Consider the following 53,226-nt stretch of genomic DNA (forward strand, 5'->3'; position numbering starts at 1 on the left):
ATTAGGCGTGGATGGCCGCGCAAACGGCCTTTTGCTGGATGAAATGACCCGCAGGCTCGCCTAAATACAGGCCGTGCTCCGTAACGAACCCAAAATCACCCCGCAACTCGTCGCCGAACACGGGCTCAAGCCCGACGAGTCCCAGCGCATCCTCGATCTGATCGGTCGCGAGCCGACGCTCACCGAGCTCGGCATCTTCTCGGCGATGTGGAACGAGCATTGCTCCTACAAGTCCTCGAAGGTGCATCTGCGCGGGCTTCCGACGCAAGCGCCCTGGGTGATCCAGGGGCCGGGCGAGAATGCCGGCGTCATCGACATCGGCGACGGGCTGGCGGCCGTGTTCAAGATGGAGAGCCACAACCACCCGTCCTATATCGAGCCCTATCAGGGCGCGGCGACGGGCGTCGGCGGCATTCTGCGCGACGTCTTCACCATGGGCGCGCGGCCGATCGCGGCGCTGAACGCCCTGCGTTTCGGCGATCCCGAGCACCCGAAGACCCGCCACCTCGTCTCGGGCGTCGTCGCCGGCGTCGGCGGCTACGGCAATTCCTTCGGCGTGCCCACTGTCGGCGGCCTCGTTGGCTTCCACACCCGCTATGACGGCAACTGCCTCGTCAATGCCATGGCGGTCGGCCTCGCGCGCACCGATGGCATCTTCTACGCCAAGGCGACTGGCGTCGGCATGCCCATCGTCTATCTCGGCTCCAAGACCGGCCGCGACGGCATTCACGGCGCGACCATGGCCTCGGCCGAGTTCGGCGAGGGCGCGGAAGAAAAGCGCCCGACGGTGCAGGTCGGCGACCCCTTCGCCGAGAAGCTGCTGCTCGAAGCCTGTCTCGAAATCATGGCCAAGGATTGCGTCATCGCCATCCAGGACATGGGCGCGGCGGGCCTCACCTGCTCGGCGGTCGAGATGGGCGCCAAGGGCGACCTCGGCGTCGAGCTGCACCTCGAAGATGTGCCGACCCGCGAGGCCGGCATGACCGCCTACGAGATGATGCTGTCGGAGAGCCAGGAGCGCATGCTCATGGTGCTGAAGCCCGAGAAGGAAGAGGAGGCCAAGGCCATCTTCCGCAAGTGGGGGCTCGACTTCGCGGTGATCGGCCACACCACCGATACGCTGCGTTTCGTCATCAAGCACAATGGCGAGGTCAAGGCCGACCTGCCGATCAAGGAGCTCGGCGACGAAGCTCCGCTCTACGACCGCCCGCACGTGGCGAGCCCGGCCTTGCCGGTGATCGAGGCGGATGCGGTGAAGGCGCCGGTCTCGAACCGCGACGCCCTCCTGAAGCTGATGGCGACGCCCGATATCGCCTCCAAGCGCTGGGTTTACGAGCAGTACGACTCGATCATCCTCGGCAATACCGTGCAGCGCCCCGGCGGCGACGCCGCGGTCATCCGCGTCGAGCACGGGCCGAAGGGCCTCGCGATGACCTGCGACGTGACGCCCCGCTATTGCGAGGCCGATCCGGTCGAGGGCGGCAAGCAGGCCGTGGCGGAGGTCTATCGCAACATCTCGGCGGTGGGCGCGACGCCGCTCGCCATCACCGACAACCTCAATTTCGGCAATCCCGAGCGGCCGGAGATTATGGGCCAGCTCGTCGGCTGCATCCGCGGCATCGGCGAGGCTTGCCGCGCGCTCGACTTCCCGGTCGTCTCCGGCAATGTCTCGCTCTACAACGAGACCAACGGCCGGGCGATCCTGCCGACCCCGACCATCGGCGGCGTCGGCGTTCTCGACGATTTCTCGACCAGCGTCGCCATCGCGCCCAGGGCCGACGGCGAGGACATCTTCGTTATCGGCGAGACGAAGGGCTGGCTCGGCCAGTCGCTCTGGCTGCGCGACGTCTGCGACAGGGAGCAGGGCGCCCCGCCGCCGGTCGACCTGACGCAGGAGCGCCGGCACGGCGAGTTCGTCCGCGCCATGATCGCGGAGGGGCTCATCTCGGCCTGCCACGACGTCTCCGACGGCGGCCTGCTGGTCACGCTTGCCGAAATGGCGATCGCCGCGAAGCGCGGCCTGACGGTCGAGCCGCTCGACCACGACGTGCCTGCCCATGCCTTCTGGTTCGGCGAGGATCAGGCGCGCTACGTCGTCACGATCAGGTCCGCCGACCGCGACCGGCTGGTGACGCATGCCGCGGGGGCCGGCGTCACGCTGACGCGGCTCGGTGCCACAGGCGGGGATTCGTTGACCGTGCCGGGCGAGGAACCCATACTCGTGCAGGACTTGAGCGAGACGTTCGAGTCGTGGCTGCCGGCCTATATGGCGCGCGCGGCCTGAATTTCGGAGACGACCAATGCCGATGGCGGCCGCCGATATCGAGCGGATGATCAAGGAAGCGCTGCCCGACGCGCGCGTCGAGATCAAGGATTTGGCCGGTGATGGCGACCACTACGCCGCCACCGTGATTTCCGAGGCTTTCCGCGGCAAGTCGCGCGTGCAACAACATCAACTCGTCTATGCCGCCCTCAAGGGCAAGATGGGCGGCGTGCTGCATGCCCTTGCGCTGACCACCGGCGCACCCACCTGAAGCACTGGGCGGGTCGTCATTCCAGCCAGGTCTGGACCCGTCGAACGAGAGAAACCCGATGAGCACCGCAGTTCACGACAAGATCGACGCCGAGGTGAAGAGCCAGGACGTCGTGCTCTTCATGAAGGGCACCCCGCAGTTCCCGATGTGCGGCTTTTCCGGCCAGGTCGTGCAGATTCTCGACTATCTCGGCGTGCCGTTCAAAGGCGTCAATGTCCTCGACGCCGACGACATCCGCCAGGGCATCAAGGACTATTCCAACTGGCCGACCATTCCGCAGCTCTATGTGAAGGGCGAATTCGTCGGCGGCTGCGACATCACCCGCGAGATGTTCCAGTCCGGCGAGCTGGTCGAGATGATGAAGACCAACGGCATTCCCGTGCGTGAGGTCGCGGCCGGCTGATCATGGCCCTTGCGAGCGTGGCAGATTTGCCGCGCTCTTGCCTTTTCTGCCCGGAAGTTGCCACAGTCCGCTGCGAGAGGATTTCCCCAAGCGGGGGCGATGCTCCCATTCCGTCGCGTGGCCAGAAGGCTGCGCAGCCAAGGTCAGAATTGGCCAGCCCATGATCGCGTGTCTCGCGGTCGCAAGCCCGGATCGCGTCGCTCCGCATGCCCAGACCCGCCTCACGATCGCGAGCCCTCATCGCCACCCTCGGTGTCATCCTTGGGAGCGGGGCGGTCATCGCGGTGCATCCCGCCCTGGCCTTCCAGGCTGGTTCCGGGCGGGGAGGCGGCTCCGCCGCCGGCGGCCCTCTCAATCTCCTGTCGCCGACCTTCATCGCGCCGGCTCCGCGCGCGGCCGTGCCGCGCGGCGGCGTTGAAACCGCGCCGAACGTGCAGGTGGCGCCCACGGCTCCCGCGATGATGGCCGTCCCCGTGCCGGCTCCGCGCCCAGCCAGCGCGCCGCGCGCCGTCATCACCGCCGAGAGCGCGCCGGCCCCCGTCGCCGCCGGCGTGGTCCAGCAGGCGCAGGTGCCATCGGCTCCGGTCCAGCCCGCGATGGCGGAGGCTCCGCAGCCGCCGCTGCTGCGCCCGAGCATGGACGAGTGGCCGCGCGACGATGATCCGAGCCGGGTGATCATCGCCGGCGCCTATATCCGCCAGCAGCCCGCGCCCGCCACCGCCGTCGAGGCGATCGCGGCGGTCGCCCCGCAGCAGCAGGCGGCTCCCGACATGCCGACGCGCGCCGTGGCTTTCGCCGCGCCCCTGCCGGCCGCCCGCCCCGGCGGCGGCATGACCGTGGTCGCGGCCGTCTCTGGCACGCCGGCAGTCGCCGCGCCGGTGCTTGCCTCTGCCTCCTCGGTGCCGGTGACGCTCACGACCCAGGGTTCGGCCACGACGACGACTATGGCGACGCCGCCGGCCGGCAGCTTCCCGGGCGTGCAGCAAGCCGTGATCACCACGCCGACCCCGGCGAGGGGACCGGTTCTCGCTGCCCTGCCGCCGGATGGCGGCGCGCGCGACTGGCCCCGTTATGTGCCCGGCGCGCGCGGCGAGGACCGCAATCTCGGCATTGCCGGCGAACGGGTGATGCCGGATCCCGGCGTGCCGCTCGCGTGCCTGCCCGCGCCCGTACGGCGGGCGCTGAACGATGTCGCGCTACGCTTCGGGCCGGTCCTGGTGCGCTCGACCCATCGCGGCAACGGCTCCTTCGTGCGCACCGACGCCTGGCGGGGCTCCTATCACCGCGACTGCCGCGCGGCCGATTTCCGCGTTTCCGGCAATCCGGCGGCGATTCTGGCCTTCCTGCGCGCGCGTCACGAGCTCGGCGGCGTCAAGCGCTACCGCAACGGACTGTTCCATATCGACAACGGTCCGCGCCGCAGCTGGTAGCGCGGCACCCTGATCGATCGATCAACGCGCCTGATCGAGACATCACTTCCCTGAATTTGTCCCAACTGCTGTTCTCGGCCAACTTGCCGCGCCAGACTTGCTGGCCGCGCCAAGGCAGGAGAACGCGATGCTACTCGTCGGCATGCTCGACAGTCCCTATGTGCGCCGCGCCGCGATCGCGGGCACGGTGCTGGGGGTCGATTTCGAACATCAGTCGGTGTCGGTGTTCCGGCACATGGACCGTTTCCGGGCCATCAATCCGTTGATCAAGGCGCCCTCGCTCGTTGCCGACGACGGCACGGTGCTGATGGAATCGCAGCTGATCCTCCAGCATATCGAGGATGTGGCGGGCCGCAGCCTCAGGCCGGCCGACCCTGCCGAGCGGCTGCACGACCTGCGGGCCACGGGCCTTGCCATCGTGACCTGCGAGAAGGCCATCGCCATCGAATACGAGCGCAAGCGGCCGGACGCCATCCGCTACCAGCCCTGGCTCGACCGGGTCGCGGAGCAGCTGCAGGAGGCGCTGGCGGCGTTGGACATGGTCGCCTGCGATCGCTGGAAGAAGCTGCCGGAACGCTGGACCCACGGCGCCATCGGCGCGGCAGTCGCCTGGGGTTTCATCCGCTTCACCATTCCGGATGCGGTGGCGGCCGACGCCTTCCCCGCGCTCGCCGCCCACGCCGCGCGCTGCGAGGCGACGGATGTCTTCAAGCACTGGCCGATCGATCGCGAGAGCCCGTGAGATCGGGCCGGTGCCGCAACGAAAAAGGCCGCCCGGTGGGCGGCCTTTCTCAATTCTGCGGTGCGGCTGAGATCAGCGCGAATAGAACTCGACGACCAGCGAGGGTTCCATCTGGGTCGCGTAGGGAACCTCGGACAGCGTCGGAACGCGAGCAAGGGTGGCGGAGCCCTTGTGATGGTCGGCGCTGATGTAGTCCGGCACGTCGCGCTCACCCGACTGGATGGCCTCCATGTACAGGATCATCTGGCGTGAGGATTCCTTCACCTCGACCACGTCGCCCACCTTCACGCAGTAGGAGGGGATGTTGACGCGGCGACCGTTGACCTTGACGTGGCCATGGTTGACGAACTGGCGGGCAGCGAAGACGGTCGGCACGAACTTGGCGCGATAGACCACCGCGTCGAGGCGGCGCTCGAGCAGGCCGATCAGGTTCTCGCCGGTATCGCCCTTCACGCGGACGGCCTCGGTATAGGTCGCGCGGAACTGCTTCTCGGAAATGTTGCCGTAGTAGCCCTTCAGCTTCTGCTTGGCCTTCAGCTGGGTGCCGAAGTCCGAGAGCTTCTGCTTGCGGCGCTGGCCATGCTGGCCGGGGCCGTATTCGCGGCGGTTCACCGGGCTCTTCGGACGACCCCAGATGTTCTCGCCCATACGGCGATCGATCTTGTACTTGGCATTATGACGCTTCGACATCGCGTGTCCCTTGTCGTTATCTTCGATAGGAGACGCGCCCTCCTCTTATCCCTCTCGGGATACGACAGACCGGCCATGAAGGCTGATCGCGGGTGCGTGGAACCTGCCGCATCGCGGGAAAGCGATCCGTCAGGAAGCGGCGTCCTTAGCCGCGACGCCTTCCGATGTCAATGAAGCGGCAGTGGCTCGATGCGCGTTTCGGCGAGCCCGAAGCTGGAAAACACGCCGGAAAGGCTGGCAAGGGTCGCGCCGCCGGTCATCAAGGCTGTCGCGGAGGGCGCGGCCATCCCCGTGCCGGGACCGAGGATCTGGGTGACGCGGCGCGCGATGGCGGGGGCGGGGTCAAGCCACTGGACCGGCCACGGCGCGAGCTGCCGGAAGACATCCACCAGCAGCGGATAGTGCGTGCAGGCAAGCGCCACCGTGTCGGTGCGCCGCTCGCCGTCGGCGACGAAGCAGGGGGCGATCTCGGCGGCGATGGCCGCCATATCAGTCGCGCCGCCGCGCATGGTGGCTTCGGCAAGCGCGGCGAGCCGTGGCGAGCCCACCAGCGTCACGGCGCAACCGCCGCCGAATTCGGCGATCAGCGCGCGGGTATAGTCGCGGGCGACCGTGCCGGGGGTCGCCAGCACGCTGACCATGCGGCTCGCGGACGTCTCGCAGGCCGGCTTGATGGCCGGGACGGTGCCGACGAAGGGCAGGTCGAAACGCGCGCGCAGGTGCGGCAACACGAGCGTCGATGCCGTGTTGCAGGCGATGACCACGCAGTCCGGCCGATGGATCGCGATCAGGCGCTCCATGACGGCGATAACGCGGGCGACGAGATGATCCTCGGCGAGGCCGCCATAGGGGAAGGCGGCATCATCAGCGCAATAGACGAAACGGGCGTCGGGCCGGGCCTTGGCGAGTTCGCGGTGGACGGTGAGCCCGCCGAGACCGGAATCGAAGACGAGGATGGTCGGCGGGCGGGTGGCGAGGTCGGCGCGCGGATGGAGAGGCTGTTTCATGCCGGCCAGCGGATCGAATGCGGCTTGATCGAATGCAATGAGCATCACGCACCTTCACGCAACAAACGGCGGAATTCTGGCGGCAAAGCGTTAAGGTTTCGCGAGTCTCTCCGGCGCGCCGCCGAAGCGCCCTGCGGCAACGCTGCCACGCGCCGATCCGCCGTTGACGCAGGCCGGGATTCCCGGCCATTCAATCGTTCAAATACCGGGAGGATCACGAGATGCATCAGCCGCCGAAGCCGTATGAACTCGCCAAGCGCCTGCGCGCGGGCGAGAGCCTGTTCACCGCCTGGATGAGCATGCCCGAGCCGCTGATCGCCGATCACGTGGCGCGCGAGGGCTTCGACGCCGTCACCTTCGACATGCAGCATTCCTCCATCGACCTCCTGTCGGCCATGCGCGGCATCTCGGCGGTGAACCATGCCGGCAAGCCGGCCGGCGTGCGCATCGCGCTCGACGCCTTCGGCGACGGTGCGCGGCTGCTCGACACCGGTGCGGAGATCATCATCGCGCCGATGATCAATTCGGTGGCGGATGCGCAGAAGTTCGTCTCGGCGGTGAAGTACCCGCCGCTCGGCGGGCGCTCCTGGGGCGGCAACCGCTTCCAGCAGCTCACCGGCATGAACCCGCAGGACTACCTGCGCCAGGCCAACGAGATGACCGTGACGCTCGCCATGATCGAGACGACGGCGGCGCTGGCGGCGGTGGACGACATTCTGGCGGTGCCGGGCATCGACGGCGTCTTCGCCGGCCCCTCGGACCTGTCGATCACCCTGCTCAAGGGCGAGAAGCTCGACCCGAACAATCAGGTGGTGAAGGACGCCTTCGCCAAGATCATGGCCGCCGCCAAGAAGGCGGGTAAGCTCACCGGCTGCTACGCGCCGAGCCCGGAGCGGGCGAAGGAACTGGCGGCCGAGGGCTGGGGCTTCATCACGCTGATCAACGACAGCCTGATGGTGCGCGGTGGCGCGCAGAATGCGCTGAAGGTCGTGCGCGGCTGACGACCCGCCGAGGGGAGGCCGGCGATTGACCGGCCTCAATGCCCTCCACGGCGCGGCGTGTAACGAAGGGGCCCCCGGAATTCATGGGCAAGCCTTCGTCATGCGCAACCTGTTCATCCTGATGTTCATGCTGGCCGCGACCGTCTTCGTCGGCATCTTCGTCATCGTCGTGGTCACCACGCCCACGCTCTACGACAAGGGAATGTCGGTCTTGCCAATCGCGGCCGGGCTCGGCATGGCGCTGGCGGTTCCCGTCGCCTGGTTCGTGGCGCGGGCCATCAGCCGCGCAACGCAGACGGGTCGGTGATCAGCCGAGCGCCTTCAGGAAGGCCGCGAAGCGCATGAGCCCTTCCGGCCAGGGTCCATGGCCGGATGACTGGTTGATCCGGCCGGCATCGCCGGCATCCGACAGGGCCGAGCCCCAGGCATAGCTGAGATCCTCCGCCCGCTCGTAGGCGCAATGCGGATCGGAGCGGCTGGCCACCACAACCGAGGGAAAGGGCAGAGGATCGCGCGGGATCGGCGCGAAGGCACGCTCGGCCTCGGGAATGTCCTCGCCCTTCTCGACATCGTGCGGGCTGACGAGGAAGGCGCCGGAGACGAGACCCTTCGGAAATAGCGGCGCGGCATGGACGACGGTCACGACGCCGAGCGAATGACCGACCAGCATGACGGGCCGTGTGCAGGAGGCGACGGCGGTCGCGAGGGTATCGACCCAGCGCTCCCGGTCCGGGTTCTGCCAGTCGCCGAGATCGACGCGGCGGGCGGTGGGGAGCTTCGCCACCCAGCGCGCCTGCCAATGGTCCTCGCTCGGGTCCGAGAGGCCCGGCACGATCAGGATATCGGCGTCGGCGGTGCGCATGGGTCAATCCGGAAGCAAGGATATGCCTTCAAGCCGGGCGGCTGAAATCAGGGCCCGGTCAAGCGTGGCAAGTGGCAACCCGGTTCTCATGGCCGCATCGACGTAACTGGCATCGTAGGGGTTGAGCCGGTGGCGACGGGATAGGCGTTCGATGGCTTCGAAGCAATGCGCCGCTGGCAGGTCGAGAGTCTGCACCGCCATGAATGCCAGCGTATCCAGCGCCTGGTCTGCAGCGTCCTGCGTGATCGCCGCGCGCTGAACCTTTCGACGGAAGACGTGCATGACCTCCAGCGCCCATATGGGGGGCACGACAAGCCCTGGCAGCATCAGTACCGCGAGATGGGTCGCGGAAAACTCGCCTTGTTCGTCCGGGGACAGGGCGGCTACTGCGATCGAGGCGTCGAGGACGGCGCTCACCGCCGGCCTTCGTCGCGCAGTTCCCGGATTTCATCGAGCGTGAAGGTCACGCCTTCGTCCTTGAACCGCTTGCGAACTGCCTCGATCCGCCGGCGCAATTCGTCGGGATCGTGCCGCCGCTGGATCGGAACGATCTGCACGAAGGGCTCGCCGCGCTTCGTGACGATGACCTCCTCGCCCGCAGCGGCGCGCTCGGCAAGCGCCGAAAACTGGTTCTTCGCTTCGAGAATGCCGACTTTCATGGTGACATGATCCATCTGGCTAGCTTTCTGGCCAGATTAGCACGCCGCGCGGCGAGCGTCACGCCTCCCCGAACACCCGGCGGAAGATCGTGTCGACATGCTTGAGGTGATAGCCGAGGTCGAACTTCTCCTCGAGTTCAGCCTCGGAGAGGGCGGCGCGCACCTCCGCATCGGCCTTCAGGAGGGTGAGGAAGTCGCCTTCGCCGCGCCAGACCGGCATGGCGTTGCGCTGGACCAGCCGGTAGGAATCCTCGCGCGAGACGCCCTTCTGGGTCAGCGCCAGCAATACGCGCTGGGAATGGACGAGGCCGCCGAGCCGGTCGAGATTCTTCTGCATGTTGGCCGGGTAGACCAGCAGCTTGTCGACGACGCCGGCGAGGCGGACGAGGGCGAAGTCGAGGGTGACCGTCGCGTCCGGGCCGATCATGCGCTCGACGGAGGAATGCGAGATGTCGCGCTCGTGCCAGAGCGCGACGTTCTCCATGGCCGGCATGGCCATGCCGCGGACGAGGCGGGCAAGGCCGGTCAGGTTCTCGGTCAGCACCGGATTGCGCTTGTGCGGCATGGCCGATGAGCCCTTCTGGCCCTCGGAGAAGAATTCCTCGGCTTCCAGAACTTCGGTGCGCTGGAGATGGCGGATCTCGGTGGCGAGGCGCTCGATGCAGGAGGCGACGACGCCGAGGGTTGCGAAGAACATGGCGTGGCGGTCACGCGGGATGACCTGCGTCGAGACCGGCTCGACCTTCAGGCCCATGGCTTTCGCGACATGCTCCTCAACGCGGGGGTCGATCTGCGCGAAAGTGCCGACCGCGCCTGATATGGCGCAGGTGCGCACCTCCTCGCGGGCAGCTTCCAGGCGGGCGAGGCAGCGGTCGAACTCGGCATAGGCCTGCGCCAGCTTGACGCCGAAGGTGGTCGGCTCGGCATGGATGCCGTGGGAGCGGCCGATGGTCGGGGTCAGCTTGTGCTCGAAGGCGCGGCGCCTGAGGGCGGCAAGCAGCGCCTTCACGTCGGCGATCAGGAGGTCGGAGGCGCGGACGAGCTGGACGTTGAAACAGGTGTCCAGCACGTCCGACGAGGTCATGCCCTGATGGACGAAGCGCGAATCCGGGCCGATGAACTCGGCGAGATGGGTCAGGAAGGCGATGACATCGTGCTTCACCTCGCGCTCGATGGCGTCGATGCGCGCGACGTCGAAGGTCACGTCCTTCGCCTTGGCCCAGATATTGGCGGCGGATTCCTTCGGGATGACGCCGAGTTCGGCGAGGGCGTCGCAGGCGTGGGCCTCGATCTCGAACCAGATCCGGAACTTGGTCTGCGGGTCCCAGATGGCGGTCATTTCGGCGCGGGAATAGCGCGGGATCATGGGGCGGGCCTCGGCGGTTCAGGGACGAGGCGCGGCTTAGCAGGGATGGCGGTTCGGGACAATCCGAACGGGGTTCAGCGCCGGTGCGCCTGCCAGAACATCAGCGCCATGGCGCCCGGAACCGCGACGCCGAAGGGCCACCAGAGGCGGAAGGCCGTGGTCAGGTAGAGGTAGAACGCGCCGGCGACCCCCATCAGGTGGTGGATCAGCTGCATCTGCCCGTCATGATCCTCCCCGAAGGCCAGCACCCGGTTGTGGAGGGCGAAGGCGATGCCGCAGGCGGCCAGCATGGTGGCGATGGCGCCAAGGAAGACGATGCCGAGCCAGAGCGCCATGGGCAGTTCGGGCTTGCGGGATCGCAGCCATTCCATTGCCCGCCAGAACAGCGTCATGCCGGGCAGGAGCGGCAGGGATTGCAGCGCGACCACGGTGAGGCTGCGCCAGGAGGGCGCGTGTCCCGCGAGGTGGACGCCGATGGCGGCGGCGAGGCCGGCCAGCAGCATGGCGACGATGCCGGCACGCCATGACCTAGCCCAGGCGCCGCTCGTATCGGCGGGTGGCGGGCCGCCGCGCTTCGGCGATGCCTTGGCGGATGAGTTGCCGGCACGGCGCGGCTTGCCGGCGGCAGAGCCTGCTTCGTTCCGATCCAGTGCTGCGCCGCGTGCCGCCATGGGGATAGTTTTACACCCGGGCCGTTGACGATGGCTGAATCCGCCACGGACTTATCCCCAGGGTCCGAAATGGTCTCATCCTGTCGCCTGAACGACGGCCATCCGGGCCGCGGGACGGTGCGGGAGGCGGATATGACGGAGACGATGGAAGCAGTTGTCGGGGCGGGTGAGTTCGCGGTGCGGGCGCATCGGCTGACGGTCGGCGGTGCGGCCGTGCCGTTCCGCCAGTCGCCGCATGGCGGCGCGCGCATGAAGCCGCTCTACCTCGTGATCCACTACACGGCGGGTCTGTCGGCGACCTCGGCGATGAACTGGTTCCTCGACCCCCGCGCCAGGGCCTCCGCCCATCTCGTCATCGGGCGGCAGGGCGCGGCGACCCAGCTCATGGGTTTCGACCGCGCCTGCTGGCATGCGGGTCAGAGCGCGTGGAAGGGGCTGGACGGGCTCAACGGCCATTCCATCGGCATCGAGATCGTCAATGCCGGCAAGCTCGCGAAGGGGCCGGGCGGGCGCTGGCAGACCTGGACCGGCGAGGCGATCCCAGACAGCGAGGTGGTGGTCGCGCGGCACCGGAACGAGGCGGTGGAGGCCGGCTGGCACGCCTATACGCGCGAGCAGATCGCGGCCGTGGTCGAGATCGGCTCGGCGCTGCACACCACCTACGGTTTCCGCGACGTGCTGGGACACGAAGACATCGCGCCGCGCCGGAAGGTCGATCCCGGGCCGGCCTTCCCGCTCCGGAGCGTCGCCGCCCGCATTCTGGGGAGGGCGTGAGATGGACGCGTCAGACCATCGTGCCGCGCGCGGCCTCGGCCGCTTCGCGGATCGCCTGTATGCGGTCGGCATAGCCAGCCGCGCCACCCTTGAACACGGCCGAGCCGGCGACCAGCACGTCGGCGCCGGCGGCGGCAAGCGCTGGAGCCGTTTGCGGCGTCACGCCGCCGTCGACCTCGATCAGGATGTCGCGGCCAGCTGTCATCTGGCGGATGCGCGCGACCTTCTCGATCTGCGATTCGATGAAGGCCTGGCCGCCGAAGCCGGGATTGACGCTCATGACCAGGACGAGATCGACCAGATCGAGGACATATTCGATGACGCTCTCGGGCGTGCCCGGATTGAGCGAAACGCCGGCCTTCTTGCCCAGTGCGCGGATCGCCTGAAGCGAGCGGTGGAGATGGGGGCCGGCCTCGGCATGGACGGTGATGACGTCGGAACCGGCCTTGGCGAAGGCTTCGAGATAGGGATCGACGGGGGCGATCATCAGATGGACGTCGAAGACCTTGGTCGAATGCGGGCGCATCGCCTTGATGACATCAGGGCCGAAGCTGATGTTGGGCACGAAATGGCCGTCCATCACGTCGAGATGCAGCCAGTCGGCGCCGGCCGCGTCGACGGCGCGGACTTCCTCGCCGAGCCTGGCGAAATCGGCTGCGAGGATCGAGGGGGCGATGAGGATGGGGCGGGTCGGAAAGCTGGTCATCTCGGCGGGCTCCGTTGGCGGCGCGCGTAGCACGGGGAGGGCGGTGCGGCAACGCGGCGCTGCCCGGCGGGCATCTGCATGGCCGCCATCGCTTGCGGCTCCGCCGGGGCGGCGGCATTGTCGCCGCGAACGGATTGGCAAGCGATGACCGACATTCAGGATGTTCTCGTACTCGGCGCCGGCATGGTCGGCGTCTCCACGGCACTGCACGCGCGGATGCGCGGACTACACGTCGTGCTGGTCGACCGGCGGGGGCCGGGCGAGGAGACGAGCTACGGCAATTCCGGCGTGATCGACGGCGGCAATCTCTACCCCGTGGCCATGCCGCGCGACGTGCCGACGCTGTTCAAGCATGCGCTGAACCGGCAGACGGCCTCGCACTACCATCCGGCGGCGCTTCCGAGCGTCGCCGGATGGATGCTGGACTACTGGCGCTGGTCGGCCCCCGAGAAGCTGGAGGAGACGGCGCGCGTCATGCGGCCGTTCTTCGCCGACGCGGTCGGCTCGCACCGCGAACTGATGAAGCTGGCCGGCGCGGAGCGCTATTTCCGGCAGGACGGCTGGCTGGAACTCTACCGCCTGCCGCAAAGCCTCGCGGCGCAGGATCGGCGGCTGGGCCTTTCGAAGGAATTCGGCATCCGCAACGTCAAGCTGACGCGCGACGAGACACTGGATCTCGAACCGCACCTGAAGCCGGCCTTTGCTGGTTCGATCTGGTGTCAGGACGCCGACACGGTATCGAGCCCCGGCGGGGTTACAAAAGCCTATGCGGAGGCTTTCGCGAAGGCCGGCGGGCGCATCGTCATCGGCGACGCCATGACGCTGAAGAAAGTGCTCGGCGGCTACGAGGTCGAGACATCGGAGGGCACGATCAGGGCCCGGCAGGTGGTGGTGGCGCTCGGCCCCTGGGCCGGCGATCTCGTCGGCAAGTTCGGCTATCGCGTGCCGCTCGGCGTGAAGCGTGGCTATCACCGGCACTATGCCCCGAAGGGCAATGCCTTTCTCAACCGGCAGATCTGCGACGAGGATGTCGGCTACGTGCTCTGCCCGATGGAGCAGGGCGTGCGGCTGACCACCGGCGTCGAAATCGCGCTGCGCGACGCGCCCGCGACGCCAGTGCAGATCGACCGCGCCTTCCGTGCGGCCGCCGACCTGTTCGATCTCGGCGAGCCGGTGGAGGCGGAGCCGTGGATGGGCCGCCGTCCCGCGACGCCGGATTCGCGGCCGATCATCGGGGCGGCGCCGCGCCACGAGGGGATGTGGTTCGCCTTCGGCCACGGCCATTGGGGCTTCACGCTGGGGCCCGCGACCGGCAAGGCGCTGGCGAGCGCCATGGCTGGCGAGCCCGCCCATATCGACCTCTCGCCCTATCGCATCGATCGCTGGAAGTGAGCGCCATGCAAGTCGTGATGCTTGCCTTCCCGAAGATGACGCAGCTCGACCTGACCGGGCCGTTCGAGGTGTTCACGCGGTTCCGGGAGTTGCAGGTCGACCTCGTCTGGAAGACGGCCGACCCGGTTGTCGATGTATCGGGCCTCAGGCTGCTACCGTCGAAGACCTTCGCCGACTGCCCGCAGGCCGACATCCTGTTCGTGCCGGGCGGGCCGGGCCAGATGGCCCTGATGGAAGATGCCGAGACGCTGGACTTCCTGCGCCGGCAGGCGGCGGGCGCGACCTGGATCACCTCGGTCTGCACCGGCTCGCTGGTGCTGGCGGCGGCCGGCCTTATGACCGGCTACCGCGCCACCTGCCACTGGTCCTCGATCGACCAGCTCGCCCTGTTCGGCGTCGAGCCGGTGGCCGAGCGCGTGGTGGTGGACCGCAATCGCGTGACCGGGGCGGGCGTGACGTCCGGCATCGATTTCGGGCTGACGCTGACGGCAATGCTGTTCGGCGAGGAGCGGGCGCGGCAGGCCCAGCTCGGCATGGAATATGATCCGGCGCCGCCCTTTGCCGGCGGCACGCCCTCCACCGCGCCGAGGGAGACGGTGGAAGCGGTGAAAGCGGCGCTGGCCCCGTTCATCGCGCAGCGGCGCGCGATCTCGGAACGGGCTGCCGGCGCACTCAGGCGGTGATATCGACCAGCCGCCAGTGCGGCGCGGCGACGGGGCCGCCCTTGGCGGAGGAGCGGATGCGGTCGCTTTCGGATGCGCGGATACGGTCTGCCTCGAAGGGGGCGAGCACGCCGTCGAACACCACCGCCGGCATGACGGCGCGGCCGACGCTGACCGCAATATCGTCGGCCCTGGCGGGGTCGTTGGACGGATTCTCGGGGTTGAGACTACGGCGCGCCAGCGACACGTCGGCATAGTCCGCGCAGGGATAGCCGTTGACCATCTCGATCATGGTGCGCTCGTCGGTTCGGTGCCTCCCTTCCCCGACGCCAACATAGCGCGGGGCGTTTCCGCCACGGTACTTCGGAAGGCGCGCATGGTTTCCGGAACCTGAATCGCGATGGGCGCGAGATGCGGCGATCACGTGTGATCACGCCTGTGCGAGATGCGGCCCGGGGTGCTTTCGTTCGGCGCCGGAGACGGATAGACCAAAAAAGCGGCACGGGTTCAGGTGCCGCGGCATCCGCTGGCGGAACCCGAATGCCCGATGTGACCATAACGGCGGCCTTTCTTGCGGGCCTCGTGAGTTTCCTGTCGCCCTGCGTGCTGCCGCTGGTGCCGCCCTATCTCGTCTATTTGACGGGCGCGACGCTCGACGACCTCGCCGAGGCGCAGGACCGGCCGGGGCTCGTCCGGCGCGCCGTGCTGCTGGCGCTGGTCTTTGTCGCCGGCTTCACCACGGTCTTCGTGCTGCTGGGTGCGTCGGCCTCGGCGATGGGGCATCTGGTCCGGGTCTATTCGGACAAGCTGGCCATGGCCGCCGGCGTCATGATCATCATCATGGGCCTGCATTTCCTCGGGCTGTTCCGCATTCCGCTGCTTTACCGGCAGGCGAAGATGGACATCGCGCCGCCCAAGGCCGGTCCCGTCGGCGCCTATGTGATGGGCCTCGCCTTCGCCTTCGGCTGGACGCCGTGCATCGGGCCGGTGCTGGCGGCGATCCTCGCGGTTGCGGCCTCCGAGATGACCATCCACAAGGGCGCGTTGCTGCTCGCGGTCTATTCCGCCGGGCTCGGCGTGCCGTTCCTGCTGGCGGCGGTTGCGATCAAGCCGTTCCTGCGGTTCGCGGCTGCCGTCCGTCACCGCATGCGGGCGGTCGAGATGGTGATGGGGCTCCTGCTGGTGGCCACCGGCATCGCATTCCTGACCGGCAAGATGAGCGCGATGGCCTTCTGGCTGCTCGAGACCTTCCCGGTTCTCGGCACGATCGGCTGAGCGCCGCGTCACCGTTCCTTCATCAGGTCGCGGAACCGGGCGATGTCGTGCTCGACCAGCGGCGGCACGACCTCGGGCGCAAGGTCCGCCTCCGCCGGCACCTGCGCGGTCATCTCGCCGAAGCGGGCGCGGACGAAATCGCTGGCGACCGCGGCGCGGATCGCCGCATTGAGACGCGCGATGATGGGTGCGGGCGTCCCGGCGGGCGCGAAGATGGCGTTCCAGCTCTGCATCTGGAAACCGGGCAGGCCGGCCTCGGCCGCGGTGGGAACGCCCGGCAGGGTCGGGGCCCGCCCCGGCGAGGCGACGGCGAGGCCGCGCGCCTGGCCGGCCAAAATTGCCGGCGCGACGGAGGTCGCGGCGTCGCAGACGCCGTCGATATGGCCGCCGATCAGGTCGTTGAGCGCGGGACCCGCGCCGCGATAGCTGACGAGGGTGATGTCGACCCTGGCTTCGGCGAGGAAGGCGCGGCAGATCAGGAAGTTCTGCGAGCCGACGCCGGCATGGCCGAGCCTGACCGCGCCGGGATTGGCGCGCGCATGTTCGATGAAGGCGGCAAGCGTCGGCGCCGGAAAATCCCGCTTCACCGCGAGCACCGAATAGGTCCGGGCGACGAGACCGACGGCTGAGAAGGAGGCCGGCGTGTAGCGCAGGTCCGGATAGATGGAATAGGCGGCGGCATTGGTGCCGGAATTGCCGATGAAGATGGTGTAGCCGTCCGGCGCGGCGCGCGCGGCCCGGGTGAGGGCGGTCGTGCCGCCGGCACCGCCGACATTCTCGTGCACGATGCGCTGGCCGAGATGTTTCGCCATCTCCTCCGCGACGATGCGGGCGATGACGTCCGATGCGCCGCCGGCCGCGAAGGGCACGATCATGGTGATGGGGCGGGTGGGATAGGCCTCCTGCGCGGCGCTCGCCGTTCCGAGCGCCAGCACGAGCCCGAGGGCAATCGGCATTCGCATGGTCTTGTCCTCCCGCAGGCGGGCCTGTTCACCGGCCCCTGAATGCAGAACCCCGCCCGGATGGTCCGGGCGGGGCTTGGTCTGGCGAACCTCCCGCCAGCCGGCAGGTCAGTTCGAGGCGCGATCCTCGACATAGGTGATCTTGCCGTCGGCGCCGCGGCGCCACGTATAGGTCACGTAGTCGGCGCGGGTGATGTCACCCTTCTTGTCGTAGGAAATGTCGCCGATCACGGTCTTGAAGACGTGGCCCGTACGCATGAATTCGGCCATCTTCTGCGGATCGACGGAATTCGCGCCGACCGCCGCCTGGGCGAAGATCTGCACGACCGCGTAGCTGTAGAGCGTATAGGCCTGCGGCTCGAAGCGGCGGGCCGTGCGGAAGCGCTCGACGATGGCGCGCGCTTCCGGGCGGTTGCGCGGGTCCGGCGGGAAGGTCATCAGCGTGCCGACGGCGCCGGGACCGGCGATGGCGGCGAACTCGTCGTCGGCGATGCCGTCACCCGACATGAGCGGGGCCTGGACGCCCTGGTCGCGCATCTGGCGGACGATCAGGCCGCCCTCGGTGTGCAGGCCGCCCCAGTAGACGACGTCCACATTGGCCGCCTTCAGCTTGGAGATCAGCGCCGAGAAGTCCTTCTCGCCGGTGTTCACCGCTTCATAGAGCACTTCCTTGAGGCCGGCGGCGTTCATGGCGCGCTGCGTCTCGTCGGCAAGGCCCTTACCGTAGGTGGTCTTGTCGTGGACGATGGCGACGCGCTTGCCGGCGTACTGGCGGGCGAGATAGGCGCCGGCCACCGCGCCCTGCTGGTCGTCACGGCCGCAGGTGCGGAACACGTTCCACAGGCCACGCTCGGTCAGGCGCGGATTGGTCGAGGCCGGGGTGATGGCGATGACGCCGTTCTCCGCATAGACCTCGGAGGCGGGGATCGAGACGCCGGAATTGAAGTGGCCGACAACCCATTTCACGCCGTCGCCGACGAACTTGTTGGCGACGCTGACGCCCTGGCGGGGATCGGACACATCATCGCCCACGGAGAGGACGAGGCGCTGGCCGAGAACGCCGCCGGCGGCGTTGATGTCCTCGACCGCCTGCTCGGCACCGTTCCGAAGCTGCGCGCCGAAGGAGGCGTTGGGGCCGGTGATCGGTCCGCCGACGCCGACGCGGATCTGCGCGCTGGCGGGCACCGCCATTGCGAGACCCATGCCGAGCGCGAGCCCGGCGAGGAGTTTGGTCTTCATCTCTCATCCTTCCCAAGAGAGTTCACGATGTGGCCCGACAAGCCCCCGTGAGGGCCGCAAAGCAGCCCTTGAAGGGGATCGAACACGCTTTCACGCCGATTGTCAGCCCGTCCCGGCGGACTTGATGGCGCATCAGGGTTTTTCCGTACCGGCGGCCAGCGGCGGGACCCGCTCCTTCCAGGAGAACAGGCCGGTGCGCTCGTAGAGCCACCAGTATTGTTGTACCATCTGGCGGGCACGCGTCATGCGCCAGGCGGCGAGGCCGATGGCGCCGACCACCAGCGTATCGACGACGTAGTAGCGCAGCGACAGAAGCGTGCCCTCGAACAGGGCGAAATGGAAGAAACGCACCGCGGCGCCGAGCAGCAGCAGGAAGACGACGGTCCTCCCGGCGTCGCGCCATGTCTCGGCGCAGGCCCTGCCGGTGAGAAAGGCGAGGCTGCCGCCGATCACCACGGTCACCAGCAGAAACAGCCAGATCGAGGGTTCTTCGTAGAGGATGCCCTGCATCTCAGCCGCCTCTCTCAGACCGGGTTGGCGTCGCTTCGGGGCTGCGGCGGGGGGTCAATGTCTGCCGCCTTCGAGATAGGCCGCCTTGACCTCCTCGCGGGCGAGAAGCTCCGTGCCCGTGCCGGTCATGGTGACGGCGCCGTTGACCAGCACATAGCCCCGATGGGCGAGCTTCAGCGCGTGATAGGCGTTCTGCTCGACCAGGAAGACGGTGAGGCCCTCCTGCCGGTTCAGCTCGCGGATGGCATTGAAGATGCCGGCGACGATCAGCGGGGCGAGGCCGAGCGATGGCTCGTCGAGGAGCAGCAGCTTCGGCCTCGACATCAGCGCGCGGGCGATGGCGAGCATCTGCTGCTCGCCGCCGGACAGCGTGCCGCCGCGCTGTTCCTGCCGCTCCTTGAGCCGCGGGAAGAGGGCGAAGACCTTGTCGAGATCGTCGGCGAAAAAAGCGGGGTCGGTGAGGGAAGCCCCCATCTGGAGGTTCTCGAAGACCGACATGCGCGGGAAGATGCGCCGGCCCTCGGGCGACTGGGCGATGCCCCGCCGCATGATCTTGTGGGTCGGCATGCGGGTGATGTCGGTGCCGTCATAGACGACGGTGCCGCGGCGGGCCTGTGGGCTGCCGCAGATGGTCATCATCAGCGTCGACTTGCCGGCGCCATTGGCCCCGATCAGCGTGACGATCTCGCCGGAGGCGACGTCGATGTCGATGCCCTTCAGCGCCTGGATGGAGCCGTAATAGGTCTCGACGCCCCGGACGGTCAGCAGCGCGGTCACAGGCCCACCTCCGCCTCGACCTTCTGCACTTCGGTATCGTCGACGCCGAGATAGGCGGCGATGACCCTGGGATCCTCGCGGACGGCGGAAGGCGTGCCGTCGGAGATCTTGGTGCCGTAGTCGAGCACCACGACATGGTCGGAAATCTCCATGACAACGCTCATGTCGTGCTCGATCAGCAGCAGCGAGGTGCCGTGCTCCTTGCGGATGAAGCGGAGGAGATCGTTGAGCACCAGCGATTCCCGCGGGTTGAGGCCGGCGGCGGGCTCGTCGAGACAGAGCAGTTCGGGTCCCGTGCACATCGCGCGGGCGATCTCCAGCGCGCGCTGGGGGCCATAGGGCAGGTCGCCGGCGGGGTCGTCGGCGCGGTCGGTGAGACCGCATTTGTCCAGCCAGTAGGCGGCGCGCTCGACGGCAGCCCTTTCCGCGCGGCCGTAGGACGGCAGGCCGAGAATGCCGCCGATGGACCAGCCGGACGCCTTCATCAGCGGGTTGTGCTGGGCGACCAGCAGGTTCTCCAGCACGGTCATGCCGGAGAACAGGCGGATGTTCTGGAAGGTCCGGGCGACTTTCGCCTCGCGGGCGATGCGGAAGTCGGGAAGGCGTTCGAGCAGATGCTGGCCGCCGCCCGCGCCGTTCATGACGATGCGCCCCTGCGTCGGCTTGTAGAAGCCGGTGATGCAGTTGAAGACCGTGGTCTTGCCGGCGCCGTTCGGCCCGATGACCGCGGTGATCTCGCCGCGCCGGGCCTCGAATGACAGGTCGTTGACGGCGACGAGGCCGCCGAAGCGCATGGTCAGATGCTCGACCGAGAGGATCGTGTCGGCGCTCATCCGTGGCCCTCCTTGACGAGGTCGCCGGATACGGCGCGTCGCGACTTGAGGAAGGCGGTGGGCATGCGCGTCGAGACGAAGCCGCGCGGCTTCCACACCATGATCACCACCATGGCGAGGCCGAAAATGAGCATGCGGTACTGAACGGGATCGAAATCCCTGCCGAAGATCGCCTTCATCCAGTCGAGCTCGCGCAGGAGCTCGGTGCCGCCGATCATCACCACGGCGGCGATGGCCGTGCCGACCAGCGAGCCCATGCCGCCGAGCACGACGATGGCGAGGATGACAGCCGATTCCATGAAGGTGAAGCTCTCCGGCGAGATGAAGCCCTGCCGCGCCGCGAAGAACGAGCCGGCGAAGCCGCCGAACATGGCGCCGATGGCGAAGGCCGTGAGCTTGGTGTTGACCGTGTTGATGCCGAGCGAGCGGCAGGCGATCTCGTCCTCGCGCAGCGCTTCCCAGGCGCGGCCGACGGGCAGCTTGCGCAGCCGGTTGGTGACCCAGGCGGTGATGAGGGCGAGCACGACGATCAGGTAGAACAGGAAGATCGTGCGGTAGACCGGCGTGAAGGGCAGGCCCCATTGCGCGGCGAAGCCGGTCGGAGCGGCGGTGAACGGCGTGCCGAAGAATGACGGCCGGGGGATCGAGGAAATGCCCTCGTAGCCGTTGGAGAATTCCTTCCAGTTGATCAGCACGAGGCGGATGATCTCGCCGAAGGCCAGGGTGACGATGGCGAGATAGTCGCCTCGCAATCGCAGGACCGGAAAGCCGAGCAGCACGCCCCAGAAGGCGGCGAGGATGCCGGCGAGCGGCAGGCAGATCCAGAAGGCCCAGACGCCGAGGCTGGGGAAGGTCGCCGGGATCACCTGCGTCGCGAGGAGCGCATAGGCATAGGCGCCGACGGCATAGAAGGCGACGTAGCCGAGGTCGAGGAGCCCGGCGAGCCCGACGACGATGTTCAGCCCCCAGGCGAGCATGACGTAGATCAGGATCTGGATGCCGAAATTGTCGATCCATTTCAGCGCGCCGGAGCCGCCGACGAGTGAGTAGATCATCAGGGGGTAGACGAGCACGGCGACGAGTGCGGCCGGTGGCAGGGCGGTGGTCAGCACCGGCGGCAGGCTCAGCTTGAACTTCGGCGCGGCGGCGCCGTCGCGGGAGCGGGTGCCGAGCCACAGCGAGATGAGCAGGCGACCGGCGGCGACGGCCAGCACGATGGCGAACAGCAGGCCGTACCGGCTTTCGATGATCAGCCGGTTCTGCATGTCCTGCGCGGTCTTGAAGCCGATCAGCGGCCCGAACACCCCAAGCGCGATGAGGCCGGCGAACAGCGCGTCCTTGAGGGCGGCGGGAAAGGCCTCGGCGAGCGAGGGGCGGGCGGCTTCGGCGGCGGGAGCGGCGGTCACGTGGCGTCACACCTTCTCGACGTCGGGGCGGCCGAGGATGCCCTGCGGCATGAAGACCAGCACGATGGCAAGGATCGAGAAGGCGGCGACGTCCTTGTACTCGACCGAGAAATAGGCGGACCAGAAGGTCTCGATGAGGCCGATGAGCAGGCCGCCGAGCACCGCGCCGGGCAGCGAGCCGATGCCGCCGAGCACGGCGGCGGTGAAGGCCTTCACGCCCGGCGTGAAGCCGTCGGCGAAGTTCACCACGCCGTAATAGACGAGGAACAGCGTGCCGGCGACGGCCGCCAGCGCCGCGCCGATGACGAAGGTGATGGAGATGGTGCGATCGACGTCGACGCCGAGAAGCGCGGCCATGCGGCGGTCCTGCTCGCAGGCGCGCTGGGCCCGGCCGAGGGCGGTATGGGTCACCACCCACCAGAAGATGGTGAGCAGGATGGCGGTGACGACGATGATCAGGATCTGCTTGTAGGACAGCGTCACGGCGTAGTTGCCGCCGTCATAGAGGATGATGACGCTGTTGAGGATCGGGTCGATGGCCTTGTTGCGGGGCCCTTGCGAGATCTGCACGAAGTTCGACAGCACGATGGACATGCCGATGGCCGAAATCAGCGGGGCGAGGCGGAAGGAACCGCGCAAGGGGCGGTAGGCGACGCGCTCGATGGTCCAGCTGACCAGCGAGGTGAAGACCATCGCGACGATCAGCACGAGGAACAGCGCCAGCAGCACCGAGGAGATGCCGAGCCAGGTGGTGAGGATCATCAGGGCGATGAGCGCGATGAAGGTCGACACCATGAACACGTCGCCATGGGAGAAGTTCACCATGCCGATGATGCCGAAGACCATCGTGTAGCCGATGGCGATGAGCCCGTAGATCGAGCCGAGCGTAAGCCCATTGATGAGCTGCTGGAAGAAAACTTCCATGCCGCCGCCTTCCCGTTGCAATTCCCCTCGGCGCGCGGGGGGGCGCGCCGCGACGTACGTCCGCAGGTGTCCGTGTCTTGGGCACGATCCGGCCGGCGGCGCCGTCACCGAATGCGTAGCAGCGGCCATGCGGCCCCACAATGGCAGCATGGCGAAATTCACATGCCGGGTGCGAGGAGAAGCCTTAACCGGGCTCGGATAGGCTCGAAGCTTGGAAAAGGCTGCCGGCAGCGCCTATATGCGGCCTTCCAGCCGAGGGATCGCGATGGATGGTGGCATGAACGGCCCGATCGTTCCGGGGATGACGAGCGCGACGCCTCAGGCCTATCGCGACGGAATGGCGCATGTGGCGGGGCACGTCCATATCGTCACCACGGCCGGGGAGGCCGGCACCAGCGGGTTCACCGCCATCGCGGTGGCCTCGGTATCCGACGATCCCCCGACCATGCTGGTCTGCCTCAACCGCAAGTCGCTCAACGGCGGTCTGATCGAGGCCAATGGCGTCTTTGCCGTCAACGCCCTGCCGGCCGGGGCCGAGGTGCTGGCCGAGACCTTCGCCGGACGGCGCGGCCTTTCAGGCGCCGATCGCTTCGCCTTCGGCTCGTGGTCGACGCTGTCGACGGGGTCTCCGGTTCTCGACGAGGCGCTGGTGTCCTTCGACTGCCGGCTCGCCGAAATCCGGCCGGTGGCGACCCATATCATCGTCATCGGACAGGTCGTCGCCGTGCGTGTCGGTCCCGCCGGCGCGGCGCTCGCCTATTTCGACCGGGCCTATCGGCCGATCCCGCGCTGAGCGCCGGGATTTTAAGGTAAACAATCGGTTTCGCTTGTGTCCCGCGGACGTAGCGGGAACATGCACTCTCACGCCAGGATTGCGGCGGGGAGGGATGCATGAACGGGCTGTTCGCGCGGCCGGCCAGCGGCGCATCGATAGCGATCGCGACCTTCTGGGCGCTGGTCTTTCTGACCGATGGCCTGATGCGCCTGCTGCCGGCCGACGACAGCTGGCTGATCCGGGCGCTCGGCACGGACATCGTGCCGCAGACGGCGCGCATTTTCTCGGGGCTGGGCTGGCCGCTGGGCAAGGTGCGGATGATCGTGCCCTTCGCCGGGGCATGGGAAATCGCCATCGCGATGTTCCTGATCGGCGCGCTCTACGAACAGATGACCCATGACAGCGACGACCTCGTGCCGGGATCGGCCATGCTGATCCTCGGCCTGTCGATGGCGGTGACGACGGTCGCCATCGTGCTCGTCGCGGCGGTGCTGGCGCGCGAGACGGCACCGGTTCTCGCGGCTCTCTGGTGGCCGACGGCGCTGCTGCTCGCCTCGCTGGTCGCGGCAATCGCCGAGCGCCTCCACGCGGAGGAGCATCCGGACTGGCAGGCGGTGCCTGAGGTCGCGGCGCCGCTCGAGCCTTTCCACCGGCGTTGATCAGGTCTTGATGCCGAGCTCGGCGAAGACCTCCTTCGCCTCCTTCACCGCGGTATTGGCGGCGGGAACGCCCGCATAGACGGCGATCTGCAGACAGACCTCCTTGATGTCGTCGGTGGTGACGCCGTTGGAGAAGGAGGCGCGGCAGTGCAGCCGGAATTCCTCCCAGCGGCCGAGCGAGGCGGTCATGGCGAGGACGAGGAAGCTACGCGTCTTGCGGTCGAGGCCGGGCCGGGTCCAGATCTCGCCCCAGGCATAGCGGGTGATGAGGTCCTGGAATTCGGTGGTGAAGCTGTCGCGGGCCGCGAGCGACCTGTCGACATGGGCGTCGCCCAGCACCGCGCGGCGGACCGCGAGGCCCTTCTCGAAGCGTTCCTTCTCGTCCATCGGGCATTTCCTCTTCGATTGTCCCGCGGGTGAATGGCGGCAAAGCGGTCCCCGCAGCTTTCATTACCACTCAATTCCTGCGATACTCTGCCCATGCCCACGAAGGAAAAGCCGATCTCCATTGCCGAGGCGATTTCTCCGACTCCGCTGGAGCCAGCGGGCGATGTGCAGGCCTGGCATATGAAAAAGGTGAAGGAGCGTCACGAGGCTGCCGATGCCGGCCGTTTCGCTTCCGCTGGCGCCGTCAAGGCGGTGATCCGCAAGTTCATCCCTAATGGATGAAATCGTCTGGCTGGACGATGCGCTGCATGATCTCGACGACATCGGTTCGTATATCGCGCTCGACAATGCGCGTGCGGCCGAACACGTCGTTCGTCGCATCGTCGAGGCCGTGGCGATGCTGGCCTGGCATCCCAAGCTCGGCCGCACCCTCGAAGACGGCGATACGCGCCGCCTGACCGTGACGGGAACACCCTACATTGCGTTCTATCGATTGCGCTCGAGAATCGAGATTCTCGCCGTGATGCACGGTGCGCCAGTGGCCGGACAGATTCGGAACGTGAACCTGCCCTGAGGCAAGCAACTACCGCCGCAGGAAGTCCATCACCGCTGTCGTGAACGCCTTCTCCTGCTCGATGTTCGAGAGGTGCGCGGCGTCCAGCTCCACATAGGCTGCGCCGGGGATGGCGGCGGCGATCTCGCGCCCCTTGGCGGCCGGGGTCGAGCCGTCATGCGTGCCGGCAATGACCAGAACGGGATTGGTGATGGAGCGGACCGGCCAGCGCTGATCCATGTCGCGGATGGCAGAGGAGCAGGCCGCATAGCCTTCCGGCGGCGTGGCGTTCAGCATGTCGACGATGCGGGCGACGGACGCCTTGTCGGCTTCCTGGAAGCGCTTGGTGAACCAGCGGTCGACGATGTTGGAGACGAGCGGGCCGAGGCCTTTGGTCTTTACGATCGCGATGCGCTGGTTCCAGAGGTCGGGCGGGCCCATGGCCGCCGAGGTGTTGCAGAGAACGACGCGGTCGAAGCGATCGCGGTGGTGGGTCGCGGCCCACATGCCGCTCATGCCGCCCATGGAGAGGCCGCACCAGTCGGCCCGGGCGATATTCAGGTGGTCGAGCAGTTCGACCGCATCGCGGGTGAGGCGGGCGAAGCTGGTGGGCCCGACGCGCGTCTCGCTGTCACCGTGGCCACGCTTGTCATAGCGCAGGACGCGGAAGGCGCCTGAGAAGGCCGCCATCTGCGGGTCCCACATTTCGAGACGGGTGCCGAGTGAATTCGACAGCAGCAGGACGGGCCTGTCGCCGCCGGTATCCTCGTAGCGCAGCGACAGTCCGTCGGACGTGGTGAAGCGCGGCATGGTTCTCTCCCGGGAATCCTCGCGGCGAAACACTAGGTCACGCCGCCGCCAAAGCAACGGGCGGCGGCTTGTGGAGCGCGCATCCGGCTCTCGTCGGATGTCCGGGTTTCGTCTTGACGCTTTCTTGAGAACGGGTCCAAAGTGCAAAAATCTGCAAATGACCCGCTATTCCGGGATCAACGCGGACGGCCACAATAAAAACCAGGCCGAAAGCCCCGGTTATCGAACGATTTTCGAGGAGGAACGCCCATGCCGACGGTGACCCTGACGGTCAACGGACGCCAGGTTTCGGCCGACGTCGACGCCCGCACCCTTCTGGTCCAGTTCCTGCGCGAGAATCTGCGCCTGACCGGCACCCATGTCGGCTGCGACACGTCGCAGTGCGGCGCCTGCGTCGTCCATGTCGACGGCAAGGCCGTCAAGTCCTGCACCACTTTCGCGGTCCAGTGCGAGGGCGCCGATGTCGTGACCATCGAGGGGCTGGCCAAGGACGGCAAGCTGCACCCGATGCAGGAGGCCTTCCGCGAGCATCACGGCCTCCAGTGCGGCTTCTGCACGCCGGGCATGATCATGTCGGCGGTCGATATCGTGAACCGCAAGGGCGCGGTGGACGAGGCGACCATCCGCGAGGAGCTGGAAGGCAATATCTGCCGCTGCACCGGCTACCACAACATCGTCCGCGCCGTGGAGGCGGGAGCGCTCGCCATGACCGGCAAGGCGCCCGCGCGGCAGGCGGCGGAATAAGCGGCGCGACAAGCCGCATCCGTCACCCGCCTGTCCGTTCCAGAGGTCCTTAGGGAGGATCCGTCATGACCGTCACTGCCATCGGCGCCGCCGTCCGTCGCAAGGAAGACCACCGCTTCATCACCGGCAAGGGCCAGTATACCGACGACATCAACCGTCCCGGCCAGACCCACGCCTATTTCCTGCGCTCGCCGCACGCCCATGCGACGCTGAAGAAGATCGACCTTGCCAAGGCGAAGGCCATGTCGGGTGTCGTCGCGATCTATACGGGCGAGGATGTCGCGGCCGACAAGGTTGGCGGGCTCATCTGCGGCTGGATGATCCATTCCAAGGACGGCACGCCGATGCGCGCCGGCCCCCATCCCATACTGGCGCAGGGCAAGGTGCGCTATGTCGGCGACCATGTCGCCGTGGTGATCGCCGAGACGCTGGCGCAGGCGAAGGACGCAGCCGAGGCGATCGACGTCGATTACGGCGTGCTGCCGGCCAATGTCGACACGGCCGGCGCCCAGGCCAAGGGCGCGCCGGAGGTCCATTCGGAAGCGCCGAACAACACGGTCTATGACTGGCACATCGGCGACAAGGCGGCGACGGAGGCGGCGTTCAAGGCCGCCAAGCACGTCACCAAGCTTGATATCGTCAACAACCGCCTCGTGCCGAACGCCATGGAGCCGCGCGCGGCCGTTGGCGAATACGATGCCGGCACTGACGGGCTGACGCTCTACACGACCAGCCAGAACCCGCATGTGGCGCGGCTCGTGCTCTCGGCCTTCATCGGGATCGCGCCCGAGCACAAGCTGCGCGTGATCGCCCCCGATGTCGGCGGCGGCTTCGGCTCGAAAATCTTCATCTATGCCGAGGAGACGGTCTGCGTCTGGGCCGCGCGCAAATGCGGCCGCCCGGTCAAATGGACCGCCGACCGGACCGAGGAGTTCCTCTGCGTCGCCCACGGCCGCGACCACGTGACCCGCGCGGAGCTGGCGACCGACGCCGAGGGCCGGATCACCGGCCTGCGCGTCAAGACCATCGCCAATATGGGCGCGTATCTGTCGACCTTCGCCTCGTCGGTGCCGACCTATCTCTATGCGACGCTGTTGTCGGGCCAGTATGCGATCCCGACCATCTATGCCGAGGTGGACGCGGTCTATACCAACACCTCGCCGGTCGATGCCTATCGCGGGGCAGGGCGGCCGGAAGCGACCTTCGTGGTGGAGCGTCTCGTCGAGGCCGCCGCGCGCGAGATCGGCATGGACCCGGCGGCGTTCCGCAAGCGCAACTTCGTCTCGAAGTTCCCGCACCAGACGCCGGTCATCATGATGTACGACGCCGGCGACTACAAAGCCTCGCTGGTCAAGGCCATGGACATGGCCGACGTGAAGGGCTTCGGCAAGCGCAAGCGCGAGGCGGCGAAGCAGGGCAAGCTGCGCGGCCTTGGCTATTCCACCTATATCGAGGCCTGCGGCATCGCGCCGTCGCAGGCGGTCGGCTCGCTCGGTGCCGGCGTCGGCCTGTGGGAATCCGCTGAAGTGCGAGTCAATCCAGTGGGAACGGTGGAGATCCTCACCGGGTCTCACAGCCACGGGCAGGGCCACGAGACGACCTTCGCGCAGCTCGTCTCCTCGCGGCTCGGCATTTCCATCGACAATGTCTCCATCGTCCACGGCGACACCGACAAGGTGCAGTTCGGCATGGGCACCTACGGCTCGCGCTCGGGCGCGGTCGGCATGTCGGCCATCTCCAAGGCGCTCGACAAGATCGAGGCCAAGGCCAAGAAGGTCGCCGCCCACGTTCTGGAGGCGGCCGAGGCCGATATCGACTTCAAGGACGGCCAGTTCACCGTGAAGGGCACCGACAAGTCGGTCGATTTCGGCACGGTGGCGCTCAATGCCTATATCGCCCACAAGTTCAATCCGCAGGAGCTGGAACCGGGCCTGAAGGAGGGATCGTTCTACGACCCCACCAACTTCACCTTCCCGGCCGGCTGCCACATCTGCGAGATCGAGGTCGATCAGGAGACCGGCGTCGCGACCATCGCCAAATGGACGGCGGTGGACGATTTCGGCAACGTCATCAACCCGATGATCGTCGAGGGCCAGGTCCATGGCGGCATCGCGCAGGGAGTCGGGCAGGCGCTGCTGGAAGGCACCATCTACAACAAGGACGGCCAACTGGTGACCGCCTCGTTCATGGATTACGCCATGCCGCGCGCCCACGACCTGCCGTCCTTCGACGTCGGCATGACCGTGACGCCGGCGCCGTCCAATCCGCTGGGCATCAAGGGCTGCGGCGAGGCGGGCGCCATCGCTTCGCCCGCCGCCGTGATCAATGCGCTGACCGACGCGCTCGGCACCGAGAACGTGCCGATGCCGGCGACGCCGCAGGCGCTGTGGCAGGTCATTCAGCGTCAGTCGAAAATGGCCAAGGCGGCCGAGTAAGGTTCGGGAGAGGCTCAGATGTATCCCTTCAAGTACCACAAGGCCGCCACTGTCCGCGGCGCCGTCGCGATCCTGAAGAAGGCCGAGGAGCCGAAGCTCCTGGCCGGCGGGCAGACGCTGATTCCGACCATGAAGCAGCGGCTCGCCAGCCCCAAGGCGCTGGTCGATCTCGCCGGCGCAGGGCTCTCCGGCATCGAACAGAAGGGCCGGACCATCGTCATCGGCGCGATGACGACGCATGCCGAGGTCGCCAATTCGCCCGTCGTGCAGGCGGCGATCCCGGCGCTCGCCAAGCTCGCCGGCCATATCGGCGACCCGCAGGTGCGCCATCGTGGCACGATCGGCGGGTCGATCGCCAATAACGACCCGGCGGCGGACTATCCCGCCGCGCTGATGGCGCTGGGCGCGACCGTGCACACCAACAAGCGGAAGCTGGCAGCCGAGGAGTTCTTCGCCGGCCTGTTCTCGACGGCGCTGGACGAGGACGAGATCGTCACCAAGGTCGCTTTCCCGGTGCCCGGCAAGGCGGGCTACGTGAAGTTCCCCAATCCGGCTTCACGCTATGCCATCGTCGGTGTCTTCGTCGCCAAGAAGGGCCGCGCGGTGCGCGTCGCGGTGACGGGCGCGGGTTCGGACGGCGTGTTCCGCCACGAGGCGATGGAGGAGGCGCTGGGCAAGCGCTTCAATCCGAAATCGCTCGACGGCATCGCGACGCCGGCCGGCAACCTCAACGGCGACATCCACGCCTCGGCGGACTATCGCGCGCATCTGATCGGCGTGATCGCCAAGCGGGCGGTGGCGGCCGCGGCCTGAGGAGACCGACCAGACCCATGCCGACCTGCGCGGGGTCATTGAGCGCAACGTCGTCATGGCCGGCCATCGGCGGCCTGCGGCCGCCGTTGCTTGCTTGGGAACGCCGAGGCAGGGCCTCGGCTATGCCGGCCATCCACGTCTTAAGCACGCCGGCGATAGAAAGTCGTGGATGCCCGGACCAAGCCCGGGCATGACGGTGAGCGCTGCTTCACCACGAAACCGATCCCGATGCTCGACACGTCCGTCCTTCTCACTCTGACCCTGATGTGGCTGGTCATCGTGCCGACGCCGGGGGCGAACTCCCTGCTGATCACCCATCTGGCGGTGACGCGCCCCGCCGAGGACGTCGCCTTCGCGCTGGCCGGCAATCTCGCGGGCGTCGCCATGCTGGCGCTGCTCGCGCTGTTCGGCTGGGCGGCGCTGCTGCAACTGTTCCCCTGGCTCAGGCTGGCGGTGACGATCTTCGGCGCGCTCTATCTCGTCTGGTTCGGCGCGCGACTGGTGAGGCGTAGCCTGACGCCTGCCGCGACCGCCGCCGCCGAGGCCGATGGCGCTGGGGAGGGCGGCGCGCGGCGCATGGTGCTGCTCGGCCTCGTCACGGCCCTGTCCAACGCGCAGGCGATCATCTTCATCACCTCGATCTTCGCGGTGTCGGGCGTGCTGAATGCCGGCGTCGCGACTGGCCTTGCGGCCATTCTCGTCATGATCACCTGCAACGGCCTCTATCTGTCGACGCTCGCCTGGCTGTTCCAGCGGCAGGCGGTCAGGCGCTTCTACCAGCGGTTCCGGCGGGCGCTGGAGGGAACGGTCGGCGCGCTGTTCGTGGTCTTCGGTGGCCGGCTGCTGCTGCGTGAGCTGATGCGCTGACCAGGGTTTGCGCCTGTTGCCGGAGGTTCATGCAAGGGCTCGTAGAGTGCCGGTCCGACGCCGCAAAATCGCCCGATCGCATGCCGCATGATCACCCGCCGTTCCGCTCCAAATCAGGGTCCCGAGGCATGAACCCCCGCCTTGCCGCCTTCGGCCTCGTTCTGGCCGCTCCCTTCGCCGTCCAGCCGGCCGCCGCACAGAGCGCCGGCCAGATTTCCGCCGACTACGCGGTCAGCTTCCTCGGCATGTCGATCGGTTCGGGCACGATGGTCTCGACCACGGACGGACGCAGCTACCGCACGACGCTGAATGCCCGCGTCACCGGCATGGCCGCGATGTTCGCGGGCGGCGCCGGCACGGCGAGCGCTTCCGGGCAGATCGCCGGCGCAAATCCGGTTCCCGCCAGCTATTCGGTCGAGGTGCGTTCGGGCGGCAAGACCGAGACGACGCAGATCGGCATGGCGGGCGGCAATGTCGCCTCCGTCGTGCGCAACCCCGACAAGCCGCCGCATACGCGCGCGACGCCGGTGCTCCCCGAGCATCTGCGCGGCGTGGTCGATCCGCTCTCCGCCGGCATTTTCGTCGCGGGAGGCTCGGGGCCGGTAACCGGGGCGGCAGCCTGCGACCGGCGTTCGCGCATCTATAACGGCGTGGTGCGCTTCGACCTGATCTATTCCTTCGCCGAGACCCGCCAGGTCGATATCGGCGGCTACAAGGGCGAGGCGGCCGTCTGCCGCGTGCGCTTCGAGCCGGTCGCGGGCTATCGCGCCGACCGCTCGGACATCGCCGCGGCGCGGCGGCGCTCGGCCGAGGTGATCCTCGTGCCGGTCGCGGGCACGCGGACGCTGATCCCCGCCAAGATCACGCTGTCCACCGGCTACGGCACCGGCATTGCCGAGGCGACGCGGCTTGCGCTCAATCCGGGCCAGCCCGCGGCGCGGCGCGCCTCTGCGGATTGAGGCTCTCGCGAAGGCTATCCGCTGCGCTATGGTGGGACGAGCAGCCGGAGCGCCTTCGTGACATTGCTTTCCCAGCAGAACCTTCCCGCTTCCATCGACGAGACTCTGGCGCTCCTGAAGCGCGGCCAGTATGTGGCCGACCGGTCGCTCGCGACCGTGCTGTTTCTCGCCCTGAAGATGGGCCGGCCGATCCTCCTCGAAGGCGAGGCGGGGGTCGGCAAGACCGAGATCGCCAAGGTTCTGGCGGCGACGCTCGGGCGCAGCCTCATTCGCCTGCAATGCTATGAGGGCCTGGACGTTTCGGCGGCGGTCTATGAATGGAACTATGCCGCGCAGATGATCGCGATCCGCCTTGCCGAGGCGGAGGGGGCGGTGGACCGCGAGCAGCTGTCGGCCGGCATCTTCTCCGAGCGCTATCTGGTCAAGCGGCCGCTGTTGCAGGCCCTTGAGCCGGACATGCGCGGCCCGCCCGTGCTGCTGATCGACGAGCTCGACCGCACGGACGAGGCTTTCGAGGCCTTCCTTCTGGAGGTGCTGTCGGATTTCCAGGTGACGGTGCCGGAACTTGGAACCATCAAGGCGCCGGCCGCGCCCATCGTCATCGTCACGTCGAACCGCACGCGCGAGATCCACGACGCGCTGAAGCGGCGCTGCCTCTATCACTGGGTTGATTATCCCGACGCGGCGCGCGAACTCGCCATCCTGAAGGCCAAGGCGCCGGGCGCGCCGGAGCGGCTGACGAAGGAGATCGTCGCTTTCGTGCAGCGGCTGAGAAAATCCGACCTGTTCAAGGTGCCGGGCGTCGCCGAAACCATCGACTGGGCGACGGCGCTGACCGAGCTCGATGCGGTCGGCCTCGATCCACAGGGCGTCACCGATACGCTGGGCGTGCTGCTCAAATATCAGGACGACATCCAGAAGATGCAGGGCGGCGAGGCCAAGGCCATTCTCGACGAGGTGAGGGCGGGGCGCTGACGTGGCCAATGCCCTCGCCGAGAACATCGCCCATTTCGCCCGCGCGCTCCGGGTCGCGGGCCTGCCCGTGGGGCCGGGCACGGTGCTGGACGCCATTGCGGCGGTCGAGGCGGCCGGGATCGGCTCGCGCGACGACTTCTACTGGACGCTGCATTCGGTCTTCGTGACGAAGCACGAGCATTCCGTCATCTTCCGCACCGGCTTCGAGATCTTCTGGAAGCGGCGGCACCTGATGGAGAAGCTGCTCTCCATCCTGATGCCGGTGGCGCATGCGCCCGAGCGCAAGCCCGACCCGGTGTCGCTGCGCCTGCAGGAAGCCTTCTTCAAGGATGTCGAGAGCGTGCCGGTGGAGCGGCCCGAGATCGAGGTGGACGCGCGTTTCACCGTCTCCGACGTCGAAGTGCTCCAGCATAAGGACTTCGCGCAGATGACCGCCGCCGAGATCGCCGAGGCGAAGCGGCGCGTTGCCGCGCTGGTGCTTCCCGACGATGCAGTGCCGACGCGACGGCTGGCGGCCGATTCCCGCGGGCACCGCATCGACATCCGCCGCACGCTTCGGCGCTCGATCGGGGAGGGTGGCGGCATCATCGACCTCGCGCGGCGCGGGCCGAAGGACAGGCACCCGCCGCTGGTCGTGCTCTGCGACATTTCCGGGTCGATGAGCCAGTACACGCGGGTCATGCTGCATTTCATCCACGCCCTGATGGAGAAGCGCCGGCAGGTTCATGCCTTCACTTTCGGCACCCGGCTGACCAACATCACGCGGATGCTGAAGGCCAAGGACCCCGACGAGGCGCTGGCGGCGACCACCGCCGCCGTTCAGGACTGGTCGGGCGGCACGCGCATCGCGCCCTCGCTCCACGCCTTCAACAAACTGTGGTCGCGCCGGGTGCTGACCGGTGGGGCGGTCGTGCTGCTGGTCACCGACGGGCTGGAGCGCGAGGGCGGCGGCGACCTCGCGCGCGAGGCAGACCGGCTGCACCGGTCCTGCCGACGGCTCGTCTGGCTCAATCCGCTGCTGCGCTATGACGGGTTCGAGGCGAAGGCTTCCGGCATCCGCACGCTGCTGCCGCATGTCGACGAGTTCCGCACCATCCACAATATCGCGGCGGTGGCCGACCTCGTCACCGCGCTCGATGCGCGCCGGACGGATCGCTCCCATGATCCGCGACTATGGCTGAAGGCGGCCTGAGCCCTCGCGCGTCGCCTCGCCTGCGCCTATCTTGGAACGATCCCAGCCTTGCAGCTATCAGGGGAGGCGCCCATGCTGTCGACCGACGAGGACATCCTGACCCAGGCCGAGGCCTGGGCGAAGGTCGGCAAGGGCGTGGCGGTGGCGACCGTGGTCGAGACCTGGGGCTCGGCGCCGCGCCCGGTCGGCTCGCATTTGGTCATCGACGAGGAAGGCACCTTCCTCGGCTCCGTCTCCGGCGGCTGCGTCGAGGGCGAGGTGGTGACGGAGGCGCTCGACGTGATCGGCTCCGGCAAGGCGAAGCTGCTCGAATTTGGCGTCGCGGACGAGACGGCTTGGCGGGCGGGCCTGTCCTGCGGCGGCCGTATCGCGGTTTACGTCGAGAAGGTCGGCTGATGGACCTGAAACTGCTCTCCGCGCTGAATGCGGCGCGGACGGACCGCAAGGCGGCGGTGCTGGTCACCGATCTCGATGGCGCAGCGCCCGCCCGGCTGGTCACCGACGCGAACCTGGCGGGGGATGCGCTGGAGGAGCCGATCCGTGCCGCCCTGCGCTCGGGCAAGAGTGGTGTCGTCGGCGAGACACGGGTCTTCCTGACGGTGCAGGTTCCACCGGCCCAGATGGTGATCATCGGGGCGGTCCATATCAGTCAGGCACTGGTGCCGATGGCCCGACTGCTCGGCTACGACCCGGTGATCGTCGATCCGCGCACCGCCTTCGCGACGCCGGAGCGCTTTCCGGACGTGACGCTGAAGGCGGAATGGCCGGATGTGGCGTTGCCGCCGCTCGGCGTCGACCGCTACACCGCCTTCATCGCGCTGACCCACGATCCGAAGATCGACGATCCCGCGCTGCTGCACGCCTTCGAGAAAGACTGCTTCTATATCGGCGCGCTCGGTTCGCGGCGCACCCATGCCAAGCGCGTCGAGCGACTGACGGCGGCAGGGGCATCGCCGGAGGCGGTGGCCCGCATCAAGGCGCCGGTCGGCCTCAATATCGGGGCGATCTCGCCGGCCGAGATCGCCGTGTCGATCCTCGCCGAGGTCACGCAGGCCTGGCGGCAGGGGATCGCGTGAGGATGTGACAGGCATCGCGCCATGAAATTCGGACCCGTTCCCGTCGCCGAGGCTCTGGGCGGCGTCGTCGCCCATGCGGTGCGCTCCGGCGGCCTCGTGCTGAAAAAGGGCGCGGTGGTTCGCGAGGCGGAGATCGCGGCGCTCAGGGCCGCCGGCATCGACACCGTGACGGTGGCGATGGTCGAGACCGGCGATGTCGGCGAGGACGAGGCCGCGGCGCGCATCGCCGCGGCGGTGGCCGGGGAGGGCGTCAGGGTCGATGCCGCCTTCACCGGACGGGCCAACCTGTTCGCCGAGGTCGCGGGCGTGCTGGTCGTCGAGCGCGAGGGCATCGACGCCGTCAACCGGATCGACGAGGCCATCACTCTGGCGACCCTGCCGGCCTTCGCGGCGGTCGAGCCCGGCGAGATGATCGCAACCGTCAAGATCATCCCCTACGCCGCATCCGGCGATGCGGTGAAGAGAGCCGCCGGGCCGCGTCCCCTGATCCGCGTCGCGCCCTTCGTGCTGAGGCGGGTCGCGGTGATATCGACACTGCTGCCGGGCCTTGCCGACAAGGTGGTCGACAAGACCTTGCGGGTGACCGCCGAGCGGCTGAAGCCGACCGGCGCCTCCATTGTCTCCGAGCGGCGCGTGCCGCACGAGGCCGAGGCGCTGCGCAAGGCGGTCGAGGCCGCGAGAACCGAGGGCGCGGATCTCGTGCTCGTCTTCGGCGCATCCGCCATCGCCGACCGGCGCGACGTGATCCCCGCCGCGCTGGAGGCTGCCGGCGGGCGGATCGCCCATTTCGGCATGCCGGTAGACCCCGGCAACCTGCTGCTGGTCGGCGATCTCGACGGTGCGCCGGTGATCGGCGCGCCGGGCTGCGCGCGATCGCCCAAGGAAAACGGCTTCGACTGGGTGCTGATGCGTCTGCTCGCGGGGCTGCCGGTTTCCAAGGCCGACATTACCGGCATGGGCGTCGGCGGGCTGCTGATGGAGATCGTCTCGCGGCCCCAGCCGCGCGAGAGCGAGGTTGCGATGCCGGCCCGGCCGAAAGTGGCGGGGCTCGTGCTGGCGGCGGGCCGCTCGACCCGCATGGGCGGGCCGAACAAGCTGCTGGCGACGCTCGACGGCAAGCCGCTGGTGCGCCACGCCGCCGAGGCGGCCGTCGGCGCGGGCCTCCAGCTGGTGACGGTGGTGACCGGCCATCAGGGCGAGCGCGTGCGCGCGGCGCTGGGCGGCCTCGATGTCGCCTTCGCCGGCAATCCCGATTTCGCGGAGGGGCTGTCGACGTCGCTCAGGGCCGGCCTTGCCGCCTTGCCGGACGATGTCGATGCGGTGGTGATCCTGCTGGGCGACATGCCGCGCGTCGACGCCGCACTGGTGGCGCGGCTTGCGGCCGCCTTCGATCCAGCCGCCGGGCGCCATGTCGTGGTGCCGGTCGCCGATGGCCGCCGCGGCAATCCCGTGCTGTGGGGCCGGCGCTTCTTTGCGGAGCTTGCGCGCGTGACCGGCGACCAGGGCGGGCGGGCGGTGCTCGCGGCCTATCCGGAGGCGGTGTTCGAGGTGCCCGCGGAGGACGATGCAGTCCATCTCGATCTCGATACGCCCGAAGCGCTTGCGGCGGCGGGCGGCACGCCGGCCGCGTAACCACCGGAACGATCAGGGTGAATGCGAAGGAGTGAATGCCGCGGGCAAAAAAATGCCCCGGATCGGGGCCGATCCGAGGCAATTGGGGTCTCCGTGGACGCGGAGTGTTGAGGCGACACTGCCTCGTGTCCGGCCCCGGCACAATGCAGACCGCATTTTTACCCTACCGGTTGACCCTAACGTGACCTGCGGAACTTCGTTCAGTTTTTCAGAGAGTTGGTGCGATCCGCTCGGAGTTTGATTCCGATGGTCGGCCGCGAGGCCGATGGCTCGCTTGCCCTTCCGCCGGCTGGCGTCTATCACCCGCGCTTGGATCGTGCCTGCGCGCTGTTCAGATGCAGACATGATCCGGATTCTTGCGTTGTCGCGTTTTCTTCACGCGAACCGGTGCCCACTTCGCTCGAAAACGCTATTGATGACCCCGACCCAGACAGCCACAACCGCGCCCGAACTCACGGTGGTGGTGCCCAGCTACAACGAACGCGACAACGTGCCGGAATTGGCCCGGCGGCTCGACCATGTCCTTTCCGGCATTGCCTGGGAGATGATCGTGGTCGACGACGACAGCCCGGACGGCACGTCCGCCGTGGTCAAGGCGCTGTCGCGGCAGGACCCGCGCGTGCGCTGCATCCGCCGCGTCGGCCGGCGGGGCCTCGCGGGCGCCTGCATCGAGGGCATGCTCGCCTCCTCCGCGCCGGTCGTGGCGGTGATGGACGCCGACCTTCAGCACGACGAGACCATTCTGCCGGCCATGCTGACACATATCCGCGAGGGCAAAGAGCTGGTGGTCGCGAGCCGCAACATCGAGGGCGGCTCCAAGACCGAAGGCCTCTCGCCGGTGCGGCAGGCGATCTCGGACCTTGGCCGCAAGCTCTCGGCGATGATCCTGAAGGCGCCGCTCTCCGATCCGATGTCGGGCTTCTTCATGCTGAAGCGCGAGCTCGTGGAGGAAATCGCGCCGAAGCTCTCGACCGCCGGCTTCAAGATCCTCGCGGACATCGCCGCCTCGGTGCCGCGCGCGCCGAGCGTTGCAGAAGTGCCCTTCGTGTTCCGCGAGCGCGTCCACGGCGAGAGCAAGCTCGACGCGAAAGTAGCGCTCGACTATCTCGGCTTCGTCCTCAACAAGCTGTCCGGCGGGCTGATCCCGCTGCGCTTCATCTTCTTCGCCCTTGTCGGCGCGAGCGGCCTCGTCGTGCACATGCTGGCGCTTTATGTCGCGCTGCGCGGCGGCGTCGGCTTCGAATGGTCGCAGACGCTGGCGACCGCCATCGCCATGACCTCGAACTTCATCATCAACAACGAGGTGACCTATCGCGACGGTCGGCTGCGCGGATCGAAATTCTGGGTCGGCCTCGCGCTGTTCTATCTCGTCTGCAGCATCGGTGCGCTCGGCAATGTCGGCGTCGCGAGCTGGCTCTATTCCGGCCACGCGCAATGGTGGCTCGCCGGTATCGCCGGCGCGGTGATGGGCGCGGTTTTCAACTATGCCGCATCGTCCGCCTTCGTCTGGCGCCGCTGACGCTCCGCTCGATCCGCGCCCGGTCTGGGCGGGGTCGGCGGCCGCGGTCATTGTTCTCGTCGCGATCCTGACGGCGCTGCGCCTCTGGGCCGCCGGAGCGGTCGGCCTGGCCGCCGACGAGGCCTATTACTGGCTCTGGGCGAAGAACCTGTCGTGGGGCTATCTCGATCACCCCCCGATGGTTGCGGTGCTGATCCGCGCCTCCATCGCCGTTTTCGGCGATACCGAATTCGGCATCCGCTGGCTGTCGGTGCTGCTGGGCGCGGCGGCGAGCCTTGGCGTCTGGCGCCTCGTCTGGCGGCTGACCGACGACCGGGTCGCGGCCATCGCCGCCGCAGGGCTCGTGCAGGGCACGCTGTTCCTCGGCGCGGGCGCGATGCTGGTGACGCCCGACACGCCGCTGGTGCTGTTCTGGACGCTGGCGCTGCTGGCGCTGGTCGAGATCTGGCGGACGGGCAGGGGCGCGTGGTGGCTAGCGGCCGGCCTGTCGGTCGGGCTCGCCTTCGTGTCGAAATATACCGCCGTCTTCCTCGGGCTCGGCATAGTGCTCTGGCTTCTGTGGGTGCCGGAGATGCGGCGGTGGTTCGCCTCGCCCTGGGCCTATGCGGGTGGGGCGCTGTGCCTCGCGGTCATGGCGCCCGTCATCGCCTGGAACCTCACCCATGGCGGCGCTTCGCTGACGAAGCAGTTCGGCCGCGCCGTGCCGCAGGCCTTCGATCCGCGCTTCGTGCCGGAATTCATCGCGGGGCAGGCGGCGCTGCTGACGCCGCTGATCGGCCTCGTCGTCCTCTGGGGCCTGTGGGTGGCGACGCGCCGGGCGCTCGCCGGGCGAGCGGCAGGCGAGACGCTGATCGCCGCGACGACGCTGCCGCTCGTCGCCTATCTCGTCTGGTACGGCCTGTTCGACCGGGTGCAGGGCAACTGGACCGCCTGCCTCCTGCCGGCCTCCATCGCGGCAGCCGCGCTCGGCGGCAAGGCGTGGCCGGCGATCTCATGGATGCGGGCGATTCTGCGCGCCTCCATGCGCTGGGGACTGGTTCTCGGCGTCGTTCTGGGCGTCGTCGTGATCGGCCACGCCGCGTTCCGCATCGTGCCGCTGGCCATCGATCCGACCGGGCAGCTTCACGGCTGGCGCGCCACGGGGGAGGCTATCGAGAGGGAGACCGCAGCGCGGGGCGCGGCGACCATCGGCACCGTCAGCTACACGACAACGGCGCATCTGCGCTTCTACGGATCGCGCAACCTGCCGGTCGTCCAGCTCGGCGAGCGGCTGCGCTACGCGATGGAACCGCCACCGGATGTCGAAACGTTGCGGTCGCGGCCGATTCTCGTCGTGGCGGAAAGCCGCCGCGAGGCGGAGGCGCTGGCGGCGTTGCGCAGGACCTTCGGCTCGGTGCAGCGCGCGGGCTCGGTCGAGCGGCACTGGGTGCCACGGTTCTGGCGCACCAGCTATCTCGACACGCTGGCGCTGTTCCTTGTCGCCGAACCGCTGAAGGCGGGCTTCCCCGACGTCCAGACGGATCGCTGACGACGGGCGCGGCCTTGGGGGATGATTGTTGCGTCCGCGCCACAGAAGAATTCGAGAATGCACAACTGTCGCGCGAATCTGCGCGAATGCGTTGGTGTGACGTAGGGGAATGGCTACGAAGGCGCACGGGAAATAATCGTGCCGGAGCCTGACATGCGTCACATCGTAGCCGTGCTTGCCGCTATCGCCGCCAGTTCCGCTGCGCAGGCCTCCGAGGTCGCGCCTCTTGTCCGCCCTGATCCGAGCAACTGGATCATCGAGGGCGGGACGACGGCCTATGCGACGCAGCTTCCGCCGATGAAATTCGGCCGCAACATGTCGGCGTTTCCGGTCCAAGGCGGAGCGGATCGCGGCTCCTACACGCCCGATCGCCGGTTCGCCTTCGGGGCGGGCGTCGACCTGACCGTCGCCTATCGGCTCGGCGGCTTTGCGCAGGCGACGGAAATCTACGCCAAGGGCAGCTATTTCGGCACCGATCAGTGGGATGGGCTGCGATCCAATACAGCCATGACGCCGTTCATCGACGGAATCATCCGGCCGGGAATCACTGGCGGTGCGGTGGTTGGTTTGTTCGGATCGCGGTCGAACGATCTGACCCGCACGCAGCACCGGCTCGGCCTGGATCTCGGTGTCCGCCGGACCTACGACATGGGCGGCTTCACGCTGACGCCGGGCCTTTTCGTCGGCTACCAGAATCTCAGCCACCGCGACCAGATTCTCGAGGTCGGCTCCGATCCGAGGTCGATGACGCTGACCACGAACATGCGCGGCAATTACTGGCGCATCGGCGCGACGCTCGGCGGTTCGATGCCCGTGACGCCGCTGATCAGCCTGTTCGGCAACGCCTCGGTCTCGCTGGATTTCCTCTCTGCGAGCTTTGCCTCCATGCAGACCTATACCGGCACCTTCTTCCCGCCGCCGACCAACGTGGCGGTGGCCGGCGGAAGCCTGACGCGCACGACCTGGCGTGCGGGTGGCGAGGCCGGCGTGCTGTTCGGCTCGACGACGCCCTGGTCGGTCCGCATCAGCGGCACCGTCGAATATATCGCGGCGACACCGAGCGTCGTGTACCCGTCGTTCATCGCCCTGTCGCAGTCGGTCAGCGGCCCGGCCTTCCTGTCGACGGCGTCGCAGCTCAATCTCGGCCTGCGTACCGCGGTATCCTACAAGTTCTGAGGGGGCGGCCGCGAGGCGCTGAACCGGAACGGTCCGCACCGCGGCGCTGGAGCGCCTCGTCAATGGCTGCGCCAGAGAGACAGCGCGCCATAGGGACCGGAGCGCCCGCCTCGGTCCATCGCCCAGCCGCCGGAGAGGCGCAGGCCGACCGGGCCGAGCCGAAGTCCCGTGACGTGAAATCCGAGCCGCGTGCGCAGCGTGCCATGGTGGACGCTGAGCGTGCCTTCCGGGCCAACGAACAGGCCATCGCCGATGTCGTAGCCGGGCGCGACGCGCAGCGTTCCGGCGCGATAGGCCGTCGTATAGTCGGCGAAGACATGGACCGCGACGCGCTCCATCGGCTTCAGCCAGGCATCGAGCACGACGGCGGGGCCGAAGCGGGTCCCGGTCTGCGTGTCGAAGAGCAGCGCGGGCGCGAGCCGCCGCGATTCCAGCGCGCCGCCGACGAACAGGGTGGCGATGCCCCATGATCCACTCTCGCGCCAGCCGAGGAGCAGGCGGGCGGCCTGCGTGACCTCGACGATGCGACCGGGCAGCAGGGGATCCGCGCGGAACCGCGACAGACCCGTGCCAGCCGTCGCGCGCAGGGCGAAGCCGCGGCCATCGACATGGGAGCCGATGGTGGCATCGACCCCGGCCGAGAAATGGCCGCCGTCGAAAGCGCCCTCGACGCCGAGGAAGGTGGTGACGCGCGGCAAAACCGCTTCGGCCGCGGCCGGAGCCGTGGCGAGCCAGAGCGTCATGACGCAACAGAACGCCACCGATAGCCGCATGGCCCATCTGGCCACGCCTTGCGCGTGCAAGACATCGGGATGGACCCGGATGGAGGTAGCCGGCGGCGGAACCGTGCTGGCGAGGGGCCTGCCGTTAACCGGGCGCTAACCATGACGGTCGCCCAATCCCGATATTCAGAGTCGGCAAAGAGACGGCTCGCCAGAGACTTCGACCGCAAGTGCATCCCGACGTCGCGTTGGAGATCGCCATGCCCATTGACCTGAAGCCCGCAGTCCGCCCGGCCGCGCCCGCCGTCGATGCCGACTTCCTTCGCATGATCGAGGGCTATTCGCTGACCACGGCGGAAATCCTCTACCGGATGCCCGACCATCCGCTGCTGCTGCAGAGCTATATCTGGCAGGACTACGACCAGGCGCCGCACTTCCCGGTGTTGCAGCGCTTCCTGTCGTTCTGGCAACGCTCGCTGGAGGGCCGCCTGCACATGGTGCGGGTGACCTCCTCGCGTCTGCTGCGTCCCTGCGAGGTGGCGGTGGCTCAACCTGTCGGCCTGCTGCACTGACGCGCCAATTGTCGCACCTGGATACCGGGATCGACAGCGCCGTGGAAAAGCCGCGGCGGACATTCTATGGTTCCGGTTCAGTCGACTGCCGGTACCCACGTGGCGAGCCCCGAGAAGACATCGCAAATCCTGGCCTCGCTCATGTCGGCGCAGTCCTCGACCCATTCCGAGATTCTCGCCACGGTGACGGTCGGCGACCTGCTCGCGGCGTTGCGGAACCGCGCCTTCGGCATATCGCTGATCCTGTTCGGCCTGCCGAACCTCCTGCCGATCCCGGGCCTGCCCATCATCACCGGCCTCGTTCTGGTGGTACTGGGCTTGCAGATCGTCGTCGGTCGCGATGTGCCCTGGCTGCCCGACCGCATCGCCCGCACGGCGCTGCCGCGCGCCAAGCTCACCGCCGTCATGGACCGGACGCTGCCGCTGCTCGCCTCGCTGGAAAGGGTCTCGCGACCGCGCTTCCGCCTTGCCGCCGGCCCCGCGGCCCGCAGGGTCGTGGGCCTGGCGGTGCTGGTGCTGGCGGTGCTGCTCGTGATCGTGCCGATCCCGTGGATCGGCTCCATGCCGCAGGGACTGGCGCTCTGCGTGTTCGGCCTCGGCCTGACGGAGCGCGACGGCGTGCTGGTCGCCGCCGGCTTCTTGCTCGCCGCCATTGCCACGGCGATCGGGGCCGGTATCGGCTATACGGTCATCGCCAGCCTGTTCTCGTTCATCTTCTGAGCCCGGCATTCGCGGCAGGCGATGGCGGGGTTGCGCCTGCCCGGTATGCATGGCCGCCCGCGATGCGCTAGAAGCGCGGCGCGGAGGCGCGCCATTGACCGTCGATTCCCCTGAACATGCCCAGTCCACGTCCGAGGTCTTCCTCGGCCTGAAGACCCTCGGCGAGGGCGAGCGCATCTCGCTCGGCGCATTGACCGCCGCCCTTGGCGACCGCGCCTTCGGCCTTCTGGTGCTGATTTTCGCCCTGCCGAACATCATTCCGATGATTCCGGGCGTCTCGACGGTGTCGGGCATTGTCATCGCCGTGGTCGGCCTGCAGATGCTGATCGGCCGCCGCGATCCATGGCTGCCCGCGACGCTGGCCGACAGGACGCTGCCGCGCGCGCAACTGGCCTCGATGGTCGACCGGACAGTGTCCTGGGTCGTCAAGCTGGAGGCCGTCGCGAAGCCCCGCTGGACCTTCATGACGCGCGGGGCGATGCGCCTCGCGCTCGGCGCCATGTTCGTGCTGCTCGGCGGCATTCTGGCGCTGCCGCTGTCGTGGATCGGCAATTTCCCGCCCGGCGTGGCGCTGGTGGTGCTGTCGGTCGGCTTTCTGGAGGAGGACGGCATGCTGGTCGCGGCCGGCCATGCCATCGGCATCCTTGCGACGCTTCTGGTGGTGGCGCTGGTCGCCGCGCTTGTCGCCGCTGCGCTGGTCAGTTTCGGCTGGCTGGCGGGCTGATCCCGCGCTTCCGTTTCGGGGCTGGCCGCACTATGGTCCGCCAAAATCTGACGAGGACGTGTCATGGCCGCTCATGTCGTGCCCCATTTCGCCAATGACGATGGCGTCGCCACGATCAATATCGGCGTGAAGGAATTCCAGTGCATGGGCGCGCGCGCGCCCTACGACCACCCGCACGTCTTCCTCGACATGGGCAGCGAGGCCGAGATCGTCTGCCCTTACTGCTCGACCCTGTTCAAGTATGACGCGTCCCTGCACGCCGACGAGACCAAGCCGGCGGGCGCCTATGTGAAGACGCTCGCCGAGGCCTGATGGCAGGCCGATGGGCCGGATCGCCATTGTCGGGGCGGGGATCGGCGGGCTGACCGCAGCGCTGACGCTCGCGCGCGAGGGTTTCTCCGTCGAGGTTCTGGAGCGCGCGCCCGCGCTGGAGGAAGTCGGGGCTGGCATCCAGCTCGGCCCCAATGCCAGCCGCATCCTGATCCGGCTCGGGCTGGCGGAGCGACTGGCGGCCGTCGTGGTCGTGCCCGAGGGCATGGATGTTCGCTCGGGCCGGAGCGGGGACATCATCCTGTCCGCCGAACTCGGAGATGCGGTCGCCGCCCGCTATGGCGCGCCGTGGTGGGTAGTCCATCGCGGTGACCTGCAGGCGGCGCTCGGCGAGGCGGCGTGCGAGGACCAATGCATCCAGCTGCGCACCGGAGCGGCGGTCAGCGCCGTGACCGAGGTTGCCGGCGGCGTCGAGGTGAAGACCGGGAACGGCGACCATCTCGTCGATGCGCTGATCGGCGCCGACGGCGTGCGATCAGCCGTCAGGCGGGCGTTGGGCGATGGGTCCGGGCCGGTCTTTCGTGGGCGCACGGCATGGCGCGCGACGCTGCCGATGGACGACGCGCCGAGGTCCTTGCGCGGCCGGCGGCTCGGGCTCTGGCTCGGCCCCAATGCCCATGTGGTGCACTATCCGTTGCGTGGCGGCGCCGCGGTGAACGTCGTCGCCTTCGTCGAGGATGACGCGCCGGTGGATGGCTGGAGCGGGCCGGGCGAGGCCGCCGACCTGCTGTCCCGTTTCGCCGGCTGGGCAGGCCCGCTGCGCGACCTGCTCGCCGCGGCGCCGGGCTGGACCCGCTGGTCGCTCGCCGACCGTCCGGTCTGGTTCGGACCGGGGCGGGGGGCCGCGACCCTCCTGGGCGACGCCGCCCACGCCATGCTGCCCTTCGCCGCGCAGGGGGGCGCCATGGCCATCGAGGACGCGGCGGTGCTCGCGCGGCTCGCGGCGGGCCGGCGCGCCGATCTTGCCGGCGCGTTCCGCGCCTACGAGCGGGCGCGGCGCGGCCGGACGGCGGCCGTGCAGCAACTCGCCGCCCGTAACGGCGCGATCTATCACCTGACGGGGCCGATGGCCTTCGCCCGCGACACGGCCATGCGCCTGATGGGCGGCGAGCGCCTCGTCGCCCGGCAGGACTGGATCTACCGCTTCGGCGCGTGACCGGGCGCCTAAGGCCGGCGAGGCTGCGACGTGCCGCCGCCGAATCCGGGCATGTTCCGGATGTTGACCTTCTGGCCCATGGTCTGGATGTCGCCGGGAACGAGGCCGCCGGTGCAGGCAGCGCCGACCCAGCGGGCGTTCTGCACCATGTTGGTCGCCTGCGGCTGGGACTGGCCTGGCATGGTCATTGCGCCCTCGATCCGCACCGAATAGCTCGACTGGAAGTCGCCGGACATCACGGACCGCGAGACGGAGCGCATCGGCCCCATCTGGCAGTCGGTCTCGATGTGGTATTCCTGCCCGACGCGGCGGATGTCGTAGCGCTGGCACACCTGACCGGCCATGCCCATGCCGAGCTGCATCATCTGGCGCTCGGTCGCGGCATCGGTGCAGGTTTGCGCGACCATTTCGGGGCCGCCCTCGCGCCCCTCCATCAGCGTCTTGATCTCCCACTGGCCGGCGCGGCGGCTCGGCAATTCCACGGACGGCGTCTGCGCGAAGGCGGGAGTGGCGATCAGGGCGGCCAAAACGGCAAGCGGTGCAGCGTGCATGATGGTCCTCAAAGCTCAGCCCCCCGGCGCGACCTTACGGTGGCCCGCGAGGGGAGGAAAGCGTGCCGCTTCTCCTCCGGTGCGGTGCGGATGTGCATCGATTTGGATCGATGCTAGCGTCGTTTGCGCACAACAAGCGGTCCTCCGACGGCCGCGAAGGGAGGATCGCATGGAGCGTCTCAGGACGTGGCCGCTAGCCGCGGCGACACTGCTGTTCACGGCCGGTGCTGCGCAGGCGCAAATCGCTGTCTCAGCCAATGATGGCAAGGCCCGCCTGATCGACGGGGTCGTGACCATCGTCGAGAATCCGGCGCCCGATTCCGTTTCGATCATCGATTTCGCCACCGGCACGCCGCGCGTGCGCGCCACCATTGCCGCGCCGGCCAGCGTCGTCGGTCCGCCGGCCTCGGTGGCGGTGACCCTCGACGAGGGCCTCGCGCTGGTCACGTCCGCGATGAAGGTCGATCCGGCCAATCCGCGCCGCACCATTCCCGACAACCGCGTCTCGGTGATCGACCTCAAGGCCAATCCGCCGGCGGTGATCCAGACGCTGGAGGTCGGCAGCGGCCCGGCCGGCATCTCGATCCATCCGTCTGGCAATCTCGCCATTGTCGCCAATCGCTCCGAGGGCACCGTCTCGGTGCTCACCATCGCGGGCCGGACGGTGACGGTCGGGCCGAAGATCGCCCTTGGCGAGCCGAATTCCGGGCCGAGCCATGTGGTGTTCACGCCGGATGGGCGCAGCGCGCTGGTGACGCGCGACAACGACCACAAGATTTCCGTGCTGGCGATCGAGGGCACCAATGTCACCTATACCCGCCGCGATCTGAACGCGGGCCTGAGGCCCTACGGTATCGATGTCTCGACGCGCGGCGATTTCGCGGTGGTTGCCAATATCGGCCTCGGTGGCGGCGATGCCGACACGATCAGCGTCATCGACGTGAGGGCCACTCCGCCGCGTGTGGTCAACACGGTCTCGGTGGGCCAGACGCCGGAAGGCATCAAGATGGCCCCGGACGGTCGCCATGTCGCCGTCGTGGTGATGGCCGGCTCGAACAAGCCGCGCAACTCGCCGTTCTTCGCCGAGCGTGGCAAGGTGGTCGTCTACCGGTTGCGCGGACCCGAGCTCGTCAAGGTTGCGGAAGCGCCGATCGGCCAGTGGTCGCAAGGCGTCGCCTGGTCGGCCAATTCGCGCCGGCTGCTGGTGCAGAACATGGTGGCCAACGATATCCAGGCTTTCGAATTCACCGGCAGCCGCTTGCGCGAGATCGCCCGCCTGACTTTCCCGGCTTCACCCGCAGGCATCCGCACGGCCGAGCCGGTGCGCGCGGCGCGGTGATCGACCGGACGGAGCGACTGGCGGCGTGCGAATGCGCCGGCTTGCATTGCCAAGGGGACCAGAGGGCCGCTAGAGGTGGCCCGGCGCCCCCTTGGTGAAACTGGTAGCCACAAGGGACTTAAAATCCCTCGCTTTCGGGCATGCCGGTTCGAGTCCGGCAGGGGGCACCACATTTTCCGCATCGGAAGGGAACTCTGGCCATGGATCGCCGTTGAGGCGGCATGGATTCGCGTCGGTGCCGCATTGCGATGCTGCCGCTTGTCGCGCTCATCGCGACCGGCCTGACGGCTTGCGCGGCGATCCCGGCGTCGCGGGGCGCGCTGATCGTCTCGTCGCCGATGGCGCCCGATCAGCTCGCCAATTGCGTCGCGCATGTCTTCGACAGCCGCCTGCCGCTGGTGCGTCGACAGAACCGCCGAGGTGGCGCGGATATCGTCGTGCGCGACCTGCGCGGCAGGGCCATCGTCACGGCCGCTGTCGATGCGGCGCCGGGCGGCAGCCGTCTCGTTTTAGTGTCGGATCATGCCGATCGCGGCTGGTATGAGCGCCTGCTGACCTACTGCGTTCGTCTGCAATAGGCCCGCCATACCCCAGGTTGTTCTGGTCGGCATTCCGTAACGTCAGCCGCAGGTCTTAACCATTCCCTGACGGAAGCGGTTCACTTCGCCAGCGCTTTGCGCGGGTCGGGTGAACCTCGTGTTGAAACGCGACTGCTATCTGTAGTTTCGGGGAAAACGGGTGGGGCAGGTTCGACGGACAGGAGAACCCGCCGTGACGCTGACGCCTGCCAAGATCGTCCTGTTTTTCGGGGTGATCGTCGTTTTGCTGAACCCGCCGATGGTGCTCGGGCTGCTCGGCCCGGAAGGGCGGCGCATGGGCAATATCATCGAGGAAGGGCTCGGCACGGACACGATGCGCATCGCGCTGTTCGGCCGGCGCTGACCGCGCTGCCGCCCGGCATGCGGGGCGAGGATGCCCGGGCGCCCTCGCGAGCCCCGGGCCCGGTGTTCAGCCGGCGTCGCGGATCGGTGGCTGGAACGTGTAGCCCATGTCCCACGGGAAATAGATCCAGGTGTCCTGCGATACCTCGGTGACGAAGGTATCGACCAGCGGCCGGCCCTGCGGCTTCGCATAGACAGTGGCGAAATGCGCCTTCGGCAGCATGTCGCGAACCACCTTGGCGGTCTTGCCGGTATCGACGAGGTCATCGACCACGAGGATGCCTTCGCCACCGCCCTCGGTAAGGTCGTCGGAGACCTTCTTGATCACCTGCAACTGACCCTGGTTCTGGTAGTCGTGGTAGCTCGCGACGCAGACTGTCTCGATCAGTCGGATGCCGAGCTCGCGAGTGACGATGGCCGCCGGCACGAGACCGCCGCGGGTGATGCAGACGATCGCGCGGAAGGGGCCGGCGCTGCTGATGCGCCAGGCAAGGGCGCGCGCGTCGCGGTGGAACTGGTCCCACGAGACGGGGAAGGCCTTTTCGGGGTTCGGGGTCGCCATTGGCAGGTCTCCGGATAGGGCGGCGACACTAGCGGGGCCGGCCCCCGCCGCAAAAGCAGGGATTCAGGCTTTTCCGCAGGAATCTGTCAGCCGCCGCGCGTCACCGTGACGACGGCGGCCGGCGCCTTGTGCGTCTCGGCCATGGCGACGACCTCGGTTTCCGCCGCCGCGAGCAATGCCGCATCCTTCGAGCGCAGGACGAGGCGGGTCCAGAAGCGGCCGTCCTGCATCATCGGATAGGAGCCCATGATGACGCCGGGATGGGCCTTGGCGAGGGCCGCATAGGGTGTGCCGATATCGCCTTCCTTCATGCCGGGGGCCTCGATGGAGACCTGCAGCATCTTCGTGCCGGTCTTCAGGCGCGGGGCGACCACGTCCAGCATGGCCTGCATGACGACGGGTACGCCGGCCATGGTGATGACGTTGCCGATCATGAAACCGGGTGCCTTCGACACCGGGTTCTCGATCAGGTCGGCGCCGGCCGGGATGCGTGCCATGCGCAGGCGCGCTTCGTTCAGGTCCTTTTCCGGGATGCGCTCCAGCAGCATGGCGCGGGCGCGCGGATCGACGTCGATGGAGACGCCGAAGGCCTTGGCGATGCAGTCGGCGGTGATGTCGTCATGGGTCGGGCCGATGCCGCCTGTCGTGAAGACGTAGGTGTAGCGGGTGCGCAGCGCGTTCAGCGCCGTGACAATTTCGTCCTCCTCGTCGGGGACAACGCGCACTTCCTTCACGTCGATGCCGATCGTCGTGCAGTACTCGGCGATGTAGCCGATGTTCCGGTCCTTGGTGCGCCCCGAGAGGATCTCGTCGCCGATGACGAGGATGGCGGCGGTGACGGTGTCGGGGGTCGATGTCATGGAGCGCTCCGGTCTCGTGACGAGTTAGGGCCAGCGACGGCCGGGCGGCAAGTGGCCGCAGGACGGAGGCAGGGTTGACGGAAGGGCTGGGTTTTAGTACTTAACCAGTTAGTTAAGTAATAGGGAGAAGGCGCATGGCCAGCATCGTGTCCAACCGCATCACGCCCTGCCTCTGGTTCGACGGGAATGGCGAGGACGCCGCGAGGTTCTATACGGCGGTGTTTCCGAATTCCGGGATTACCAGCATCATGCGCTGGGGCGAGGGCGGCCATGCCCCGGCCGGCACGGCACTGACCGTCGAATTCAAGCTCGATGGCATGGAGTTTCTCGCCCTCAATGGCGGCCCGCAGTTCAAATTCACGGAAGCCGTGTCGTTTCAGGTTTTCTGCGAGGACCAACGGGAAGTCGACCATTACTGGGACAGGCTGTCCGAGGGCGGAGAGACCAATGTGTGCAGCTGGCTCAAGGACAAGTTCGGCCTGTCCTGGCAGATCGTGCCGGCCATGATGCCGGAGATTTTCCGGAGCGGCGACCAGAAGAAGATCGACCGCGTCATGCAGGCGATGATGCAGATGACCAAGCTGGATATCGCCACGCTGGAAAAGGCGGCGAAGGGGTAGGGCAGCGCCGCGGCAGCCTACTGCACTTGCACCTGTCGGGCGGCCTGGTCGACCCTGACCTTCACGGTCAGGAACTCGCCGTCGCCGCCGTGGCGGGAGCCGCGCACGGGGGCGGCGTTGAGGTAGTCGAGGCCGCAGGCGATGCGGATGTGCTGCTCCGAGGGGCAGATCGCATTGGCGGGGTCGAACCCGACCCAGCCGAGGTCTTCGACATAGGCCTCGGCCCAGGCGTGGCCGGCTTCCTGATCGATCGTGCCGTCGGCATGCAGGAAATAGCCGCCGACATAGCGAGCGGGGATGCCGAGATGGCGCGCCGCGGCGATGAAGATGTGCGCGAAATCCTGGCACACGCCGCTCTTCAGTGCGAAAGCCTCGGACGCGGTGGTGGAGGCGTGGGTCGGGTCCTTGTCGTAGGCCATGTCGGCGGGCAGGTCGTCGAGCAGGGCGTGAAGGATGGACAGCGTGCCATCGCCGGCCCTGGCGCGCCGCTCCTCGGCATAGGCGCGGATCGCGGGATCGGCCTTGGTCAGGTCGGTTTCGCGGAGATAGAGACCCGGCGGAAAGCGTTCGATGGCGCCGCGCACCACGCCGGCCGTGTCGGAGGTTTCCACCAGCCCGTCGACACGGATGGTCATGGCGGGAATGGGCCCGCTCGCGGAGAAGGTGTGGGTGATGTTGCCGAAGGCGTCCTCGTGCGCGTCGAGCCGGCAATCCTGATCGACGTCGATCCGCCAGTTCGCGACATGCTGGCCGGAGAAGTTGCGCGGGGTGAGGCGCAGCGTCTGGATCACCGCATTGGCGGGCACGGCATAGGTGTAGAGCGTTTCGTGGGCGATGCGGATGCGCATGGGCCGCTCAGGTCAGATATTGCTGGGTGATGGCCGCGCCCAGCCGGTTGTTCTCGCCGATGAAGTCCGAGACGAACTCGTGCAGGCCGGACTGGAAGATATCGTCGATGCGGGCGTTCTCCAGCCGCGTGCGGATGGCGCGGGCGCTGCGCTGGGCCGGGCCCTGCCGGCCATAGGCGAGCGACAGGCTGTCCAGATTGCGCACGATGCTCTCGTAGCAGGCGGCGAGCGAGCGCGGCATCTGGTCGTTAAGGATCAGCAGGTCGGCGACCAGCCAGGGCTTGAGGCTTTCCTTGTAGACCCAGTGATAGGCGGTGAGCGCCGAGACGGCGCGCAGGATGGCCGACCACTGGAAGTAGTCGAGGGAGCCGCCGACATGCTCGGCGTCCGGCAGCAGCACGTGATATTTCACGTCGAGGATGCGGGCGGTGTTGTCGGCGCGCTCGATCATCACGCCGAGGCGCGAGAACCAGTAGCCGTCCGAGCGCAGCATGGTGCGGTAGGCCGAGCCGTCGAAGCGCAGGCCCGTCTCCTTCACGAAGGACAGGAAGCTTGTCAGGTGCTCGTCCTGATTGAGGCCGCTGGCGCGGTATTTCGACAGTTCTAGCCAGGCCGAATTGATCGCGTCCCACATCTCGCCGGTCAGCGCCGTTCGCACCGAGCGGGCATTGGTGCGCGCGATCTCGAAACAGGAGCGGATGGAGGAGGGGTTGTCCGGCGAGAAGGCGAGGAAGTCGATGACGGTCTCGCGCGTCGCCTTCTCGTGCGCCTGGAAGAACAGATGGGCGCAGCCGGCGGTGGCGACGGCCGATTCCCATTCGTTGGAGGTGCCGGCATAGGCCGAAGGCAGGTTGGCGAGGCGGGTCGATGCCTCGATGATGCGGGCGAGATACTCGGCGCGCTCGACGTAGCGGGCGAGCCAGAACAGGTTGTCGGCGGTGCGGGAGAGCATGGTTCAGCCGATCCTCACGAGTCCAGCACCCAGGTATCCTTGGTGCCGCCGCCCTGGCTGGAATTGACCACCAGCGAGCCCTCCTTCAGCGCGACGCGGGTGAGGCCGCCCGGCACGATGCGCACCTTGTCGCGACCGGTCAGCACATAGGGGCGAAGGTCCACGTGGCGAGGCGCGACCCCCTCGTCGACGAGCGTGGGACAGGTGGAGAGCGCCAGCGTCGGCTGGGCGATGAAGCCGGCCGGGTCCTTGATCAGCTTGTCGCGGAAGGTCTCGATCTCGGCCCTGGTCGCCTTCGGGCCGATCAGCATGCCGTAGCCGCCGGAGCCATGGACCTCCTTGACGACGAGGTCGGCGAGGTTGTCGAGCACGTATTTGAGTTCGTTCGGCTCGCGGCAGCGATGGGTCGGCACGTTCTTCAGGATCGGCTCCTCGCCGAGGTAGAATTTCACGATCTCCGGCATGTAGCTGTAGACGGCCTTGTCGTCGGAGACGCCGGTGCCGACCGCGTTCGCCAGCGTCACGTTGCCCGCATGGTAGGCGGACATGATGCCGGGCACGCCGAGCGCCGAATCCGGCCGGAAGGCGAGGGGGTCGAGGAAGTCGTCGTCGAGGCGGCGGTAGATCACATCGACGCGCTTCGGACCCTCTGTCGTCCGCATGTAGACGATGTCGGCCTTGACGAAGAGGTCGCGGCCCTCGACCAGCTCGACGCCGAGCTTGTCGGCGAGGAAGGTGTGTTCGTAATAGGCCGAGTTGAACAGGCCGGGCGTCAGCAGCACGCAGGTCGGATCGGACGGGGCCGAGCGCGGCGCGACCGACTTCATGGTCGCCAAGAGGTCGTCGGTATAGTTCTCGACCGGCGCGACGCGGTGCTGGGAGAACAGTTCGGGAAAGAGGCGGATCATCACCTCCCGGTTCTCCAGCATGTAGGAGACGCCGGAGGGCGTGCGGGCATTGTCCTCGAGCACGTAGAACGTGTCGGCATCGACCCGGACGATGTCGATGCCGGCGATCATCACGTAGATGCCGTGCGGCACCGGCTGCTGGTTCATCTCCGGCCGGAAAGCCGGATTGCGATAAACAAGATCCTCGGGGACGAGGCCGGCGCGCAGGATCTCCCGCTTGGAATAGACGTCGTTGAGGAAGGCGTTGATCGCCTTCACGCGCTGGGTGAGCCCCTTCGACAGGCGGACCCACTCGTCGTTGGTCAGGATCCGCGGGATCACGTCGAAGGGGATCAGCCGCTCGGTGGAGGCGGCGTCGCCATAGACCGCGAAGGTGATGCCGATGCGTCTGAAAAGCGCCTCCGCCTCGCGCGAGCGGGTGGCGAGAAGATCGGCGGGTATTGTTTTCAGCCAGCGGGCGAGGGTTTCGTAGGCGGGGCGGACCGCACCGTCCGCG

The 53,226-nt window shown here is 67.9% G+C and carries 62 protein-coding genes and 1 tRNA gene (1 of these 63 only partly in view); 38 read left to right on the forward strand and 25 right to left on the reverse strand.

The window, feature by feature from the left end; translation table 11 throughout:
• Positions 1–73 precede the first annotated feature (73 nt).
• The 5 genes from purL (at position 74) to JNK84_RS00025 (ending at position 5,109) form a co-directional block, all read left to right on the forward strand.
• A complete protein-coding gene (gene purL / locus JNK84_RS00005; RefSeq protein ID WP_293418831.1) occupies positions 74–2,284 on the forward strand; it encodes a phosphoribosylformylglycinamidine synthase subunit PurL in 2,211 nt (736 codons plus the stop codon).
• A 16-nt stretch (positions 2,285–2,300) separates the two neighbouring features.
• A complete protein-coding gene (locus tag JNK84_RS00010) occupies positions 2,301–2,534 on the forward strand; it encodes a BolA family protein (protein WP_293418834.1) in 234 nt (77 codons plus the stop codon).
• 58 nt (positions 2,535–2,592) lie between these two features.
• Positions 2,593–2,937 carry a Grx4 family monothiol glutaredoxin gene (grxD, locus tag JNK84_RS00015; protein WP_293418837.1) on the forward strand — a complete coding sequence of 115 codons (345 nt, stop codon included), beginning with the start codon at positions 2,593–2,595 and terminating at the stop codon, positions 2,935–2,937.
• Positions 2,938–3,143: 206 nt separating this feature from the next.
• Positions 3,144–4,367: a hypothetical protein gene (locus JNK84_RS00020; RefSeq protein WP_293418840.1), complete on the forward strand. Its 1,224-nt coding sequence runs from the start codon at positions 3,144–3,146 to the stop codon at positions 4,365–4,367.
• Positions 4,368–4,494: 127 nt separating this feature from the next.
• Positions 4,495–5,109, forward strand: coding sequence for a glutathione S-transferase family protein (locus JNK84_RS00025; RefSeq protein ID WP_293418843.1), 615 nt, complete (start codon positions 4,495–4,497; stop codon positions 5,107–5,109).
• Between the two features lie 72 nt (positions 5,110–5,181).
• On the opposite strand, the gene rpsD is transcribed toward JNK84_RS00025, so the two are convergent.
• Complete coding sequence (gene rpsD / locus JNK84_RS00030) at positions 5,182–5,799, reverse strand: 30S ribosomal protein S4 (RefSeq protein WP_293418846.1); 618 nt, start codon at positions 5,797–5,799, stop codon at positions 5,182–5,184.
• Positions 5,800–5,966: 167 nt separating this feature from the next.
• Positions 5,967–6,806, reverse strand: a complete 840-nt coding sequence (murI, locus tag JNK84_RS00035) for a glutamate racemase (RefSeq protein ID WP_293419194.1) — start codon at positions 6,804–6,806, stop codon at positions 5,967–5,969.
• A 221-nt stretch (positions 6,807–7,027) separates the two neighbouring features.
• Here murI and JNK84_RS00040 point away from each other — a divergent pair, with 221 nt between their 5' ends.
• Both JNK84_RS00040 and JNK84_RS00045 read left to right on the forward strand, forming a co-directional pair.
• A complete protein-coding gene (locus tag JNK84_RS00040; RefSeq protein WP_293418849.1) occupies positions 7,028–7,807 on the forward strand; it encodes an HpcH/HpaI aldolase family protein in 780 nt (259 codons plus the stop codon).
• 100 nt (positions 7,808–7,907) lie between these two features.
• Positions 7,908–8,114, forward strand: coding sequence for a hypothetical protein (locus tag JNK84_RS00045; RefSeq protein ID WP_293418853.1), 207 nt, complete (start codon positions 7,908–7,910; stop codon positions 8,112–8,114).
• Here JNK84_RS00045 and JNK84_RS00050 read toward each other — a convergent pair whose 3' ends face one another.
• The 5 genes from JNK84_RS00050 to JNK84_RS00070 all read right to left on the reverse strand — a co-directional run bounded on the left by JNK84_RS00050 (position 8,115) and on the right by JNK84_RS00070 (position 11,365).
• Positions 8,115–8,669 carry an RBBP9/YdeN family alpha/beta hydrolase gene (locus JNK84_RS00050; RefSeq protein WP_293418856.1) on the reverse strand — a complete coding sequence of 185 codons (555 nt, stop codon included), beginning with the start codon at positions 8,667–8,669 and terminating at the stop codon, positions 8,115–8,117.
• A gap of 3 nt (positions 8,670–8,672) precedes the next feature.
• The gene (locus JNK84_RS00055; protein WP_293418859.1) at positions 8,673–9,086 is read right to left on the reverse strand and encodes a type II toxin-antitoxin system VapC family toxin; all 414 of its coding nucleotides are present in this window, start codon (positions 9,084–9,086) and stop codon (positions 8,673–8,675) included.
• Positions 9,083–9,343, reverse strand: a complete 261-nt coding sequence (locus tag JNK84_RS00060) for a type II toxin-antitoxin system Phd/YefM family antitoxin (RefSeq protein WP_293418862.1) — start codon at positions 9,341–9,343, stop codon at positions 9,083–9,085. The genes JNK84_RS00055 and JNK84_RS00060 overlap by 4 nt, the downstream gene beginning before the upstream one ends.
• A 43-nt stretch (positions 9,344–9,386) precedes the next feature.
• Positions 9,387–10,694 carry an adenylosuccinate lyase gene (purB, locus tag JNK84_RS00065; protein WP_293418864.1) on the reverse strand — a complete coding sequence of 436 codons (1,308 nt, stop codon included), beginning with the start codon at positions 10,692–10,694 and terminating at the stop codon, positions 9,387–9,389.
• A 74-nt stretch (positions 10,695–10,768) separates the two neighbouring features.
• Entirely contained in the window at positions 10,769–11,365 is a 597-nt protein-coding gene (locus JNK84_RS00070) for a hypothetical protein (protein WP_293418867.1), read from the reverse strand.
• A gap of 132 nt (positions 11,366–11,497) precedes the next feature.
• On the opposite strand from JNK84_RS00070, the gene JNK84_RS00075 reads away from it, so the two are divergent.
• The gene (locus JNK84_RS00075) at positions 11,498–12,139 is read left to right on the forward strand and encodes an N-acetylmuramoyl-L-alanine amidase (protein WP_293418870.1); all 642 of its coding nucleotides are present in this window, start codon (positions 11,498–11,500) and stop codon (positions 12,137–12,139) included.
• Between the two features lie 10 nt (positions 12,140–12,149).
• On the opposite strand, the gene rpe is transcribed toward JNK84_RS00075, so the two are convergent.
• The gene (rpe, locus tag JNK84_RS00080; protein WP_293418873.1) at positions 12,150–12,845 is read right to left on the reverse strand and encodes a ribulose-phosphate 3-epimerase; all 696 of its coding nucleotides are present in this window, start codon (positions 12,843–12,845) and stop codon (positions 12,150–12,152) included.
• 144 nt (positions 12,846–12,989) lie between these two features.
• Between rpe and JNK84_RS00085 the strand changes: the two genes are divergently transcribed.
• A complete protein-coding gene (locus JNK84_RS00085) occupies positions 12,990–14,237 on the forward strand; it encodes an NAD(P)/FAD-dependent oxidoreductase (protein WP_293418876.1) in 1,248 nt (415 codons plus the stop codon).
• A gap of 5 nt (positions 14,238–14,242) precedes the next feature.
• A complete protein-coding gene (locus JNK84_RS00090) occupies positions 14,243–14,920 on the forward strand; it encodes a DJ-1/PfpI family protein (protein WP_293418879.1) in 678 nt (225 codons plus the stop codon).
• Here JNK84_RS00090 and JNK84_RS00095 read toward each other — a convergent pair.
• Entirely contained in the window at positions 14,910–15,191 is a 282-nt protein-coding gene (locus JNK84_RS00095) for a hypothetical protein (protein ID WP_293418882.1), read from the reverse strand. The genes JNK84_RS00090 and JNK84_RS00095 overlap by 11 nt on opposite strands.
• Before the next feature lie 248 nt (positions 15,192–15,439).
• Here JNK84_RS00095 and JNK84_RS00100 point away from each other — a divergent pair, with 248 nt between their 5' ends.
• On the forward strand, positions 15,440–16,174 hold the full coding sequence (locus tag JNK84_RS00100; RefSeq protein ID WP_293418885.1) for a cytochrome c biogenesis CcdA family protein: 735 nt from the start codon (positions 15,440–15,442) through the stop codon (positions 16,172–16,174).
• Positions 16,175–16,182: 8 nt separating this feature from the next.
• On the opposite strand, the gene JNK84_RS00105 is transcribed toward JNK84_RS00100, so the two are convergent.
• From JNK84_RS00105 to JNK84_RS00135, 7 genes are all read right to left on the reverse strand, one after another.
• A complete protein-coding gene (locus JNK84_RS00105) occupies positions 16,183–17,130 on the reverse strand; it encodes a tripartite tricarboxylate transporter substrate-binding protein (protein ID WP_293418888.1) in 948 nt (315 codons plus the stop codon).
• 114 nt (positions 17,131–17,244) lie between these two features.
• The gene (locus tag JNK84_RS00110) at positions 17,245–18,375 is read right to left on the reverse strand and encodes a branched-chain amino acid ABC transporter substrate-binding protein (RefSeq protein WP_293418891.1); all 1,131 of its coding nucleotides are present in this window, start codon (positions 18,373–18,375) and stop codon (positions 17,245–17,247) included.
• Between the two features lie 132 nt (positions 18,376–18,507).
• Positions 18,508–18,885: a DUF6867 family protein gene (locus tag JNK84_RS00115; protein WP_293418894.1), complete on the reverse strand. Its 378-nt coding sequence runs from the start codon at positions 18,883–18,885 to the stop codon at positions 18,508–18,510.
• A 54-nt stretch (positions 18,886–18,939) separates the two neighbouring features.
• Complete coding sequence (locus tag JNK84_RS00120; RefSeq protein ID WP_293418897.1) at positions 18,940–19,662, reverse strand: ABC transporter ATP-binding protein; 723 nt, start codon at positions 19,660–19,662, stop codon at positions 18,940–18,942.
• The gene (locus tag JNK84_RS00125) at positions 19,659–20,495 is read right to left on the reverse strand and encodes an ABC transporter ATP-binding protein (RefSeq protein WP_293418900.1); all 837 of its coding nucleotides are present in this window, start codon (positions 20,493–20,495) and stop codon (positions 19,659–19,661) included. The genes JNK84_RS00120 and JNK84_RS00125 overlap by 4 nt, the downstream gene beginning before the upstream one ends.
• On the reverse strand, positions 20,492–21,901 hold the full coding sequence (gene livM / locus JNK84_RS00130) for a high-affinity branched-chain amino acid ABC transporter permease LivM (RefSeq protein ID WP_293418903.1): 1,410 nt from the start codon (positions 21,899–21,901) through the stop codon (positions 20,492–20,494). The genes JNK84_RS00125 and livM overlap by 4 nt, the downstream gene beginning before the upstream one ends.
• Positions 21,902–21,907: 6 nt before the next feature.
• Positions 21,908–22,825, reverse strand: coding sequence for an ABC transporter permease subunit (locus tag JNK84_RS00135; protein WP_293418906.1), 918 nt, complete (start codon positions 22,823–22,825; stop codon positions 21,908–21,910).
• Between the two features lie 277 nt (positions 22,826–23,102).
• Between JNK84_RS00135 and JNK84_RS00140 the strand changes: the two genes are divergently transcribed.
• Both JNK84_RS00140 and JNK84_RS00145 read left to right on the forward strand, forming a co-directional pair.
• Positions 23,103–23,618, forward strand: coding sequence for a flavin reductase (locus JNK84_RS00140; protein WP_293418909.1), 516 nt, complete (start codon positions 23,103–23,105; stop codon positions 23,616–23,618).
• A gap of 98 nt (positions 23,619–23,716) precedes the next feature.
• A complete protein-coding gene (locus tag JNK84_RS00145; RefSeq protein ID WP_293418913.1) occupies positions 23,717–24,259 on the forward strand; it encodes a hypothetical protein in 543 nt (180 codons plus the stop codon).
• On the opposite strand, the gene pcaC is transcribed toward JNK84_RS00145, so the two are convergent.
• Positions 24,260–24,646: a 4-carboxymuconolactone decarboxylase gene (gene pcaC, locus JNK84_RS00150; RefSeq protein WP_293418916.1), complete on the reverse strand. Its 387-nt coding sequence runs from the start codon at positions 24,644–24,646 to the stop codon at positions 24,260–24,262.
• Between the two features lie 93 nt (positions 24,647–24,739).
• Between pcaC and JNK84_RS00155 the strand changes: the two genes are divergently transcribed.
• Positions 24,740–24,928, forward strand: coding sequence for a hypothetical protein (locus tag JNK84_RS00155; protein WP_293418919.1), 189 nt, complete (start codon positions 24,740–24,742; stop codon positions 24,926–24,928).
• The gene (locus tag JNK84_RS00160) at positions 24,921–25,220 is read left to right on the forward strand and encodes a type II toxin-antitoxin system RelE/ParE family toxin (protein ID WP_293418922.1); all 300 of its coding nucleotides are present in this window, start codon (positions 24,921–24,923) and stop codon (positions 25,218–25,220) included. Before JNK84_RS00155 ends, JNK84_RS00160 begins: the two co-directional genes overlap by 8 nt.
• Positions 25,221–25,229: 9 nt before the next feature.
• Here JNK84_RS00160 and pcaD read toward each other — a convergent pair whose 3' ends face one another.
• The gene (gene pcaD, locus JNK84_RS00165) at positions 25,230–26,009 is read right to left on the reverse strand and encodes a 3-oxoadipate enol-lactonase (protein WP_293418925.1); all 780 of its coding nucleotides are present in this window, start codon (positions 26,007–26,009) and stop codon (positions 25,230–25,232) included.
• A gap of 249 nt (positions 26,010–26,258) precedes the next feature.
• Between pcaD and JNK84_RS00170 the strand changes: the two genes are divergently transcribed.
• From JNK84_RS00170 to JNK84_RS00230, 13 genes are all read left to right on the forward strand, one after another.
• On the forward strand, positions 26,259–26,753 hold the full coding sequence (locus tag JNK84_RS00170; RefSeq protein ID WP_293418928.1) for a (2Fe-2S)-binding protein: 495 nt from the start codon (positions 26,259–26,261) through the stop codon (positions 26,751–26,753).
• A 65-nt stretch (positions 26,754–26,818) separates the two neighbouring features.
• Positions 26,819–29,188, forward strand: a complete 2,370-nt coding sequence (locus JNK84_RS00175; protein WP_293418931.1) for a xanthine dehydrogenase family protein molybdopterin-binding subunit — start codon at positions 26,819–26,821, stop codon at positions 29,186–29,188.
• 18 nt (positions 29,189–29,206) lie between these two features.
• A complete protein-coding gene (locus JNK84_RS00180; protein WP_293418934.1) occupies positions 29,207–30,001 on the forward strand; it encodes an FAD binding domain-containing protein in 795 nt (264 codons plus the stop codon).
• A 165-nt stretch (positions 30,002–30,166) separates the two neighbouring features.
• Complete coding sequence (locus tag JNK84_RS00185; protein WP_293418937.1) at positions 30,167–30,868, forward strand: LysE family translocator; 702 nt, start codon at positions 30,167–30,169, stop codon at positions 30,866–30,868.
• A gap of 128 nt (positions 30,869–30,996) precedes the next feature.
• Positions 30,997–31,827 (forward strand): DUF3108 domain-containing protein, encoded by an 831-nt coding sequence (locus JNK84_RS00190; protein ID WP_293418940.1) that lies wholly within the window; start codon positions 30,997–30,999, stop codon positions 31,825–31,827.
• 57 nt (positions 31,828–31,884) lie between these two features.
• Positions 31,885–32,802 carry an AAA family ATPase gene (locus tag JNK84_RS00195; protein ID WP_293418943.1) on the forward strand — a complete coding sequence of 306 codons (918 nt, stop codon included), beginning with the start codon at positions 31,885–31,887 and terminating at the stop codon, positions 32,800–32,802.
• Between the two features lies 1 nt (position 32,803).
• Positions 32,804–33,994, forward strand: coding sequence for a vWA domain-containing protein (locus JNK84_RS00200; RefSeq protein WP_293418946.1), 1,191 nt, complete (start codon positions 32,804–32,806; stop codon positions 33,992–33,994).
• A gap of 72 nt (positions 33,995–34,066) precedes the next feature.
• Positions 34,067–34,390 carry an XdhC family protein gene (locus JNK84_RS00205; protein WP_293418950.1) on the forward strand — a complete coding sequence of 108 codons (324 nt, stop codon included), beginning with the start codon at positions 34,067–34,069 and terminating at the stop codon, positions 34,388–34,390.
• The gene (locus tag JNK84_RS00210) at positions 34,390–35,070 is read left to right on the forward strand and encodes an XdhC family protein (protein WP_293418953.1); all 681 of its coding nucleotides are present in this window, start codon (positions 34,390–34,392) and stop codon (positions 35,068–35,070) included. The genes JNK84_RS00205 and JNK84_RS00210 overlap by 1 nt, the downstream gene beginning before the upstream one ends.
• A 21-nt stretch (positions 35,071–35,091) precedes the next feature.
• On the forward strand, positions 35,092–36,702 hold the full coding sequence (locus JNK84_RS00215; protein WP_293418956.1) for a molybdopterin-binding/glycosyltransferase family 2 protein: 1,611 nt from the start codon (positions 35,092–35,094) through the stop codon (positions 36,700–36,702).
• A 415-nt stretch (positions 36,703–37,117) separates the two neighbouring features.
• The gene (locus JNK84_RS00220; RefSeq protein ID WP_293418959.1) at positions 37,118–38,221 is read left to right on the forward strand and encodes a glycosyltransferase family 2 protein; all 1,104 of its coding nucleotides are present in this window, start codon (positions 37,118–37,120) and stop codon (positions 38,219–38,221) included.
• A complete protein-coding gene (locus tag JNK84_RS00225) occupies positions 38,187–39,749 on the forward strand; it encodes a glycosyltransferase family 39 protein (RefSeq protein WP_293418963.1) in 1,563 nt (520 codons plus the stop codon). Before JNK84_RS00220 ends, JNK84_RS00225 begins: the two co-directional genes overlap by 35 nt.
• Positions 39,750–39,902: 153 nt before the next feature.
• Complete coding sequence (locus tag JNK84_RS00230; protein WP_293418966.1) at positions 39,903–40,925, forward strand: hypothetical protein; 1,023 nt, start codon at positions 39,903–39,905, stop codon at positions 40,923–40,925.
• Positions 40,926–40,984: 59 nt separating this feature from the next.
• On the opposite strand, the gene bcsS is transcribed toward JNK84_RS00230, so the two are convergent.
• A complete protein-coding gene (bcsS, locus tag JNK84_RS00235) occupies positions 40,985–41,668 on the reverse strand; it encodes a cellulose biosynthesis protein BcsS (RefSeq protein WP_293418970.1) in 684 nt (227 codons plus the stop codon).
• A 239-nt stretch (positions 41,669–41,907) separates the two neighbouring features.
• Between bcsS and JNK84_RS00240 the strand changes: the two genes are divergently transcribed.
• The 5 genes from JNK84_RS00240 to JNK84_RS00260 all read left to right on the forward strand — a co-directional run bounded on the left by JNK84_RS00240 (position 41,908) and on the right by JNK84_RS00260 (position 45,149).
• On the forward strand, positions 41,908–42,219 hold the full coding sequence (locus JNK84_RS00240; protein WP_293418973.1) for an usg protein: 312 nt from the start codon (positions 41,908–41,910) through the stop codon (positions 42,217–42,219).
• A gap of 66 nt (positions 42,220–42,285) precedes the next feature.
• Positions 42,286–42,939, forward strand: coding sequence for an exopolysaccharide biosynthesis protein (locus JNK84_RS00245; RefSeq protein ID WP_293418976.1), 654 nt, complete (start codon positions 42,286–42,288; stop codon positions 42,937–42,939).
• A gap of 94 nt (positions 42,940–43,033) precedes the next feature.
• Positions 43,034–43,663, forward strand: coding sequence for an exopolysaccharide biosynthesis protein (locus tag JNK84_RS00250; RefSeq protein ID WP_293418979.1), 630 nt, complete (start codon positions 43,034–43,036; stop codon positions 43,661–43,663).
• Positions 43,664–43,726: 63 nt separating this feature from the next.
• The gene (locus tag JNK84_RS00255) at positions 43,727–43,975 is read left to right on the forward strand and encodes a zinc-finger domain-containing protein (RefSeq protein WP_293418982.1); all 249 of its coding nucleotides are present in this window, start codon (positions 43,727–43,729) and stop codon (positions 43,973–43,975) included.
• A gap of 10 nt (positions 43,976–43,985) precedes the next feature.
• On the forward strand, positions 43,986–45,149 hold the full coding sequence (locus JNK84_RS00260; RefSeq protein WP_293418985.1) for an FAD-dependent monooxygenase: 1,164 nt from the start codon (positions 43,986–43,988) through the stop codon (positions 45,147–45,149).
• Between the two features lie 8 nt (positions 45,150–45,157).
• Here the strand turns inward: JNK84_RS00260 and JNK84_RS00265 are convergent, their stop codons facing one another.
• Positions 45,158–45,700 carry a DUF3617 domain-containing protein gene (locus JNK84_RS00265; RefSeq protein WP_293418988.1) on the reverse strand — a complete coding sequence of 181 codons (543 nt, stop codon included), beginning with the start codon at positions 45,698–45,700 and terminating at the stop codon, positions 45,158–45,160.
• A 169-nt stretch (positions 45,701–45,869) separates the two neighbouring features.
• Between JNK84_RS00265 and JNK84_RS00270 the strand changes: the two genes are divergently transcribed.
• The 4 genes from JNK84_RS00270 to JNK84_RS00285 all read left to right on the forward strand — a co-directional run bounded on the left by JNK84_RS00270 (position 45,870) and on the right by JNK84_RS00285 (position 47,981).
• Positions 45,870–47,039 (forward strand): YncE family protein, encoded by a 1,170-nt coding sequence (locus JNK84_RS00270; protein ID WP_293418991.1) that lies wholly within the window; start codon positions 45,870–45,872, stop codon positions 47,037–47,039.
• An 85-nt stretch (positions 47,040–47,124) separates the two neighbouring features.
• Positions 47,125–47,209, forward strand: a tRNA-Leu gene (locus JNK84_RS00275).
• Positions 47,210–47,287: 78 nt separating this feature from the next.
• Positions 47,288–47,617: a hypothetical protein gene (locus JNK84_RS00280; RefSeq protein WP_293418994.1), complete on the forward strand. Its 330-nt coding sequence runs from the start codon at positions 47,288–47,290 to the stop codon at positions 47,615–47,617.
• Between the two features lie 193 nt (positions 47,618–47,810).
• Positions 47,811–47,981, forward strand: coding sequence for a hypothetical protein (locus JNK84_RS00285; RefSeq protein WP_293418997.1), 171 nt, complete (start codon positions 47,811–47,813; stop codon positions 47,979–47,981).
• A gap of 66 nt (positions 47,982–48,047) precedes the next feature.
• Here JNK84_RS00285 and gpt read toward each other — a convergent pair whose 3' ends face one another.
• Both gpt and JNK84_RS00295 read right to left on the reverse strand, forming a co-directional pair.
• Complete coding sequence (gpt, locus tag JNK84_RS00290) at positions 48,048–48,542, reverse strand: xanthine phosphoribosyltransferase (RefSeq protein ID WP_293419000.1); 495 nt, start codon at positions 48,540–48,542, stop codon at positions 48,048–48,050.
• An 86-nt stretch (positions 48,543–48,628) separates the two neighbouring features.
• Positions 48,629–49,402, reverse strand: a complete 774-nt coding sequence (locus tag JNK84_RS00295; protein WP_293419003.1) for a competence/damage-inducible protein A — start codon at positions 49,400–49,402, stop codon at positions 48,629–48,631.
• Between the two features lie 134 nt (positions 49,403–49,536).
• Between JNK84_RS00295 and JNK84_RS00300 the strand changes: the two genes are divergently transcribed.
• Positions 49,537–50,022 (forward strand): VOC family protein, encoded by a 486-nt coding sequence (locus JNK84_RS00300; protein WP_293419006.1) that lies wholly within the window; start codon positions 49,537–49,539, stop codon positions 50,020–50,022.
• A gap of 17 nt (positions 50,023–50,039) precedes the next feature.
• Here JNK84_RS00300 and JNK84_RS00305 read toward each other — a convergent pair whose 3' ends face one another.
• The 3 genes in view from JNK84_RS00305 to JNK84_RS00315 are tightly spaced (at most 14 nt apart) and all read right to left on the reverse strand, a layout consistent with a single transcriptional unit that may run on beyond the window.
• The gene (locus JNK84_RS00305) at positions 50,040–50,870 is read right to left on the reverse strand and encodes a transglutaminase family protein (RefSeq protein ID WP_293419008.1); all 831 of its coding nucleotides are present in this window, start codon (positions 50,868–50,870) and stop codon (positions 50,040–50,042) included.
• 7 nt (positions 50,871–50,877) lie between these two features.
• Complete coding sequence (locus tag JNK84_RS00310) at positions 50,878–51,822, reverse strand: alpha-E domain-containing protein (protein ID WP_293419011.1); 945 nt, start codon at positions 51,820–51,822, stop codon at positions 50,878–50,880.
• 14 nt (positions 51,823–51,836) lie between these two features.
• Positions 51,837–53,226: the 3' portion of a circularly permuted type 2 ATP-grasp protein gene (locus tag JNK84_RS00315; RefSeq protein WP_293419013.1), read on the reverse strand. Its footprint extends 38 nt past the window's final position; the window shows 1,390 of its 1,428 coding nt (coding positions 39–1,428); the start codon falls outside the window, past its right edge — the gene reads right to left on this strand; the stop codon is at positions 51,837–51,839.

It is taken from the genome of Phreatobacter sp. (assembly GCF_016793595.1).
Classification (GTDB): Bacteria; Pseudomonadota; Alphaproteobacteria; order Rhizobiales; family Phreatobacteraceae; genus Phreatobacter.

What these genes read in the sequence shown, in the direction of transcription:
- JNK84_RS00010 (WP_293418834.1), top strand. Translation starts at nt 2,301, where the DNA reads ATGCCGATGGCGGCCGCCGATATCGAGCGGATGATCAAGGAAGCGCTG.
- grxD (WP_293418837.1), top strand. Translation starts at nt 2,593, where the DNA reads ATGAGCACCGCAGTTCACGACAAGATCGACGCCGAGGTGAAGAGCCAG.
- JNK84_RS00020 (WP_293418840.1), top strand. Translation starts at nt 3,144, where the DNA reads ATGCCCAGACCCGCCTCACGATCGCGAGCCCTCATCGCCACCCTCGGT.
- JNK84_RS00025 (WP_293418843.1), top strand. Translation starts at nt 4,495, where the DNA reads ATGCTACTCGTCGGCATGCTCGACAGTCCCTATGTGCGCCGCGCCGCG.
- rpsD (WP_293418846.1), bottom strand. Translation starts at nt 5,799, where the DNA reads ATGTCGAAGCGTCATAATGCCAAGTACAAGATCGATCGCCGTATGGGC.
- murI (WP_293419194.1), bottom strand. Translation starts at nt 6,806, where the DNA reads ATGAAACAGCCTCTCCATCCGCGCGCCGACCTCGCCACCCGCCCGCCG.
- JNK84_RS00040 (WP_293418849.1), top strand. Translation starts at nt 7,028, where the DNA reads ATGCATCAGCCGCCGAAGCCGTATGAACTCGCCAAGCGCCTGCGCGCG.
- JNK84_RS00045 (WP_293418853.1), top strand. Translation starts at nt 7,908, where the DNA reads ATGCGCAACCTGTTCATCCTGATGTTCATGCTGGCCGCGACCGTCTTC.
- JNK84_RS00050 (WP_293418856.1), bottom strand. Translation starts at nt 8,669, where the DNA reads ATGCGCACCGCCGACGCCGATATCCTGATCGTGCCGGGCCTCTCGGAC.
- JNK84_RS00060 (WP_293418862.1), bottom strand. Translation starts at nt 9,343, where the DNA reads ATGGATCATGTCACCATGAAAGTCGGCATTCTCGAAGCGAAGAACCAG.
- purB (WP_293418864.1), bottom strand. Translation starts at nt 10,694, where the DNA reads ATGATCCCGCGCTATTCCCGCGCCGAAATGACCGCCATCTGGGACCCG.
- JNK84_RS00070 (WP_293418867.1), bottom strand. Translation starts at nt 11,365, where the DNA reads ATGGCGGCACGCGGCGCAGCACTGGATCGGAACGAAGCAGGCTCTGCC.
- JNK84_RS00075 (WP_293418870.1), top strand. Translation starts at nt 11,498, where the DNA reads ATGACGGAGACGATGGAAGCAGTTGTCGGGGCGGGTGAGTTCGCGGTG.
- rpe (WP_293418873.1), bottom strand. Translation starts at nt 12,845, where the DNA reads ATGACCAGCTTTCCGACCCGCCCCATCCTCATCGCCCCCTCGATCCTC.
- JNK84_RS00085 (WP_293418876.1), top strand. Translation starts at nt 12,990, where the DNA reads ATGACCGACATTCAGGATGTTCTCGTACTCGGCGCCGGCATGGTCGGC.
- JNK84_RS00090 (WP_293418879.1), top strand. Translation starts at nt 14,243, where the DNA reads ATGCAAGTCGTGATGCTTGCCTTCCCGAAGATGACGCAGCTCGACCTG.
- JNK84_RS00095 (WP_293418882.1), bottom strand. Translation starts at nt 15,191, where the DNA reads ATGATCGAGATGGTCAACGGCTATCCCTGCGCGGACTATGCCGACGTG.
- JNK84_RS00100 (WP_293418885.1), top strand. Translation starts at nt 15,440, where the DNA reads ATGCCCGATGTGACCATAACGGCGGCCTTTCTTGCGGGCCTCGTGAGT.
- JNK84_RS00105 (WP_293418888.1), bottom strand. Translation starts at nt 17,130, where the DNA reads ATGCCGATTGCCCTCGGGCTCGTGCTGGCGCTCGGAACGGCGAGCGCC.
- JNK84_RS00110 (WP_293418891.1), bottom strand. Translation starts at nt 18,375, where the DNA reads ATGAAGACCAAACTCCTCGCCGGGCTCGCGCTCGGCATGGGTCTCGCA.
- JNK84_RS00115 (WP_293418894.1), bottom strand. Translation starts at nt 18,885, where the DNA reads ATGCAGGGCATCCTCTACGAAGAACCCTCGATCTGGCTGTTTCTGCTG.
- JNK84_RS00125 (WP_293418900.1), bottom strand. Translation starts at nt 20,495, where the DNA reads ATGAGCGCCGACACGATCCTCTCGGTCGAGCATCTGACCATGCGCTTC.
- JNK84_RS00135 (WP_293418906.1), bottom strand. Translation starts at nt 22,825, where the DNA reads ATGGAAGTTTTCTTCCAGCAGCTCATCAATGGGCTTACGCTCGGCTCG.
- JNK84_RS00140 (WP_293418909.1), top strand. Translation starts at nt 23,103, where the DNA reads ATGAACGGCCCGATCGTTCCGGGGATGACGAGCGCGACGCCTCAGGCC.
- JNK84_RS00145 (WP_293418913.1), top strand. Translation starts at nt 23,717, where the DNA reads ATGAACGGGCTGTTCGCGCGGCCGGCCAGCGGCGCATCGATAGCGATC.
- pcaC (WP_293418916.1), bottom strand. Translation starts at nt 24,646, where the DNA reads ATGGACGAGAAGGAACGCTTCGAGAAGGGCCTCGCGGTCCGCCGCGCG.
- JNK84_RS00155 (WP_293418919.1), top strand. Translation starts at nt 24,740, where the DNA reads ATGCCCACGAAGGAAAAGCCGATCTCCATTGCCGAGGCGATTTCTCCG.
- JNK84_RS00160 (WP_293418922.1), top strand. Translation starts at nt 24,921, where the DNA reads ATGGATGAAATCGTCTGGCTGGACGATGCGCTGCATGATCTCGACGAC.
- pcaD (WP_293418925.1), bottom strand. Translation starts at nt 26,009, where the DNA reads ATGCCGCGCTTCACCACGTCCGACGGACTGTCGCTGCGCTACGAGGAT.
- JNK84_RS00170 (WP_293418928.1), top strand. Translation starts at nt 26,259, where the DNA reads ATGCCGACGGTGACCCTGACGGTCAACGGACGCCAGGTTTCGGCCGAC.
- JNK84_RS00175 (WP_293418931.1), top strand. Translation starts at nt 26,819, where the DNA reads ATGACCGTCACTGCCATCGGCGCCGCCGTCCGTCGCAAGGAAGACCAC.
- JNK84_RS00180 (WP_293418934.1), top strand. Translation starts at nt 29,207, where the DNA reads ATGTATCCCTTCAAGTACCACAAGGCCGCCACTGTCCGCGGCGCCGTC.
- JNK84_RS00190 (WP_293418940.1), top strand. Translation starts at nt 30,997, where the DNA reads ATGAACCCCCGCCTTGCCGCCTTCGGCCTCGTTCTGGCCGCTCCCTTC.
- JNK84_RS00205 (WP_293418950.1), top strand. Translation starts at nt 34,067, where the DNA reads ATGCTGTCGACCGACGAGGACATCCTGACCCAGGCCGAGGCCTGGGCG.
- JNK84_RS00210 (WP_293418953.1), top strand. Translation starts at nt 34,390, where the DNA reads ATGGACCTGAAACTGCTCTCCGCGCTGAATGCGGCGCGGACGGACCGC.
- JNK84_RS00215 (WP_293418956.1), top strand. Translation starts at nt 35,092, where the DNA reads ATGAAATTCGGACCCGTTCCCGTCGCCGAGGCTCTGGGCGGCGTCGTC.
- JNK84_RS00220 (WP_293418959.1), top strand. Translation starts at nt 37,118, where the DNA reads ATGACCCCGACCCAGACAGCCACAACCGCGCCCGAACTCACGGTGGTG.
- JNK84_RS00225 (WP_293418963.1), top strand. Translation starts at nt 38,187, where the DNA reads ATGCCGCATCGTCCGCCTTCGTCTGGCGCCGCTGACGCTCCGCTCGAT.
- JNK84_RS00230 (WP_293418966.1), top strand. Translation starts at nt 39,903, where the DNA reads ATGCGTCACATCGTAGCCGTGCTTGCCGCTATCGCCGCCAGTTCCGCT.
- bcsS (WP_293418970.1), bottom strand. Translation starts at nt 41,668, where the DNA reads ATGACGCTCTGGCTCGCCACGGCTCCGGCCGCGGCCGAAGCGGTTTTG.
- JNK84_RS00240 (WP_293418973.1), top strand. Translation starts at nt 41,908, where the DNA reads ATGCCCATTGACCTGAAGCCCGCAGTCCGCCCGGCCGCGCCCGCCGTC.
- JNK84_RS00245 (WP_293418976.1), top strand. Translation starts at nt 42,286, where the DNA reads ATGGTTCCGGTTCAGTCGACTGCCGGTACCCACGTGGCGAGCCCCGAG.
- JNK84_RS00255 (WP_293418982.1), top strand. Translation starts at nt 43,727, where the DNA reads ATGGCCGCTCATGTCGTGCCCCATTTCGCCAATGACGATGGCGTCGCC.
- JNK84_RS00260 (WP_293418985.1), top strand. Translation starts at nt 43,986, where the DNA reads ATGGGCCGGATCGCCATTGTCGGGGCGGGGATCGGCGGGCTGACCGCA.
- JNK84_RS00265 (WP_293418988.1), bottom strand. Translation starts at nt 45,700, where the DNA reads ATGCACGCTGCACCGCTTGCCGTTTTGGCCGCCCTGATCGCCACTCCC.
- JNK84_RS00270 (WP_293418991.1), top strand. Translation starts at nt 45,870, where the DNA reads ATGGAGCGTCTCAGGACGTGGCCGCTAGCCGCGGCGACACTGCTGTTC.
- JNK84_RS00280 (WP_293418994.1), top strand. Translation starts at nt 47,288, where the DNA reads ATGCTGCCGCTTGTCGCGCTCATCGCGACCGGCCTGACGGCTTGCGCG.
- gpt (WP_293419000.1), bottom strand. Translation starts at nt 48,542, where the DNA reads ATGGCGACCCCGAACCCCGAAAAGGCCTTCCCCGTCTCGTGGGACCAG.
- JNK84_RS00295 (WP_293419003.1), bottom strand. Translation starts at nt 49,402, where the DNA reads ATGACATCGACCCCCGACACCGTCACCGCCGCCATCCTCGTCATCGGC.
- JNK84_RS00300 (WP_293419006.1), top strand. Translation starts at nt 49,537, where the DNA reads ATGGCCAGCATCGTGTCCAACCGCATCACGCCCTGCCTCTGGTTCGAC.
- JNK84_RS00305 (WP_293419008.1), bottom strand. Translation starts at nt 50,870, where the DNA reads ATGCGCATCCGCATCGCCCACGAAACGCTCTACACCTATGCCGTGCCC.
- JNK84_RS00310 (WP_293419011.1), bottom strand. Translation starts at nt 51,822, where the DNA reads ATGCTCTCCCGCACCGCCGACAACCTGTTCTGGCTCGCCCGCTACGTC.